At 68.2% G+C, this 55061-nt stretch carries 53 protein-coding genes and 2 pseudogenes (1 of these 55 running past the window's edge); 18 read left to right on the top strand and 37 right to left on the bottom strand.

The window, feature by feature from the left end; genetic code table 11:
• Positions 1 to 166: the 5' portion of a hypothetical protein gene (locus tag EBB59_RS03695; RefSeq protein ID WP_122100805.1), read on the bottom strand. Its footprint begins 170 nt before the window's first position; the window shows 166 of its 336 coding nt (coding positions 1–166); its start codon is at positions 164 to 166; its stop codon lies off the left edge, out of view.
• Between the two features lie 157 nt (positions 167 to 323).
• On the opposite strand from EBB59_RS03695, the gene EBB59_RS03690 reads away from it, so the two are divergent.
• Positions 324 to 1274, top strand: coding sequence for an N-acetylmuramoyl-L-alanine amidase family protein (locus EBB59_RS03690; protein WP_122100804.1), 951 nt, complete (start codon positions 324 to 326; stop codon positions 1272 to 1274).
• Between the two features lie 300 nt (positions 1275 to 1574).
• On the opposite strand, the gene EBB59_RS03685 is transcribed toward EBB59_RS03690, so the two are convergent.
• Together EBB59_RS03685 and EBB59_RS13405 are read right to left on the bottom strand one after the other, a co-directional pair.
• Positions 1575 to 2555 (bottom strand): threonine ammonia-lyase, encoded by a 981-nt coding sequence (locus tag EBB59_RS03685; RefSeq protein ID WP_122100803.1) that lies wholly within the window; start codon positions 2553 to 2555, stop codon positions 1575 to 1577.
• Positions 2556 to 2630: 75 nt separating this feature from the next.
• Positions 2631 to 2813: a hypothetical protein gene (locus EBB59_RS13405; protein ID WP_147455495.1), complete on the bottom strand. Its 183-nt coding sequence runs from the start codon at positions 2811 to 2813 to the stop codon at positions 2631 to 2633.
• Positions 2814 to 3645: 832 nt separating this feature from the next.
• Between EBB59_RS13405 and mnmG the strand changes: the two genes are divergently transcribed.
• Positions 3646 to 5535, top strand: coding sequence for a tRNA uridine-5-carboxymethylaminomethyl(34) synthesis enzyme MnmG (gene mnmG / locus EBB59_RS03675; RefSeq protein WP_122100801.1), 1890 nt, complete (start codon positions 3646 to 3648; stop codon positions 5533 to 5535).
• 18 nt (positions 5536 to 5553) lie between these two features.
• On the opposite strand, the gene EBB59_RS03670 is transcribed toward mnmG, so the two are convergent.
• From EBB59_RS03670 to glyQ, 5 genes are all read right to left on the bottom strand, one after another.
• Positions 5554 to 6021: a bacteriohemerythrin gene (locus tag EBB59_RS03670; RefSeq protein WP_122100800.1), complete on the bottom strand. Its 468-nt coding sequence runs from the start codon at positions 6019 to 6021 to the stop codon at positions 5554 to 5556.
• Between the two features lie 97 nt (positions 6022 to 6118).
• On the bottom strand, positions 6119 to 10060 hold the full coding sequence (locus EBB59_RS03665) for a translocation/assembly module TamB domain-containing protein (protein ID WP_245978994.1): 3942 nt from the start codon (positions 10058 to 10060) through the stop codon (positions 6119 to 6121).
• Entirely contained in the window at positions 10057 to 11835 is a 1779-nt protein-coding gene (locus EBB59_RS03660) for an autotransporter assembly complex protein TamA (protein ID WP_211327684.1), read from the bottom strand. Before EBB59_RS03660 ends, EBB59_RS03665 begins: the two co-directional genes overlap by 4 nt.
• 717 nt (positions 11836 to 12552) lie before the next feature.
• Positions 12553 to 14721, bottom strand: coding sequence for a glycine--tRNA ligase subunit beta (gene glyS / locus EBB59_RS03655; RefSeq protein WP_122100921.1), 2169 nt, complete (start codon positions 14719 to 14721; stop codon positions 12553 to 12555).
• 14 nt (positions 14722 to 14735) lie between these two features.
• Complete coding sequence (gene glyQ / locus EBB59_RS03650) at positions 14736 to 15668, bottom strand: glycine--tRNA ligase subunit alpha (RefSeq protein ID WP_122100799.1); 933 nt, start codon at positions 15666 to 15668, stop codon at positions 14736 to 14738.
• Between the two features lie 67 nt (positions 15669 to 15735).
• On the opposite strand from glyQ, the gene EBB59_RS03645 reads away from it, so the two are divergent.
• Entirely contained in the window at positions 15736 to 16458 is a 723-nt protein-coding gene (locus EBB59_RS03645) for a glutamine amidotransferase (RefSeq protein WP_122100798.1), read from the top strand.
• Between the two features lie 36 nt (positions 16459 to 16494).
• The gene (locus tag EBB59_RS03640) at positions 16495 to 17412 is read left to right on the top strand and encodes a hypothetical protein (protein ID WP_147455494.1); all 918 of its coding nucleotides are present in this window, start codon (positions 16495 to 16497) and stop codon (positions 17410 to 17412) included.
• Between the two features lie 550 nt (positions 17413 to 17962).
• Here EBB59_RS03640 and sppA read toward each other — a convergent pair.
• Together sppA and EBB59_RS03630 are read right to left on the bottom strand one after the other, a co-directional pair.
• Complete coding sequence (gene sppA, locus EBB59_RS03635) at positions 17963 to 19888, bottom strand: signal peptide peptidase SppA (protein WP_122100796.1); 1926 nt, start codon at positions 19886 to 19888, stop codon at positions 17963 to 17965.
• A 67-nt stretch (positions 19889 to 19955) separates the two neighbouring features.
• Positions 19956 to 21302 carry an MATE family efflux transporter gene (locus EBB59_RS03630; protein WP_122100795.1) on the bottom strand — a complete coding sequence of 449 codons (1347 nt, stop codon included), beginning with the start codon at positions 21300 to 21302 and terminating at the stop codon, positions 19956 to 19958.
• A gap of 82 nt (positions 21303 to 21384) precedes the next feature.
• Between EBB59_RS03630 and EBB59_RS03625 the strand changes: the two are divergent.
• The 4 genes and pseudogenes from EBB59_RS03625 to EBB59_RS13730 all read left to right on the top strand — a co-directional run.
• Positions 21385 to 21624: pseudogene (locus tag EBB59_RS03625) on the top strand (hypothetical protein); the annotation flags it as partial.
• A 158-nt stretch (positions 21625 to 21782) separates the two neighbouring features.
• Positions 21783 to 22037: a hypothetical protein gene (locus tag EBB59_RS13740; RefSeq protein ID WP_158601702.1), complete on the top strand. Its 255-nt coding sequence runs from the start codon at positions 21783 to 21785 to the stop codon at positions 22035 to 22037.
• The gene (locus EBB59_RS13735) at positions 22034 to 22540 is read left to right on the top strand and encodes a hypothetical protein (RefSeq protein ID WP_158601701.1); all 507 of its coding nucleotides are present in this window, start codon (positions 22034 to 22036) and stop codon (positions 22538 to 22540) included. Before EBB59_RS13740 ends, EBB59_RS13735 begins: the two co-directional genes overlap by 4 nt.
• Positions 22537 to 22854: a DUF4286 family protein gene (locus EBB59_RS13730; RefSeq protein WP_158601700.1), complete on the top strand. Its 318-nt coding sequence runs from the start codon at positions 22537 to 22539 to the stop codon at positions 22852 to 22854. Before EBB59_RS13735 ends, EBB59_RS13730 begins: the two co-directional genes overlap by 4 nt.
• 1 nt (position 22855) lies before the next feature.
• On the opposite strand, the gene EBB59_RS03615 is transcribed toward EBB59_RS13730, so the two are convergent.
• Positions 22856 to 23410: a DUF3106 domain-containing protein gene (locus EBB59_RS03615; protein ID WP_122100794.1), complete on the bottom strand. Its 555-nt coding sequence runs from the start codon at positions 23408 to 23410 to the stop codon at positions 22856 to 22858.
• The gene (locus tag EBB59_RS03610) at positions 23400 to 24317 is read right to left on the bottom strand and encodes a hypothetical protein (RefSeq protein ID WP_122100793.1); all 918 of its coding nucleotides are present in this window, start codon (positions 24315 to 24317) and stop codon (positions 23400 to 23402) included. Before EBB59_RS03610 ends, EBB59_RS03615 begins: the two co-directional genes overlap by 11 nt.
• 421 nt (positions 24318 to 24738) lie before the next feature.
• Between EBB59_RS03610 and EBB59_RS03605 the strand changes: the two genes are divergently transcribed.
• The gene (locus EBB59_RS03605) at positions 24739 to 26976 is read left to right on the top strand and encodes a primosomal protein N' (RefSeq protein ID WP_122100792.1); all 2238 of its coding nucleotides are present in this window, start codon (positions 24739 to 24741) and stop codon (positions 26974 to 26976) included.
• A 61-nt stretch (positions 26977 to 27037) separates the two neighbouring features.
• Here EBB59_RS03605 and rpoH read toward each other — a convergent pair whose 3' ends face one another.
• The 13 genes from rpoH to EBB59_RS03540 form a co-directional block, all read right to left on the bottom strand.
• Positions 27038 to 27916, bottom strand: a complete 879-nt coding sequence (gene rpoH / locus EBB59_RS03600; RefSeq protein WP_122100791.1) for an RNA polymerase sigma factor RpoH — start codon at positions 27914 to 27916, stop codon at positions 27038 to 27040.
• A 150-nt stretch (positions 27917 to 28066) separates the two neighbouring features.
• Positions 28067 to 29152: a prephenate dehydrogenase/arogenate dehydrogenase family protein gene (locus EBB59_RS03595; RefSeq protein ID WP_122100790.1), complete on the bottom strand. Its 1086-nt coding sequence runs from the start codon at positions 29150 to 29152 to the stop codon at positions 28067 to 28069.
• Between the two features lie 28 nt (positions 29153 to 29180).
• A complete protein-coding gene (gene ung, locus EBB59_RS03590) occupies positions 29181 to 29888 on the bottom strand; it encodes a uracil-DNA glycosylase (protein WP_122100789.1) in 708 nt (235 codons plus the stop codon).
• Positions 29885 to 30736 carry a response regulator gene (locus EBB59_RS03585; RefSeq protein WP_122100788.1) on the bottom strand — a complete coding sequence of 284 codons (852 nt, stop codon included), beginning with the start codon at positions 30734 to 30736 and terminating at the stop codon, positions 29885 to 29887. Before EBB59_RS03585 ends, ung begins: the two co-directional genes overlap by 4 nt.
• 1 nt (position 30737) lies before the next feature.
• Entirely contained in the window at positions 30738 to 31673 is a 936-nt protein-coding gene (gene ftsX / locus EBB59_RS03580; protein WP_122100787.1) for a permease-like cell division protein FtsX, read from the bottom strand.
• On the bottom strand, positions 31666 to 32355 hold the full coding sequence (gene ftsE, locus EBB59_RS03575; RefSeq protein ID WP_122100786.1) for a cell division ATP-binding protein FtsE: 690 nt from the start codon (positions 32353 to 32355) through the stop codon (positions 31666 to 31668). Before ftsE ends, ftsX begins: the two co-directional genes overlap by 8 nt.
• Before the next feature lie 220 nt (positions 32356 to 32575).
• On the bottom strand, positions 32576 to 34357 hold the full coding sequence (locus EBB59_RS03570; protein ID WP_122100785.1) for a DUF885 domain-containing protein: 1782 nt from the start codon (positions 34355 to 34357) through the stop codon (positions 32576 to 32578).
• Between the two features lie 72 nt (positions 34358 to 34429).
• Entirely contained in the window at positions 34430 to 34753 is a 324-nt protein-coding gene (locus EBB59_RS03565; RefSeq protein WP_425451793.1) for a lipid-A-disaccharide synthase N-terminal domain-containing protein, read from the bottom strand.
• Positions 34754 to 34794: 41 nt separating this feature from the next.
• Complete coding sequence (locus EBB59_RS03560) at positions 34795 to 35520, bottom strand: glycosyltransferase family 2 protein (protein ID WP_122100784.1); 726 nt, start codon at positions 35518 to 35520, stop codon at positions 34795 to 34797.
• A 46-nt stretch (positions 35521 to 35566) separates the two neighbouring features.
• A complete protein-coding gene (locus EBB59_RS03555) occupies positions 35567 to 36469 on the bottom strand; it encodes a ParB/RepB/Spo0J family partition protein (RefSeq protein WP_122100783.1) in 903 nt (300 codons plus the stop codon).
• Positions 36466 to 37266, bottom strand: coding sequence for a ParA family protein (locus EBB59_RS03550; RefSeq protein WP_122100782.1), 801 nt, complete (start codon positions 37264 to 37266; stop codon positions 36466 to 36468). Before EBB59_RS03550 ends, EBB59_RS03555 begins: the two co-directional genes overlap by 4 nt.
• A gap of 83 nt (positions 37267 to 37349) precedes the next feature.
• A complete protein-coding gene (rsmG, locus tag EBB59_RS03545) occupies positions 37350 to 38000 on the bottom strand; it encodes a 16S rRNA (guanine(527)-N(7))-methyltransferase RsmG (RefSeq protein WP_122100781.1) in 651 nt (216 codons plus the stop codon).
• Positions 37997 to 38587 carry a 4'-phosphopantetheinyl transferase family protein gene (locus EBB59_RS03540; RefSeq protein WP_122100780.1) on the bottom strand — a complete coding sequence of 197 codons (591 nt, stop codon included), beginning with the start codon at positions 38585 to 38587 and terminating at the stop codon, positions 37997 to 37999. The genes rsmG and EBB59_RS03540 overlap by 4 nt, the downstream gene beginning before the upstream one ends.
• A gap of 63 nt (positions 38588 to 38650) precedes the next feature.
• Between EBB59_RS03540 and EBB59_RS03535 the strand changes: the two genes are divergently transcribed.
• Positions 38651 to 39997 carry an AMP-binding protein gene (locus tag EBB59_RS03535; protein WP_122100779.1) on the top strand — a complete coding sequence of 449 codons (1347 nt, stop codon included), beginning with the start codon at positions 38651 to 38653 and terminating at the stop codon, positions 39995 to 39997.
• A gap of 7 nt (positions 39998 to 40004) precedes the next feature.
• On the opposite strand, the gene EBB59_RS03530 is transcribed toward EBB59_RS03535, so the two are convergent.
• Positions 40005 to 42338 (bottom strand): TonB-dependent hemoglobin/transferrin/lactoferrin family receptor, encoded by a 2334-nt coding sequence (locus EBB59_RS03530; RefSeq protein ID WP_158601699.1) that lies wholly within the window; start codon positions 42336 to 42338, stop codon positions 40005 to 40007.
• A gap of 265 nt (positions 42339 to 42603) precedes the next feature.
• Between EBB59_RS03530 and EBB59_RS03525 the strand changes: the two genes are divergently transcribed.
• Positions 42604 to 42855, top strand: a complete 252-nt coding sequence (locus EBB59_RS03525) for a GlsB/YeaQ/YmgE family stress response membrane protein (protein WP_122100777.1) — start codon at positions 42604 to 42606, stop codon at positions 42853 to 42855.
• A gap of 105 nt (positions 42856 to 42960) precedes the next feature.
• Here EBB59_RS03525 and xth read toward each other — a convergent pair whose 3' ends face one another.
• Positions 42961 to 43734 (bottom strand): exodeoxyribonuclease III, encoded by a 774-nt coding sequence (gene xth / locus EBB59_RS03520; protein WP_122100776.1) that lies wholly within the window; start codon positions 43732 to 43734, stop codon positions 42961 to 42963.
• Between the two features lie 32 nt (positions 43735 to 43766).
• Between xth and EBB59_RS03515 the strand changes: the two genes are divergently transcribed.
• Positions 43767 to 44318 carry a gamma carbonic anhydrase family protein gene (locus EBB59_RS03515; RefSeq protein WP_122100775.1) on the top strand — a complete coding sequence of 184 codons (552 nt, stop codon included), beginning with the start codon at positions 43767 to 43769 and terminating at the stop codon, positions 44316 to 44318.
• A 320-nt stretch (positions 44319 to 44638) separates the two neighbouring features.
• On the opposite strand, the gene EBB59_RS03510 is transcribed toward EBB59_RS03515, so the two are convergent.
• The 7 genes from EBB59_RS03510 to EBB59_RS03480 all read right to left on the bottom strand — a co-directional run bounded on the left by EBB59_RS03510 (position 44639) and on the right by EBB59_RS03480 (position 49866).
• Positions 44639 to 44893 carry a YkgJ family cysteine cluster protein gene (locus tag EBB59_RS03510; RefSeq protein WP_122100774.1) on the bottom strand — a complete coding sequence of 85 codons (255 nt, stop codon included), beginning with the start codon at positions 44891 to 44893 and terminating at the stop codon, positions 44639 to 44641.
• A gap of 2 nt (positions 44894 to 44895) precedes the next feature.
• Positions 44896 to 45759: a shikimate dehydrogenase gene (aroE, locus tag EBB59_RS03505; protein ID WP_122100773.1), complete on the bottom strand. Its 864-nt coding sequence runs from the start codon at positions 45757 to 45759 to the stop codon at positions 44896 to 44898.
• A 3-nt stretch (positions 45760 to 45762) separates the two neighbouring features.
• Entirely contained in the window at positions 45763 to 46209 is a 447-nt protein-coding gene (locus EBB59_RS03500; protein WP_158601698.1) for a GNAT family N-acetyltransferase, read from the bottom strand.
• Between the two features lie 4 nt (positions 46210 to 46213).
• Positions 46214 to 47206 carry a porphobilinogen synthase gene (gene hemB / locus EBB59_RS03495; protein WP_122100772.1) on the bottom strand — a complete coding sequence of 331 codons (993 nt, stop codon included), beginning with the start codon at positions 47204 to 47206 and terminating at the stop codon, positions 46214 to 46216.
• A 28-nt stretch (positions 47207 to 47234) separates the two neighbouring features.
• Positions 47235 to 47483, bottom strand: a complete 249-nt coding sequence (locus EBB59_RS03490) for a hypothetical protein (protein WP_122100771.1) — start codon at positions 47481 to 47483, stop codon at positions 47235 to 47237.
• A 65-nt stretch (positions 47484 to 47548) separates the two neighbouring features.
• Positions 47549 to 48535 (bottom strand): chorismate transformation FkbO/Hyg5 family protein, encoded by a 987-nt coding sequence (locus tag EBB59_RS03485; protein WP_425451792.1) that lies wholly within the window; start codon positions 48533 to 48535, stop codon positions 47549 to 47551.
• Between the two features lie 11 nt (positions 48536 to 48546).
• A complete protein-coding gene (locus tag EBB59_RS03480) occupies positions 48547 to 49866 on the bottom strand; it encodes an NAD(P)/FAD-dependent oxidoreductase (RefSeq protein WP_122100769.1) in 1320 nt (439 codons plus the stop codon).
• Between the two features lie 137 nt (positions 49867 to 50003).
• Between EBB59_RS03480 and EBB59_RS03475 the strand changes: the two genes are divergently transcribed.
• Genes EBB59_RS03475 through EBB59_RS03455 form a run of 6 tightly spaced genes read left to right on the top strand, consistent with a single transcriptional unit; the run spans position 50004 to position 53075 of the window.
• Entirely contained in the window at positions 50004 to 50276 is a 273-nt protein-coding gene (locus EBB59_RS03475; RefSeq protein WP_122100768.1) for a phosphopantetheine-binding protein, read from the top strand.
• Positions 50277 to 50299: 23 nt separating this feature from the next.
• On the top strand, positions 50300 to 50992 hold the full coding sequence (locus EBB59_RS03470) for a ketosynthase (protein WP_158601697.1): 693 nt from the start codon (positions 50300 to 50302) through the stop codon (positions 50990 to 50992).
• Positions 50989 to 51216: a hypothetical protein gene (locus tag EBB59_RS13400; protein ID WP_147455493.1), complete on the top strand. Its 228-nt coding sequence runs from the start codon at positions 50989 to 50991 to the stop codon at positions 51214 to 51216. The genes EBB59_RS03470 and EBB59_RS13400 overlap by 4 nt, the downstream gene beginning before the upstream one ends.
• Complete coding sequence (locus tag EBB59_RS03465) at positions 51213 to 51500, top strand: ApeI family dehydratase (RefSeq protein WP_122100766.1); 288 nt, start codon at positions 51213 to 51215, stop codon at positions 51498 to 51500. The genes EBB59_RS13400 and EBB59_RS03465 overlap by 4 nt, the downstream gene beginning before the upstream one ends.
• A complete protein-coding gene (locus EBB59_RS03460; RefSeq protein WP_122100765.1) occupies positions 51497 to 52516 on the top strand; it encodes a lysophospholipid acyltransferase family protein in 1020 nt (339 codons plus the stop codon). The genes EBB59_RS03465 and EBB59_RS03460 overlap by 4 nt, the downstream gene beginning before the upstream one ends.
• Positions 52479 to 53075, top strand: coding sequence for a LolA-related protein (locus tag EBB59_RS03455; protein WP_170156548.1), 597 nt, complete (start codon positions 52479 to 52481; stop codon positions 53073 to 53075). Before EBB59_RS03460 ends, EBB59_RS03455 begins: the two co-directional genes overlap by 38 nt.
• Before the next feature lie 3 nt (positions 53076 to 53078).
• Here the strand turns inward: EBB59_RS03455 and EBB59_RS03450 are convergent, their stop codons facing one another.
• The 3 genes and pseudogenes from EBB59_RS03450 to EBB59_RS13725 form a co-directional block, all read right to left on the bottom strand.
• On the bottom strand, positions 53079 to 53273 hold the full coding sequence (locus EBB59_RS03450) for a hypothetical protein (RefSeq protein ID WP_122100763.1): 195 nt from the start codon (positions 53271 to 53273) through the stop codon (positions 53079 to 53081).
• 240 nt (positions 53274 to 53513) lie between these two features.
• Entirely contained in the window at positions 53514 to 54125 is a 612-nt protein-coding gene (locus tag EBB59_RS03445) for a hypothetical protein (RefSeq protein ID WP_122100762.1), read from the bottom strand.
• A gap of 13 nt (positions 54126 to 54138) precedes the next feature.
• Positions 54139 to 55061, bottom strand: a pseudogene (locus EBB59_RS13725) (hypothetical protein); the annotation flags it as partial.

Here is a 55061-nt window from a genome sequence, read left to right as displayed (position 1 = left end):
GCGCCGAGTCGTGATCATAGACCTGGGCTGGCAGGCAGTTCCTTCCCATGCGGGCGGAGAACTGGAGGATCAACAACACCGTCTGGCACTCGTGGCGCTCGATTTGCTGCGGGGTGTCGTTGCCGTGGATGGCGCGGAGTTCCGGTTTGCCGGCCAGGATATTCACCAGCTACGACCTGACCCTCTGCCACCGGTAAGGACAGGCCAGCGACAAGGACCAGAGCGAGCACTAAACCTCTGAAAGTGGCACTGGCCGGTGGGCATGGGCTGTATTCAACTATGAATACAACGACTGGCGCGCACAGCGTGATCCATCGAATGGCATTACCGAGGATTTCATTACACCGTATTTTGCACGCGATCTGGCTGTTCGGCTTTCCAGTGCCGGTGCAACCGTCTTCAAATCCCGCACGAATGAAGTCCCAGTCCATGCGCCAAGTGGAGAGCAATGGTGGAAGATTGCCGCACGCTATTACTTGCAATCACAGCTTCCGAGCGAGACCGCCATCTGGAATTCGCCGCCGACTGCCACGCATTCGCTCCGCGAGCGCGACGAAGATATCCGTAGCCGCCCTCTATATGCCAACCACGTAGGCGCCGACCATGCCATACGCCTGCATACCGATGGTACCGACGATACAACTGTACGGGGCACACGGGCCTACTACCAGACTGGACGCACGGTCGACGCGCAACTAGCCAGCCAGATCCTATGCAGTATGAAGCAGGCTATTCAGAGCGTTGCTGGCTATGAGAGGTGGCGTGTGGCGGAGGCTCCATATCCCGCCGACAAGGGCGAGAATCGCTTGGCGGCCATGCCCTCGGTCATCATCGAGCTGGGCTTCCATTCCAATGCGGCCGACGCATTGGCGTTGCAGGCGACTTCATTCCGCAATGCCGCCGTCAAAGGTATCGAACGCGGTATCACCGACTATCATGCTGGCACTGCTTGTTCAGAGTTTCGTATCACGAGCATCCCTCCGTTCAGTGCGCCAATCAATTCGCCGATGGACATGTTGGTCGGCTTCGAGGGCGACCCAAGGTTCCCGATTACACTGCGGACTCGTAATGTGACCTGTGCGCAGGGCTGGACTTGCAGGCCGGCCATATTGGCTTACAGTACTAAGCAGACATCTCCGATCAAGCGCACACTCTCTTGCTCTGGCAGTTCGGATAAAAGTGGCACTTTCAAATATGTCGCATGGTTGACGGATGCAAGCGGCATCAGGACGAAGGAAGTTGAATACACGTATAGCTGCACGGCTAACGCTTAAGACGCAACGCTATGGCACGGGGTATATGGCCGCCCATCGGCACGCAAATAAATGTTGGCATGGCCCGTCGGTAGCTGATAAAACGCATGTCCACGTTGCCCGAGTTTCGATTTGGCGCACTTCCAGGCTGCGCTCAAACCCAAGAGCAAAATACAGGGGCATCCTTCCTCCGTCGCGCTCGGAAAACTAACGATCAAAGCCGCCTAATCTGAGGCATGATGTCGTGTGGCGCGGATCGCACCCATATCCCATACGGCCATCACGCTGGATGTTATGGACGCACACATCTCGCGTCGATATTCAGTCCCCGTCGATCATGGCGGATAGCCCGGCGAGATCGACGTTGCCGCCGCTCAGCACGATGCCGATGCGTTTGCCGGCGAAGCGTTGGCGGTCTTTAAGTACCACCGCCAGCACCACCGCGCTGGAAGGCTCGACCACGACTTTCAGATGGGTGTAAAGCAAGCGCATGGCGTGGCGGATGCCGGCCTCGTCGGCGAGCAGAATGCCGCTGGCGTCGCGGGCGATCAGGGCGAAGGTGCGCGCCGAGAGGTGGCCGCGCAGGCCATCGCAGATGGTATCCGGTACGCGGTCGGTAATCGGGTATTCGGCCGATAGCGAATCGTGGGCGTCGCACGCGGCCTCGGGTTCGGCGCCCCAGAGGTCGGCGTTTGGCCTCAGCGCGCGACAGGCCAGGCCGCTGCCGGCGAGCAGACCGCCGCCGCCGACCGGCGCGAGCAGCGCATCGAGCCCCGGCACGGCGGTGTGCAGCTCCAGTGCCGCCGTGCCTTGCCCGGCGATCACCCCGGGATGGTCGAAGGGGTGGATGAGTGTCGCCCCGTCGCGCTCGATCAGCGCGGCGGTGGCGGCATCGCGCGCGGCCATGGTGGGCGCGCAGCGGACGATCCCGGCGCCATGCGTGGCGATATTGTCGAGCTTGGCCCGTGGCGCGCCCTCGGGAACCACCACGGTCGCGCGGAGGCCGCGCAGGCGGCAGGCCAGCGCGATCGCCGCGCCGTGGTTGCCGGAACTCTGGGTGACGACGCCGCGCGACGCCGCATCCTCGTCCAGCATCGATACCGCGTTGCAGGCGCCACGGAATTTGAACGAACCGCCGCGTTGCAGGTTTTCGCATTTGAAATGCAATTCGGCGCCCGCCAGCGCGTCCAGCGCCGGGTCGTGCAGGATCGGGGTGACGCGCGCGTGCGGCCGGATTCGCGCGGCGGCATCGAGCACGTCGTCGAAAGTCGGGAGGACAGGCGGGGCGAGGGGCGGCTTCATGGGGAAAGGTTACGTGCCGCGCGTGATGGACGGTTGATGCGGGTGGAGGCGGCGAGCCTGAAGTTAAGGACACGTTCAATGCGTGAGCGCGATGTTGGCGGCATCATCCTTGAGGGGAGATAAAGCATGCGTATCGGCAGAATGCTCACCGTTGGCGCCGTGGTTGCCGGCGCCATGTTGCTGGGCGGCTGCGTGTCGCCCCATGCCGGTGGCCTGGCCGGCGCCCGGGTGGGCGGCGGCTATGTCGGAGGCGGTCACGGCGGTTACCACTACTCCCCTTATGGCGATGGCCATGACGCGTGGTTGCCTGGCCGGAACCGCTGGGGCAACCCGATCCACCGCCTGCCGGATGGCCGGTGGTCGCATGGCGAAGTCCGTTATCGCCATCACCCCGGATACGCATACCCTGGCCATGGCTACTCCGGTGGCCACGTCCGCCAGAATCACGGCCATTCGCCGCCGGCTCATTCGCCAGTGCGCTCGCACCGCGGCGGCGGGCATGGGGGCATCGGCATACCCGCCCCGCACCATGGCAAAGCCAGGCACGCGCCGGCGCACAAGCGTCACCATAGGCCCTGAACGACTGGAAAATGAATGGCCGCAATAGGAGGCGTGCACCGTCACGCGGGCTTGCAAGTTGTGTGGCGAAGTCTCTATGCTTGCGTCCAAGCGGCGCCTGATTGCGCGGCTCGCTATGGCGCCCGGTCAAGGAAATCACGGATCCCCCCTGTTCCGTCCTTGCCGGGCGCCGCTTTTTGTTCCGATGCCGCAATCCCGGCCGGACGACAAGAAACGGGCAAGCCGGCAAGATAAAGAGGGTCGGATGTCCCCCGACATCCGACCCCCGGCTACCCCTGGATGTACATGCCGGCCCCTGCTCCAATACCGACACGCTGCACGCGCTTGCCATCCTGGGTGCCCAGATTCTAAAGCATGAATCATGCCAAGTCGTCGCCGAGGTCATGATTAGCGATTTATATCTCAATTTTAAGGTGATGGATTTCTCTCCAGGTGAAACAAACGGTGGCGAATTGAGCGAAGGATGTCAGTCCCTGCCGTGGCAGGCTGCTCGATGGGTGAGGCGTGGGCAATGAATCTCGACTTCCATGGTTTCGATGTCATCGTCATTGGCGGTGGCCATGCCGGCACCGAGGCCGCGCTGGCCTCGGCCCGGGCCGGCGCGCGCACGCTGCTGCTGACCCATAGCATCGAGACCATCGGCGCGATGAGCTGCAACCCGGCCATCGGCGGCATCGGCAAGGGCCATCTGGTGAAGGAAATCGACGCACTGGGCGGGGTGATGGCGCAAGCCGCCGACGCCGCCGGCATCCAGTGGCGCACGCTGAACGCCTCGAAGGGGCCGGCGGTGCGGGCGACGCGCGCGCAGGCCGACCGCGCGCTGTATCGCGCCTTCATTCGCCGCGCGGTCGAATCGCAGCCCGGCCTCGTCGTTTTTCAGGCGGCCGTCGATGATCTGCTGATCGAAGGCGAAACCGTGCGGGGCGTCGTCACCCATACCGGCCTGAAGTTCGAGGCGCCGGCCGTCGTCCTCACCGCCGGCACTTTCCTCGCCGGCAAGGTACACATCGGCGAGACCCGCTACGCCGCCGGGCGGGTGGGCGACCCGCCTTCCACCGCACTCGCCGCCAAGCTGCGCGAAGGCCGTTTCGTGGTGGACCGGCTGAAGACCGGCACGCCGCCGCGCATCGACGGTCGCAGCCTGGATTATTCGGTGATGAGCGAGCAGCCCGGCGACGTTCCGCGTCCGGTGTTCTCGTTCATGGGCAGCCAGGCCGATCATCCGGCGCAGTTGAGCTGCTGGATCACCCATACCTCCGAGCGCACCCACGAGATCATCCGCGGCGCGCTGCATCGCAGCCCGCTGTATTCGGGCCAGATCGAAGGCATCGGTCCGCGCTACTGCCCGTCGATCGAGGACAAGGTGGTGCGATTCGCCGAGAAGGCCAGCCACCAGATATTCGTCGAGCCGGAAGGGCTGGGCGTGACGGAAATCTATCCGAACGGCATCAGCACCTCGCTGCCGTTCGACGTGCAACTGGCGCTGGTGCGCTCGATCGCCGGCTTCGAGCGGGCGCACGTCACCCGGCCCGGCTACGCCATCGAATACGACTTCTTCGACCCGCGCGGGTTGAAGGCCAGCCTGGAGACCAAGGCGGTGGCCGGGTTGTTCTTCGCCGGCCAGATCAACGGCACCACCGGCTACGAGGAAGCCGCCGCGCAGGGCCTCCTGGCCGGGGTCAACGCCGCGTGCCTGGCGCGGCAGCGCGAGCCGCTGACACTGCGCCGCGATCAAGCGTACCTGGGCGTGTTGGTCGATGACCTGATCACCCAGGGCACGCTGGAGCCGTACCGCATGTTCACCAGCCGCGCCGAATACCGCTTGCAGTTGCGCGAAGACAATGCCGATGCCCGGCTGACGCCGCTCGGACGCGCGCTGGGCTTGGTGGACGACGCGCGCTGGGCCGCCTTCAGCGCCAAGCGCGAGGCGGTGGAAGCCGAAAGCGCCCGGCTGAAGGCGCTGTGGGCCGCGCCGAACAATGCTCTGGGCGGCGCCGTCGCGCGCGACATTGGGGTGGAGGTGAGCCGCGAGACCTCGGCGATGGATCTGCTGCGCCGGCCGGAACTCGGCTATGCCCGGTTGATGCGGGTGGCCGGGCTCGGCCCCGGCGTGGCCGATGCCAAGGTGGCCGAGCAGGTCGAGATCGAAGCGAAATATTCCGGCTATCTGGAGCGCCAGCGCGAGGAGATCGAACGCGCGCGCCGCCACGAAGAGGCCGTCATCCCGGCCGGTTTCGACTACGCCGCGGTGCGTGGCCTCTCCACCGAGGTGTTGCAGAAGCTCGAACGCGTGCGGCCGGAAACGTTGGGCCAGGCGCAACGCATTCCCGGCGTGACTCCGGCGGCGATCTCGCTGCTATTGGTGCATCTGGCCCGCGCGCGCCGCGAACGCGCGGCCTGACACCGTCCCGCCGGCGCGTCAGGTCAGCCAGGCCTTGACCTTGCGTTTGAACCAGCCATCGGCCTTCTTGCGTATCTGGCTGTGGTTGGTTTCCAGGTAATGGCGGACGTGGGGCGAATAGGCTTTGTCGTCGCTGCGGATGTGGTTGAACAGCCAGCGCGCCAGCATGCCCTTGAGCTCGGCGGTGATTTCCTCGCCGGCCTCGAAACGCATTTTGTACTCGCTCACCCGGCGGATGAACATGTCGTGCACGCGCTTGTGCGCCGAGCAGAAGGCGTAGCCGGCTTCCTCCAGCAACTCTTCTTCGAAGGCGAAGTGGGAGAGCGTGTAATCGACCAGCTCTTCCAGCACCAGGCCGACTTCATCACGGCTGCTATGGTCGTGAGCGTGGTCGAGCTGGTTGATCAAGGCAACGATCCGATGGTGCTGCTCGTCGATGATGTCGATACCGGTATTGAGTTCCGGCTGCCAGACCAGAAGCGCCATGAGCCATGCCTGTAGAGAAAACCGCCCGCATGGTGACAAGTCAGGAGGCTTGTCAGGTTGATCGTGCTCAAGTTGGAGGGAGATCGTCCGGGCGGATTTATTTTTCCTTGCGCCAGTTCACAGAGCCCTTGTTTTCCACCGTGCTCGATTCGATGGAAATGTCGAAGCCCTTGCGCAGCAGATACTTCAACGTCAGTACCTGGCCGGTGCCGAGCAGGGAAACGCCGTAGCCCACGTAGACGCGCGGCGAAAGGTACTTGCCGACGCCGAACACGCTGCCGCCAAGGGTGCTTGACTGAATCACGCCGGCATCGTCGAAGCCGATTTTGGTCGCTAGCTGCGAGGCCAGCAGAGTGCCGCCGGCGTTCAGCGCCGCCGAGGCGGCATTGATCTGCCGGCCTTCCGCGCTGGACGCCGAGGACAGCGAACGCCCCAGCGCCAGGTAGGACAGCGCTTCGGATTGATCCATCGCCGGGTTCGACCACACCTCCGCCTGCGGCGCGCTGGCACGGCCCTTGACCCGGATGCCGGCGCTGACATCGCCGATCACGCGCTTGGCGCTGAGGTCGAGCAGCGGATTGGCGACCGGGTCGTTCGACCAGCTCAGCCGGCCGCGGTCGATGGCGAGCTTCTGTCCGTAGGCGTTGTATTTGCCCTCCACGCTCAGGCTGCCGCTGGCGCGCATCTCGGTGCCGGGCTGCGCGCGCACGCGCAGGCTGCCGCCGAGCTGGCCATCGAGACCGAAACCGCGCATGCGCACGTCGTCGCCGATGGCGAGGGTGAGATCGAGCAGCATGCCGCCGCCCTTCGTGCGGTGCGGGTTGGCCGGGTCCAGCACCACCACGTCGGGCGAATGCGAGACGCCATCGTCCAGCCGTTCCAGGTCCATCCGGGCGCGGGGGATGGCAACGGCGCCGCTGACTTCCATCGGCTGATCGGCCTGGATTTTCACCGTCACGTCGGGGTCGACCACGGCATGCAAGTCCCGGGTATCGGACAGCAGCACGTTCTGGCCCTTGACGTTCAGCACCACGGGGGTGTCCTGGCCGCGCCAGCCAAGCGTGCCATTGAGATTGAGGATGCCCGCGCCCGAACGCACGCTGCCGCTCAGGTGCGCATTGCCGTCGGGCTGGGCGCGCATGGTCAGGTTGCCCTGGGTGAGCACCAGGCCATAGGCCGGCACTTCCGCGCGCAGATTGAGCAACTGGGCGTGCCCGCCCAGCGCCGGGTTGCCCCGGGTGCCGGAGAGCATGACCAGGCCGGTGACGCTGCCGCTGGGGTCGACCAGGTCGGGCACGAAGGCTTCGAGCCACGACAGCTCGCGCATGTCGAGGTCGAGTTGGCCGGTGAGCGGCGCGAATTCGTCCCAGCCGGTGGCGATGCGCGCCTTCAACGCGCCGTTGTCGCTAATGCCGGTATCCAGCTCGGCGGACAGCCGTCGCGGGTCGAAACGCGCGGACAGCTTGAGCTGGCGATAGGTCATCAGCGCGTCGGTCTGGCGGTTGCCGAGCTTCAGCCCGCCGGCCGCCGAGCGCACCTCGGCGGTGCCGGCCCAGGCGTTGCCGGCCGGCCTCAGCTGGGCATCGAGATCGAGATTGCCATCGAGCAGCCACGGCTTCTTGTCCTCGCGCTCTGGCAGGTAGGGCGTGGCCAGCATGAGTGGTAGCCCGCGTCCTTCGAGGCGGATGCCACGGCCAGGCCATTGCCCGCCAGCGCAGAGCGAACCACCGGCGCTGGAGCCGAAGCAGCCTTGCGACAGGCTGAAGGTTCTGCCGGATTGCGCATAGCGGATTGGCGTCTCCAGGCGCCAGGTGGCGCCGCGCGCCGGCGCAAAGTCGAACGCGCCCAGCGTGCCGCTCCAGTTCTGGCCACGGCGCCGCGCGGTGCCGTTCAATTGCAGGCGGCCAAGCTCGCCGCTGGCCTGGGCATCCAGGCGCAGGTTTTCCACCGCGCCGGCGGCCTGCGCGCGCAGGGAGTCGAAGGCCAGGCCGGCTTGTATGCCGGAGGCGTCGAGGCGCAGGTCGCCGCCGACGCCACGCCACGGCAGGCGGCCGCGCGCGCTCAGCGATTCGGCGCGGTAATCGCCGTAGCGCAGTCCGCGTCCGGTGAGATCGGCATCGATGTTGAAGGCGTTGCGTGGCCCGGCCAGCTTGATTTGCCCGTTCAGCACGCCTTGCGCCGAGGGCAGCAGGTCGTCCAGTCGCAGCGGGCTGAAGCGGGCATCGATGTCGATGCGCTGGCCGTAGCGCCCACGCGCGTCGAGGCGGCTCCGGCCGAGGGTCAGGGCGAGGTCGCCGGCGTATTCTTCGCCACGGATGCGCAACTGGCCACGGCCGCCCAGCGCGCGTCCGCGCAATTGGCCGCCCAGGTTGCGCAGGTCGACGTCGGCGCTGAGGCGGCTTTGCGCGTCGAGCTGGCCGTTGCTGGCCAGTTGGCCACGCACCGCGCCCTTGAAGTCGGGGACGAAGTAGCCGGGATCGAAGCCGGCGAGATCGGCGTCGATCTTCCATTGCAAGGCCGGATTCCAGTCGATGCGTCCGTTGGCGTCGAGGCGGCCTTCGGGCATGGTGGCGGTCAGCGATTTCAGCGTCAGCCCGCGTGCGTCGCCGCGACCGTCGAGGACGACGTCGGCCTGTTGGCGGTCGCGCTTCAACGCCGCCTTGCCGATCACCGCCCAGGCTTCGCGGGTGCCGGCGATGCCGAAATCGCCATCGCCGCGCACTTGCACCTCGCCGCGGGTATCGGCCCATTGCAGGCCGCGTGCGTTGCCGGCGAATTTGAACGAGGCCGCATCGGCCTTGAACGTGCCCTGGCCGTTCAGGGCGAGCCGTCCACCCAGCGCATCCACCACCAGCGGGGCGGCGTGCAGGGTCTGCGCCTCCAGCCGGAGTTTCGAAGGTCGCAGGACGATGCGCTGCCCGTCCTGCGACCACTCGCCATGCACGTTGGCACGGCCGCCGGCGCCGTCGCCGCGCAGGGTGAAGGCCATTGGCGCGGCGTCGCCGCGCTCGCCGGTGAATACCGCCGGATTCAGGCCGGCCGAATGCAGATATAGCGTCCAGCGCGCCTGGCCGGATTCGGCGGCCCGCATGTCGGGCGCGCGCAGGGTCAACTGGCCTTGCAACGGCGCCGGGGCGCGGCCGCCGATGAACACGTCCATCTTCTCCAGATTGCCGCGCGCGATCAGGCCGATGCGGCCGGCGGTCTGTCCGGCCGGCGCCGGGAACACCGCGGTGGCGGTGAGATCGGTGGCGTAGTCGTCGCCGGGGGCGTAGCTGCCGTGGATGCGGAAACGCCCGCGATCGGTATCGGCATCGAGCGCGCGCACGGTGAGCAGGCCGCTTTCGGCCACCAGGCTGCCGTCGAGTGTGTGGATGTCGATGGTCGGTTCGCCGGCGCCGGAGACCTTCAGCCCGGCGATGCGCACGCGGCCGGCCTCGATGGCCAGCGGCGGTTCGATGCGTGGTAGTACTTCCGGCCATTTCGGTAGTTCGAACGGCTTGTCGTCCTTGGCGAGGTCGAGTGTCGCGCCCGCCACCTCCAGCGCCTCCAGGCGCAGCCGGCGGCCCAGCAGCGCGTTCAACCTGGGGTGCAGCATCAGCCGGCTGGCGGTGAACAAGGTGGTGCGTTTGTCCTTGCAGAGCGCCATCGCCATGGTGTTGACGTCGAAATCGTCGTCGGCGCACGCCACCCAGCTGAAGCGGACGCCATGCAGGGTCATCGGCCCGCGTACCGGGCCTTCGGCCCGCTGCCAGTCGAACGAGGCATTGGCCGGCAGGCGCGCCTTGATCTGCGCCAGCAGCAGGTCGCGCCCGGCCAGCGTGCTGATGAGCCACCACACCAGCGCCAATCCGGCCGCCACCAGCAGCAGGGTGCCGAGGCCGCTGCGGATGGCGTATTTGACTCGCCGCCGCCGCCGCAACTGGCGTAATTGCGCAATGCGTTCTTCGCGCTGTTGGTCGCTGGCATCGTCCGGGAGCGGCGTCAGGCCGTAGCGGCGGTAGCGTTCCCAGCGCGCGCGCCAGCCCGGCCGGCTCACAGGTCGGCTCCCAGGCTGAGGTAGAGCTGGTAGGACGAATCCGGTTGGTCGAGGCCGCGCGCCACGTCGATGCGCACCGGCCCGACCGGCGATTTCCAGCGCGCGCCGATGCCCACGCCGGTACGCCATTCCGGTTTCTGGTTGAAGGCCGAGCCGCTATCGACGAACAGCGCCGCGCCCAGCGTGGGGGTGAAGTAGCGCTCGAACTCCAGGCTGGCGGTGGCGACGTTGCGGGCACCGAGGGCGTAGCGCTTGCCGTCGGTGCGCAGACTGCTCACGCGTGGGCCGACTTCGCGCCAGGCGTAACCGCGGATGGAGCGGTCGCCGCCGGCGAAAAAGCGCAGGGAGGGCGGCAGGTCGGCGTCCTTGCCGGCGAAGGTGTGGCCCAGCTCGCCGCGCGCGATCAGGCGGTTGCGTTCGCCCAGTCCCCGGTACCAGCGGGCGCTGGCATGCAACTGGCCGAAGGCCGAGGCGGAACGGCCGATGCCCGGCCCGCCGCGCAGCATCAGCGTGCCGCCCAGGCCGCGGCGCGGGAACATGCGGTCGTCGGCGTCGATGTATTCCGCGCGCAGTGAGGGATAGGTGTAGCTGGCGTAGTGATAAGGCGGCTCGGAATCCAGGTTCTGTAGATATTCGTGGGCGTACAGCCAGCGTTCGCGCAACGCGTGCAGGGAGACGGAGGCGGTCAGATAGCGGTTGATCTCGCCGCTGCGGCTGCCGACGAGTTCCAGCCGCTGGGTGTAGATGTAATCGGTGGCTTCGTCGGCGGCTTGCAGGCTGGCGGTGTACCAGCCATCGAGCCAGTGGAAGGCGGGCACGCGGTATTGCAGGGTGAGTATCTTGCGGAAGCGCGCAAAGTCGAGCTGGGCCAGCGCCTTGTGCCCGCGCCGGTTGAGATAGCGGCGTTCGAGGCCGGCGGTGAAGCCGGCGCCGCTATAGGTGCCGTAGGACACGCCGAAGTTGTAGATGCTGCGCTTGGCCGGGGTGAGCCTCACCGTGACCGGCACCAGATAGTCTTCGGCTTTTTCCGGCTCGGCGCTGATGTCGATGCTGGCGAAGTAATCGAGCGAGACCAGCGACTTGCGCAGGCGGTCGAGGCGGCCCTGATGGTAGTAGTCGCCTTCCTTCCAGTACACCAGCTTCCGTAGCACACCGGGGTTGATGATCTGTTCCGGCGTTTGCAGGAAGGTGATCGGGCCCATGTCGTAGCGTTCGCCGCTGTTCCAGCCGAGGTCGATGTCGGCGGTGCGGTCGGCGCGAGTCACTTCGACCCGGCGGACGGTGAAGTCGGCATCGAAATATCCGCGCTCGGCCAGGCGGCGGGTGATCCGGGCCTTGGCCGTCTCGTACTGCGGATGGTTGAGGATCTCGCCCGGCTTGGGTTGGAAAGCGTCGATCTCGGATTTCATGTAGCGGTCGTTGGCGGCATCGCCCTCGATCCGCACGTTCTCGTTGCGCACCCGTACCGGCTCGCCCTTGTCGATGTCGAGGGTGATCACCAGCGCGTCATCGCTGCCGCCGCGGCCAATGCGGATGGTCGGCGTGTAGTAGCCGAACGGCTCCAGCGCCTCGCGCGCCTCGTCGTTGGCGACTTCCATCAGGTACTCCAGCCGCCGTGTGGTGAGCTTCTTGTCGAGCGCGTCCTTCAACGAAAGGGCGACGCGCACGTTCTCGGTCATCGCCTCATCCAGCCCGCGCACTTCGACGCGGGCGATCTTGGCGGCGTGGGCGGTGGCGGGCAGGGCGAGGCAGAGCAGCAGGGGGAGGTGCTTCATGCATCAAGCATAACGGTGTGAGTTGCAAGCACGAGTGAAGTGCTTGAGCGGAAACATGCACGGTTCCGTGCGCTTCAACCGATGTTCCGTAAAACGAAAAGCAGCTGTTTGCAGCTGCTTTTCGTACAAGATCAATGAGGGTGGGGAGTCCTGGTGCCGTCGCCGGAGCCTTGCCAGCGGCCCGCCCTTACCGCGTGTGGGCAAACATCCTTGTAGAGAGAAAAGGCGTGGATTTCTTCAAGCGTCCACTCCTTCAGGCAAACATTCCCATAGCAGCATGGCGTCAGTGAGGGGTACGGGCAATAGTAGCCGAAGGGCGGTGAATTAATGCGTGGTGGAGTGGTCGTGTAGTTGGGCTGTGGAGTCCACGCTTGCGGTCGATGCTTCATCCCGTAACGACAAAAAACGAAGGGGTCGTTGTCGCGTTGTATCTTGCCGGCCGCGATTAATTTCCGGTAGTGACCATTTGACGACTGGGCGAGCGCGCTTGATGAAAAGAATAGGAGGCCATAGCAAGCTGCGGCAATGAAAAGCAATACTCGGAAAGACTTCACGTTCGCTCCTTTGTGTCCAGTTTGGGGAAGCGATGGATCGATGAGCTTACTCCTGACGGGCGATCATATTGGCTTGGGATTTCTCATGCAAGCGTGCCTGTCTCGCCCCTCGGGCGGGTGACTGGAACGATTCGTCCAGCCAGTTTTGAGGGGCGATGGACATTCAACTGCTCAAATGCTCGATCGCCGCCACGCTGCCCAGCCGATCGGCGAGTTTCCGTAGCAGGGCGAGGCGGTTGCCGCGTACTTTTTCGTCTTCGGCATTGACCATCACGTTGTCGAAGAAGGCGTCGAGCGTCGGGCGCAGCGCCGCCATGCGGGTGAGCGCGGCGAGGTAATCGCGCGCGCCGAGCAACGGGTCGGTTTCGGCGATGAGGGCATCGAGCGCGGTGGCGAGGTCGCGCTCGGCGGGTTCGACGAACAGCGAGGTATCGATGTCGTTTGGAACCGCGTCTCCGGCTTTCTTCAGAAGGTTGCGGGCGCGCTTGTTGGCGGCGGCGAGCGCGGCGGCCTCGGGCAGCCGGGCGAATTCGCCGAGCGCTTTCACTCGGGCGTCGAAATCGGTCAGCGAGGCCGGGCGCAGCGCGGCGACGGCATCGAACCGCTGCGCGCCGACGCCGCGATCCTCGTACCAGCCGCGCAGGCGCTCGATGATGAAGTCGTGGACATCGTTTGCGATCTGGCCCGCATCGTGCGGGTGCGTCGAGTCTGCCCGCGCCTTGGCGGCCTGCCCGCCGTTTTCCGCCGCGGCGTTCACTTTCCGCGCCCGCGGGTTGTGCGTCTGGAGCAAAATGGCCTGGCATGTCTGCTCGGATGCTTTCAGCAGGCAGGCGGGCAAGTCCACGTCCATTCCCCCTTCGATGAGCGTCCGCGCCAGCCCCAGCGCGTTGCGCCGCAGCGCGAACGGGTCTTTGTTGCCGGTCGGTTTGAGGCCGGCGGCGAAACCGCCCGCCAGGGTGTCGAGGCGTTCGGCGATGGCCAGTACCTGGCCCAGTTTCGAGGGGGCGATGTCGTCGGCCGCGTTGCGCGGCATCCAGCCTTCGTCGATGGCGGCGGCGATTTCCGCCGACTCGCCCATCGCGGCGGCGTAGTGGCGTCCGGCGACGCCTTGCAATTCGGGGAACTCGTTGACCATGCGCGATTGCAGGTCGGCTTTCGACAATGCCGCCGCGCGACGCGCCTGGGCCGCGTCCACGCCGACCTGGGGCGCAATGGTTTCAGCGAGCGCGACGACACGCGTCACCTTGTCGGCCAGGCTGCCCAGCTTGTCCTGGTATTTGACCGTGCCGAGGCCATCGTTCATCGAGGTCAGGCCCTGTTTCAGGTCTTCGTCGAAGAAGAACCGGGCATCGGCGAAGCGTGGGCGGATGACGCGTTCGTAGCCTTTGCGCACTTCGGCGACGTCTTTCGATTCGATGTTGCTGGTGCCGATGAAGTGCTCGGTGAGACGGCCTTCGTCGTTGAGCACCGGGAAGAATTTCTGGTTGGCTTCCATCGTCGAGATCAGCGCTTCCTGCGGTACGGCCAGGAAGGCGTGCTCGAAGGCGCAGCGCACCGCGACCGGCCATTCGGTCAGGCCGTTGACTTCTTCCAGCAACGATTGGTCGATGCGCGCGGTGCCGCCGACTTCGCGCGCGGCGGCCTCGGCCTGGGCGACGATGCGCGCGCGGCGTTCGTCGGGGTCGACCAGCACTTTGGCTTCGCGCAGCGTTTCGACGTAGGCCGATGGCGTGGCAATCGCCAGCTCGCCCATGTGCATGAAGCGGTGGCCGCGCGAGCGGTTGCCGGCTTCGATGCCCATCACTTTGCCCGGGGCGATTTCATCGCCCAGCAGCATCACCAGCCAATGGACCGGGCGGGCGAAGGCGTATGCGTGCGCGCCCCAGCGCATCGGTTTGGGGATGGGCATCGCGGCGATCGCTTCGTCGACGATCGCGGCCAGCAGTTCGCGGGTCGGCGCGCCCGGCCTGACGCTGCGCACGACGAAGCGTTCGCCCTTGGCGTCGCTGGTTTTTTCCAGCGCCGTCCAATCGATGCCGGCCTTGGCGGCGAAGCCTTGCAAGGCCCGGGTCGGTTGGCCATCGGCATCCAGGGCGATGTTGAGATAGGGGCCGAGGGTTTCGTTTCTTTGCTCGGGTTGTTCGCTGGCCACGCCCGGCAGTAGCACGGCGAGGCGGCGTGGGGTGTAGAGCGCCTTGGCATCGCCGCGTTGGCAGGCGATGCCGCGTTTTTCCAGCCCGGCCAGCACGCCGTCGAAGAATGCCTGCGCCAGTCCCGGCAGGGCCTTGACCGGCAGTTCCTCGGTGCCGAGTTCGATCAGCAGCGGTTGCATGTCGGGGGTCGGCATCACGCGGCCTCCCGGGGTTGGAGGCGGGTGTTTTTCAAGCCGGGAAAGCCGAGTTTCTCGCGTTGGGCGTGGTAGCTCTCGGCCACCGCGCGCGCCAGGTTGCGCACGCGCAGGATGTAGCGTTGGCGTTCGGTCACGCTGATGGCGCGGCGGGCGTCGAGCAGGTTGAAGCTGTGGCTGGCCTTCATCACTTGTTCGTAGGCGGGCAGGGGGAGTTCGGCTTCGACCAGTTTTCGCGCTTGTTCCTCGGCTTCGTCGAAGTGGCGGAACAGGACGTCGACGTTGGCGTGCTCGAAGTTGTAGGTGCTTTGTTCGACTTCGTTCTGGTGGTAGACATCGCGATAGGTGACGGGCCTGCCGTCGGGGCCGTAGGTCCAGACCAGGTCGAATACGTCATCGACGTTTTGCAGGTACATGCACAGGCGTTCCAGGCCGTAGGTGATCTCGCCCAGTACCGGGCGGCATTCCAGGCCGCCGGCCTGCTGGAACCAGGTGAACTGGGTGACTTCCATGCCGTTCAACCAGACTTCCCAGCCCAGGCCCCAGGCGCCGAGCGTCGGCGATTCCCAGTTGTCCTCGACCAGGCGCAGGTCGTGGATTTCGGGATCGACGCCGAGGGATTTCAGCGAGTCGAAGTACAGGTCGACGAGGTCGTCCGGCGAGGGCTTCATCACCACCTGGTACTGGTAGTAGCGTTGCAGGCGGTTGGGGTTCTCGCCGTAGCGGCCGTCGGTGGGGCGGCGGCTGGGTTGCACATAGGCGGCGTTCCACGGCTCGGGGCCGAGCGCGCGCAGGAAGGTGGCGGGGTGGAAGGTGCCGGCGCCGACTTCGAGATCGAGCGGCTGGATCAGTACGCAGCCCTGGCCGCCCCAGTATTCGTTGAGGCGTTGGATGAGCTGCTGGAAGGTGATGGAAACGCGGTCGGCGGGCATGGAAGGAGGCCGTAATTTCACTTTCATTAGTATAAGTGGCCCCGCTCGAACCCCAACGGAAATCCCGATGTCCTTGCCTTTCCTGATCCTCCAGACCGGTACGCCGGTGGTGCCGATGCGTCGCCATGGCGGCTTTCCGCACTGGATCCGGGTGGCCGCCGGATTGCGTGGGGATGAGGCGCGCGTGGTGGATGCCGAATCCGCCGAGGCGCTGCCGCCGCCACGGGGCCATGCCGGCATTCTGGTGACGGGCTCAGGGGCGATGGTCAGCCATCGCCGGCCGTGGAGCGAATCCGCCGCCGACTGGCTGAAGCGCGCGGCGGATGCGGACGTGCCGGTATTCGGCATCTGCTACGGCCACCAACTGCTGGCGCACGCGCTGGGGGGCGAGGTGGGCGACAACCCGCGCGGGCGCGAGATGGGGACGGTCGAGGTGCGGCTGCGTCCGGCGGCGTCGCGCGACTGTCTGTTTGCCGGCAAGCCCGGGCGGTTTTCCGCGCACGCCACCCATCTGCAAACGGTGCTGGCGCAGCCGCCCGGCGCCGAGGTGCTGGCCGAGACCGATCTCGATGGGTGTGCGGCCTTCCGCGTCGGCGGGCAGGCATGGGGCGTGCAGTTCCACCCGGAATTTTCTTCGCGCCACATGCGCGGTTACATCGCCGCGCGCGCCCCGGCCCTGCGCGAGGAGGGGCGCAGCCCGGCCGCCTTGCACGCGGCGGTGCGCCCGGCGCCCGTGGCGCGTGGGATTTTGCGACAATTCGTCCGCCACGCCGCGCTTCGCCACCGCTAGGCCGTGTGTCCCCACGAGTCCGTCCCCGGAATATCCATGCAGATCCGTCCGTTGCCGCCGGCCCAGGCCTGGCGTTGGTTCATCGAAGCCATCAATCTCGGCGTGCGCAATCCGCGCGCGATTTTCGGCGCCGCCTTGCTGCTGGTCGGTTCGCTTTATCTGATCGTGATCGGCGGGGGCCTGCTGGCCGGGTTGTTGGGCGGGGCGGGTGGCGGCGAGCCGGGCACGCTGGCGCTGGCCCTGACGTTGCTGACGGTGGTGGCGGTGTTCCTGCTGGTACCGGTGCTGGTGGGGGGGCTGATGCATGTGATCCGTGAAGCCGAAGCCGGTCGCCCGGTGCGCGCCCGGGATATCTATGGGCCGCTGCGCGGTGGTCGCGGCGGCCGTCTGGCCGCCTTCGGGGGGTTGCAGATCGTGGCGATGGCGGCGGGTTTGTTGCTGACGCGGCATCTGGCCGGCGAGGACTACATGGCCGCCTACAACGAGGCGGTCAACGCGATGATGCGGCAACAGCAGCCAGTGCCCTTGCCGACGCCGGCGCACCCGTTGCTGCTGTTTCTCTGGCAACTCGTCTTCAATTACTTCACCGCCACGGTGATGTTGCTCGGTATCGCGCTGGTGGCGCTTTCCGGCCTGGGTTTCGTCGATGCGGCGAAGGCCGCCGCCCGTGCCGCGCTGCGCAACCTGGCGCCCAACGTGCTGGCCGCCGGGCTGTTCTTCGGCGCGGTGATGGTCGCGGTGCTGCTGCTGTCGGTGGTGGGCAGTGTGTTGTTGCTGGTGCTGGGCAAGCTGTTCATGCCGTTGGCGTTGTTGGTGGGGCTTGTGTTCACCCTGGCGTTCATCTCGGCGGTGCTGGTGGTGATCTGCGGTGGCGGTTATCTGATCTGGCGCGATACTTTCGGTGATGCGGAGCGTGCGCAAGCGCCTCGGGCGAGTACTCATATCGAGGTTTGAGCGCCCGCGCTCGGTCTCTGGAGAAGACGCAACGGCAGGGCGGCGGAGAAGCGGTCGGCGTCCAAGGCGGGTTGCCCGCCTGCCGGCCTCATCGTCCGGGGGACGTGCGGCTGCCGTTGGGCGGCATCGTTGCGTGCGGATGCGCGGGGCGAGGCCGGCGATTCGCCGGCATGTTTCAGTAAGGGACGGGACGCCCGGACGGCTTGCGCTGGGCGTGGCGGGCATGGCGGGGCGTTCCCCCGCCAGCCGTTTCATCGGGGCGCGCAGAAGTAGTGAGCCGTGGCGAGGATGGGCGGCGCGAAGCCGGCGATTCGCCGGCATGTTTCAGTAAGGGACGGGACGCCCGGACGGCTTGCGCTGGGCGTGGCGGGCATGGCGGGGCGTTCCCCCGCCAGCCGTTTCATCGGGGGGCGCAGAAGTAGTGAGCCGTGGCGAGGATGGGCGGCGCGAGGCCGGCGATTCGCCGGCATGTTTCAGTAAGAAACGGGATTGCCCGGACGGCTTGCGCTGGGCGTGGCGGGCATGGCGGGGCGTTCCCCCGCCAGCCGTTTCATCGGGGCGCGCAGAAGCAGTGAGCCGCGGCGCGGATGCGTGGGCCGTCGCGATCACGCGCCTGTGCTTCGAGGAAGCGCAGCGGCTCGGCCAACCGGGGTTCGGCCAGCCCCAGCACGCCGCGCAGCCATGGCGATTCTTGCAGCAGGGTCATCCCGGCGCGGCCTTGCATCAGGTTGCCGATGAAGGCGTCGAATGGCGGTATCGGCTCTTCGACGTAGCGCACCAGGTATTTGCCTTCGTCGAGCTTGACGCGTTTGGCGGCATCGGCGATGGCATCGCGCACGCCGCCGAATTCGTCCACCAGGCCGCGTTCCCTCGCCTGCGCGCCGCTCCAGACGCGGCCGCGGGCGACCGCATCGACATCGGCCACCGGCTTGCCGCGCGCGGCGGCGACTTTGCCGGTGAAATCGCGGTAGCCCTTGTCGATGATCGATTGGATCAGCTTGCCGGCCTCGGGGTCGAGCGGGCGGGTGGGGTCGAAGCTGCCGGCGATGCGAGTGGTGCCGACGCCGTCGGTGTGTACGCCGAGTTTGTCCAGCGTGCGGGTGAAGTTGGGGATCAGGCCGAAGATGCCGATCGAGCCGGTGATGGTGGTCGGTTCGGCGTAGATGCGCTCGGCGTTCATGCTGATCCAATAGCCGCCGGACGCGGCGACGTCGCCCATCGAGACCACCACCGGTTTGCCGGCCTTCTTCAGCGCCGCCACCTCGCGGCGGATCTGCTCGGAGGCGTAGACCTCGCCGCCCGGCGAGTTCACCCGCAGCACGACGGCCTTGATCTTGTCGTCGTCGCGGGCGTCGCGCAGTAGGGCGGCGACGGTTTCGCCGCCCACCGCGCCGCGCGGTTGTTCGCCCGGCATGATCTCGCCCTCGGCCACCACCACCGCCACCTGCGGGCGCGGGTCGGCCTCGACCGGCAGCTTGGGCGAGACGTGGCGCAGGTACTGGGCGAAGTCGATCTGGCGGAAGCCGCCTTCGGCCTTGTCGTCGGCGACGCCGCGTTCGGTCATCAGCGCTTCCACTTCTTCGCGGGTCTTCAGGCCATCGACCAGTTTCTGCCGCAATGCGTACTGGTTGAGGTCGCCTTGCGCGGCCTCCAACCCGGCGGCGATGCCGTCGATGCCGGCGGCCAGCGTGGCCGGCGCCAGTTTGCGGCGCTGGGCGATTTCGGCGAGGTAGCGGTTCCAGATGTCGCTCATCCAGAACAGATCGGCTTCCTTGGCTTCGGGCGAGGCGGCATCGCGCACGTAGGGTTCGGCGGCGGATTTGTATTCGCCCACCTTGAACAGGTGGAAATCGATGCCGAGCTTGTCCTGCAAGCCTTCGCGCATGTACGGGCGGTAGCCGGACAGACCTTCCAGTACGATGCCGTAGCCATCGGGGTCGAGGTAGATTTCGTCGGCCTGCGCGGCCAGGTAGTACTGCGACTGGCTCATGCCGCGGCTGACCGCGACGATCTGCTTGCCGGCCTTGCGCAGCCGTTGCAGCGCGCCGGCGACTTCATTGAGCGCGGCGAAGCCGGCGGGCGAGAAATCGTCCACGTCCAGCAGTACGCGTTCGATCTTCTTGTCCTTGGCGGCCGCGTCGATCACCGTCAGCAGGTCGCGCAATTGCACCTGGGCGCGGCTGGAATCCAGGTTGGCGTTGGCCAGCATGCGGGTCAGGGCGTCGCGGCTGTCCTGTTCGACCAGCCGGCCCATCGGCGCGAGCACCAGGGTCGTGCGCTCGGAGACGACGCTGGCCTTGCCGCCGCCGATCATCGCCACCATCACCACGATCAGAAGCAGTAGCAGTAGGCCGAAGAAAAGGAAGTTGAGGATCAACCGCCGGGTGAAGTTCATCGCGTCCCACAGGCCGATGAAGAGACGGGTGATCGGGCCGCGCTGGCCGGGGACCGGCGGCGGCGGTGGAATGGCGTTCATGCGGGGCGTGCTCCTTGAAACGGTGTCCAGACTAACGCGAGGGGATGACCGATGCATGCATCGGAGGTCAGGGCATCGGCAAGCGCCGCGCGCTCCGCGCGAAACGCGTGGTCAGCAGTACCGAGGCCACCACGAGGCCGGCGATCAGGCCGATCCACATGCCCTTCGGCCCCCAGCCGAGCGCCAGGCCGAGGCCGGCGCCGAGCGGCATGCCGATGCCCCAGTAGGCGAACGCGGCCAGGAACATCGGTACGCGGGTGTCCTTCAGCCCGCGCAGCGCGCCGGCCGACAGCACCTGGATGCCGTCCGGGAACTGGAAGGCGGCGGCGTAGAGCAGCAACGCCGAGGCCAGCGCCGCCACCGCCGCGTCCTGGGTGTAGCGGGCGACGATGAAGTCGTGGCCGCTCACCATCGCCACGCCGGAGACCAATTGCGTGCACAGCACCAGCGCCAGCCCGGCCCGGGCGGCGCGCAGGATGCCCGCGCGATCGCCCCGGCCCAGCGCGTTGCCGACCCGCACCGTGGTGGCCTCGGCGATACCGAATGGAATCATGAAGCACAGGCTGGCGACGTTGATGGCGATCTGGTGCGCGGCGGCTTCGATTTCGCCGATCCGCCCGATGAGGAGCGCGGTGACGATGAACAGGCTGCCTTCCATCGCCACGGTGACGCCGATCGGCAGGCCGGTCTTCAACAGCGAGCACAGCGCCGCCGGCGAGGGGCCTTCCAGGTGTCCGAACAGGCGCAGCCCGGCCATCCGCCCGGAGGTGGCGAGATACAGCGCGAAGCCCAGCGCTTGCGCCCACATCATCAGGGCCGAGGCGATGCCCAGGCCGCCCGCGCCCATTTCCGGGAAGCCGAGCCTGCCGAACGCCAGCACGTAGCCCATCGGCGCCAGCACCAGCAGGCCGCCGAGGCCGAACAGCATGGTCGGCAGCGACCAGTGCAGGCCGTCGCAGAGGTAGCGCATGGCGAGGTAGAGCGTCAGCGCCGGCACGCCCCAGCGAATCCCGTGCAGGAAGGCGGTCGCGCCCGGGCGGATCGTCTCGGTGATGCCAAACGGCGCCAGCGCCAGCGGCAACAGGGTGATGAGGAGCCACATCAGCGCGCCCAAGAGCGCCGCCAGCCACAGCGCCTGGCGGAACAGCGGCGCGATCTCGTCGCGGCGACCGGCGCCGTCGAGCTGGGAGACCGAGGGCGGCAGCGCCATCAGCGTGCCCATCGGGATCATCATCGGCAGCCAGAACATCGCCGTGCCCACCGAGACCGCGGCCAGCGTGGCGGTGCCGTGGTGGCCGGCGATCATGCTGTCGACCAGCCCGATCATCCCGGTCGCCAGGTGCCCGGCCGCCAGCGGCGCGGCCAGGCGCGCGCTGCGGGCGATCTCATGGCGGAAAGGCGGCGGGGCGGACATGGCGAGGAAACCTGGCGAAAGAAAAAAGCGACGTCGGCCGTCGCTCGGGCCGCTATCTTACTGAGTCCCCGGCGCGGGACGCATGGCGACGGGCGATAAGCGGGACACGCCAGACAAGCATTCGCGACAACTGCGGCACGCCGACGGTCGGCCCGTATCGCCACGTTTGCGGGCAATCCGCGCACAACCCGCTGAAGCATCCCGGCCACGCGGTGGAAGAGGTGTTCGAATCGTTCTGGCATCTCGACGGGTGGGTCTTCCGCACCTGCGCGATCTCTGCGTGCCGGGACGGGTCGTCAACGCCTATCTCGGAGGCAAGCGCGTGCGTTACCTGCCGCCCTTGCGGATCTTCGTGATCCTGTCGCTGTTCACCATCTTCCTGGCGCATCAGGTCGATCGCGGGAGCGTGCTGCGTCCGGGATCGGGCAGTATCGAGGCCGCCCGCACCGAGGCCGATGTCGAGCGCCTGCGTGCCGGGAAGTGGCACGGATCGCGAAGGCGCTGGAGAGCGTCCGGCCGGCATCGCGGGCGGATACGGCGGGGGACGCGGCGGGCGAATGGCGCGCCGCCGAAGGCGCGTTGCTGGAGGCCGAATCGCGCATCCGCCGGCGCGCCGACCAGCGCGTCGCGGAAATCCGCGCGGTGCGGGAGCGCGGCGAAGCGCCCCGGTACCGTTCGACCGGCCTTTCGAAATCGACGGCAAGCCCTGGCATGCGCCGACCGACCCGCTGGTGATTCCCGGCGCGCCGGCGTTCGTCAACGGCTGGCTCAACCACCGGGCCGCGCCGCGCGCGCTGGCGAACGTGAAATCGCTGGCGAGCGCGCCGGAGAAGCTCACCGATGCCTGGCTTTCGGCTATTCCCACCGCGTTGTTCTTCCTGGTGCCGGCGTTCGCGCTGCTGCTGCGGCTGGCTTATCCGTTCGCCCCGTGGAAATACCTGGAGCATCTGGTGGTGGCGCTCTACAGCCATCCCTTCCTGCTGCTGGCGGCCACGGTAATGCTGTCGCGCGCGCTGCTGGCGCAATGGACGCATTGGGGCTGGCTGGCGAGGTTGAACGAAATCGCCCGACTGGCCGGGACGGCGGGGGGCGTGGTCTGGCTCTTGGCCACCCAGTGGCGGGTGTATCGCCAGCCGTGGTGGCTGACGGCGCCGACATTCCTCGCGATCGGTTTCGTGTATTCGATCCTGGTCGGGTTGGTCGCGCTGGTGGCGCTGGTCACGGTGTTCCTGAAATGAGCGCGCCGGTCGTCTACGAGGTGAATTTCCGCATCGAGGCGGCCATCGCCGGAGAGTTCCGCGCCTGGCCGCCGACGCACGTCGGCGAGATGCTCGCCCTGCCCGGTTTATCCACGGCCGATGTGGGCGAGATGGTCGAGCCCGCGTCCGCGCCCGGCGAAGTGGCGCTTTCGGTGCGTTATCGCTTGCGCGATGCGGATGCGCTGCGCGATTACTTCGACCGGCACGCCGCGCGGATGCGCGAGGCGGGCACTGCGCGTTTCGGCGGCCGCTTACGCGCCACGCGGCGGGTGCTGAGGGTTTTGCCGGGCTGAGTCAGTCTTCCAACCGGGCCCGCAGCCAATGCAGGCGCTCGCCGGCCGGTTGGCGGAGGAGGTGGATGCGTAGGGCATCGCGCTTGGCGGGCGGCGTGGAGAAGGCCAGGCGCGAGAGCACTTCCAGTTCTTGTGGCGGCATGTCGTGCAATACCTTGAGGAGCGCCGTGCGTTCGGCCTCCGGTACCCAACCCAGCAGGGGTTGCAGGCGCGGATACCAAGGCCCCAGCGCCGGGCCGAGCCGCCAGCCGTGGCGTTCATCGGCCGGCAATGCGGCGAAACGGGCGCGCAGGGCGGTCTGTTCCTCCGCGGGCAGGGCGGCGAACGCGGCGGCGGCATCGCGCAGTTGGGCTTGTCGTTGCGCCGGCAATCGCCGCCAGGCTTGTATTTCCATCCGGGCCTCGCGGCGCGCTTGTGGCGTCAGCGCCTGCCAGGCGGCGATGCGTGCCGCCAGGTCTTTTTGCCCTTGAGGCGCCGCCGCCGTGGCGGGCGACAGGAGGGCCAGCACGGCCAGCCACAGTGGCCAGCGACGGCGGTGGATCGCTTCAGGGGGCATCGATCGGCTCCGGCAGGCCGGTGGCCGCGCCTTCGGGTTTCTCGGCGGTGGGCGTCGGCGGCTCGTAGCTGGAGATGCCGAGCCGTTCGGCCTGATACCAGGCGTAGAAAGCGCTCTCCCGGGCGATGCGCGCATCGGCATCGGGGAGGTTCAGCAGTTCGTGGTCGGGATGGAGGGCGATGGCCGCGGCGGTATCGAAGCGGGAGGCCGGCGCGGCGGCGGCGGGCAGGGGGCGGGTGTGGATGCGTGGTTCGTCAGCGTCGTCCCGCCATGTCTCCGGCAGCCACCAGGTGGCCGAGAACGCCAGCAGCGTCAGGCTGGCGACGACGCCCAGCGCGATGCGCGCGGCGCGCGGCATCGGCCCCTGTGCCCGGGCGCGCACGTCCGATTCCGGCGATGCGCCGGGCGCGGCCGGCCCGCCGACGATGCCGGTGCCGCGCGCCATTGGCCAGCGTCGGGTTTGCGCTTGCAGATCGGTGCGGCAGGCTTCGCGCCGTGCCGCGCCGCCCAGCACGGTGTCGATCCGGGCCATTGCGGCGCGGCAGCGGGCGGGGGGCAGCCGCAGCATCGCCGCCAGTTCCGGTGCGCTCATGTCCGATAATAGCCAAAGCAGGGCGAAGGTGCGTAGGCCGGGCGGCAGCTCCGGCAGCGCGGATGCCGGCGGGGCTGGGGCGATGGGCGGGCCCGGCAGGTCGAGCGTCGCCCGCCAGGCGCGCAAGGCCAGCGCATGGGGCGGGGGCTCCCGCCCGGCGTCGGGCATCGCCGTGGCCAGCGCGCGTGCGGCCATGCGCTCGCCAAGCGCGGCATGGCCCGACACCTGCGTCACGAACAGCGCCAGCGATCGCGCCAGCGCATGGATGTCTGGCCGGTGCGGGCAAGGCGGGGCGTCGGATGGCGGGACGGGCATCGGCGGCGATGATAGCGGCCCCGCCGGGATACCCGCACCCCGCACAATTCGATGGCGAACGCAAGCCTTTCGGGCGGCTTTGTGCACAGGCTTCAAAAATTCGTCACGTTGCGGCGCGCGGCCGTCGATTCAGCCATGTTTCATGCGTGTTCCACGGCCAAGTATGTGATTTAAAAGAAAAAACATATGTTGGCTATTTTTTCGCCAATCCCCCTTTGCCCCTTGAATCACTACGCAATGACGCTGTTCAGCTTGCGCTACTCACAGAGTTATCCACAGCTTGTGTGGATAAGCGCCTTTCCCCTTGCCCAACAATCACTTGCGGAAGATTGATGAGCCGGTGGGGGAACTTCCCGACGCAACTCGCCCCCGCGCCCGTCCGGCCGTGGGCGTCGCTTCGCCAGCGCCTACAATCGCCGCCATGCCCGACTTTCCCACGCTCAAGGTGGCCCTGCCGGTGCCGTTGCCGCGGTTGTTCGACTATGCGCCGCCGCCCGGCCACCGCCCCGGCCCGGGGGATGTCGGCCGGCGCCTGCGGGTACCCTTCGGCGCGCGCGAACTGGTCGGAATGGTGGCCGCCCTCGGACCGGGCGAGGGCGAAGCTGCGCTGCGCGAGGCCATCGGCTTTCTCGATCCCGGCCCGCTGCTGACCGGCGAATTGCCGCGCTCGCTGCACTGGCTGGCCGGCTATCTGCATGCGCCGCTGGGCGAGGTGCTGGCGACCGCGCTGCCCGCCGCCCTGCGCCGTGGCGACCCGTTGCCGGAGACCATCGCTCACGCCTGGCGCCTGAGCGAGGCCGGACGCACCGCCTTGCCCGCGCTACGCGCCGGCCGGCCGAAGACGCTGGCCGAATACCTCTCGCGGCATGCCGGCGCCGGCCTTGCGGAAACCTTGCTGGACGACCTTCACCCCGGCTGGCGCGCCCCGATGCGCGCGCTGGAGAAGCGTGGTCTGGTTGTGCGGGAGGCCGATGAAACGGCTGACCGCGCGCGCGCGGCCGCCCGGCCGGGGCCGCCGCTCAACCCGGCCCAGCGCGCCGCCGCCGATGCGCTGATCGCCGCCGAGGGCTTCGCCGCCTTTCTGCTCGATGGCGTCACCGGCAGCGGCAAGACCGAGGTGTATCTGGAGGCGATCGCCGCCTGCCTCGCGCGCGGCCGGCAGGCGCTGGTGCTGGTGCCGGAAATCGGCCTGACGCCCGCGATGCTCGCGCGCTTCCAGCGCCGGCTGGGCGTGCCGGTGCATGCGCTGCATTCGGGGCTCAACGATGGCGAGCGCGCCAGGACTTGGCTGGCGGCGGCGCGCGGCGCGGCGCGCGTGATCGTCGGCACCCGCTCGGCGGTGTTCGTACCGTTGCCGGAGGCCGGCCTCGTGGTGGTCGACGAGGAGCACGATGGCAGCTACAAACAGTTCGACGGCATCCGCTACCACGCCCGCGATTTCGCCCTGGTGCGGGCCAAGCGGCTGGATTCGCCGATCGTGCTGGGCAGCGCCACGCCTTCGCTGGAATCGCTGCACAACGCCGAACTGGGGCGTTACACCCGCTTGCGCCTGGACAAGCGCGCCGGCGCGGCGCAACCGCCCACGGTGCGCGTGATCGACGTGCGCAAACGCCCGTTGCGGGCCGGGTTGTCGCCGGAGGTGGTGGAAGCCATCCGCCGCGCGCTCGATGCCGGCGGCCAGGTGCTGGTGTTTCGCAACCGTCGCGGCTATGCGCCGGTGCTGCTTTGCCACGATTGCGGCTGGAGCGCGCATTGCTCGCGTTGCAGCACGCCCGAGCGATCCACGCCGATGACCGTGCATGCCCACGGCCGCCGCCTGCATTGCCACCACTGCGGCCACCGCCGCGCCGCGCCGCCGGCCTGCCCGGACTGCGCCAGTATGGCGCTGCAACCCCAGGGCAACGGCACCGAGCGGATCGAGGAATACCTTGCCGACGCCTTCGCCAACGTGCCGGTGATCCGCATCGACCGGGGCAGCACCCAGGGCCGTGACGCCTTGCAGAAACACTTCGATGCGCTTGGCGAGCGCCCCGGCATCCTGATCGGCACCCAGATGCTGGCCAAGGGCCACGATCTGCCCAATCTGACGCTGGTCGCCGTGGCCGGCATCGATGAAGGACTTTATTCGGCCGATTTCCGCGGCGGCGAAAAACTCGCGCAGTTGCTGATCCAGGTCGCCGGCCGCGCCGGCCGCGCCGACAGACCGGGCGAGGTGCTGTTGCAGACGCATCACCCCGAGCATCCTTTGCTGCGGACACTGATCCACGGCGGTTATCACGCGTTCGCCGAGACCGAGCGGGAGGCGCGCCAGGCCGCCGGCTTTCCGCCCTTCGCCCACATCGCCGTGCTGCGCGCGGAGGCGAAGCACGCCGATTCGCCGATGCAATTGCTGCGCGCGGCGAAATCGTTGCTACAGGCCGCCATCGGCGCATCGGCGTCATCTTTCCCCGCCGATGGCCCGGTGCTGGCGCTGCATGGCCCGCTGCCCGCCCCGCATCCGCGCCGCGCGGGTTATCAGCGCGCGCAACTGGTGCTGCTTTCGCCCCGGCGCGACGAACTGCACCGCGTGCTGGAGGCGGTCGTCCCGCAGCTTTACGGCCTGCCCGAGGCGCGAAAATCGCGTTGGTCGCTGGACGTGGATCCGGTGGATCTGTACTGACGGCGCAAACGCCGACGGCCCGGTTTCCCGGGCCGTCGCTTCGATCCAATCGCTCGGGCGCTCAGGCCGCGAACAGCGCCTTCATCTTTTTCAGCGCGTTGGCCTCGATCTGGCGGATGCGCTCGGCGCTCACACCGTACTCGTCGGCCAGTTCCTGCAACGTCACCTTGCTGTCGGCATCCAGCCAGCGGCGCTTGATGATGTCGCGGCTGCGCGCATCCAAACGGGCCAGGCTCTCGCGCAGCAGCGAAAGCTGATGGTCCTCGCTGTCGGCGCGTTCGTAGGCTTCGGAGGGGTCTTCGTCGCCGGCGGCGAGATAGGCGACCGGGGAGGGCGGCGCGTGGTCGTCGTCGTCCGAATCGGGGGCGTCGAAGCCGATGTCGCGGCCGGACAGGCGCGCTTCCATTTCCAGCACCTCGGCCTCGGGAACGTTCAGCTCCCGCGCCACGGTGCGGACTTCCTCGGCGTTCATCCAGCCGAGCCGGGTCTTGGACTTGCGCAGGTTGAAGAACAGCTTGCGCTGCGCCTTGGTGGTGGCCACCTTGACGATGCGCCAGTTCTTGATGATGAACTCGTGCATCTCGGCGCGTATCCAGTGCACGGCGAAGCTGACCAGACGCACGCCCATGTCCGGGTCGAAGCGCTTGACCGCTTTCATCAGGCCGACGTTGCCTTCCTGGATCAGGTCGCCCAGTTGCAGGCCGTAGCCGCTGTAGCCACGCGCCACGTGGACCACGAAGCGCAGGTGGGCGAGGATCAGGTTCTGCGCGGCGGACAAATCGTTGTCCTCGCGCAGGCGGCGGGCGAAACCTTGTTCTTCCTCGACGCTCAATACCGGGATCTGGTGCACCGCGCCGATGTAGGCTTCCAGCGAGCCCAGCGCGCTCGGCACCGGCAGATTGTTGGGAATCAACGGGTAAGTCGCGGCTTGTGCATTCATGCGGGTGATTCTAGCAGTGGTCATTGGTGAGTGTTGAGGGTCGAAAACCATCCGTTTCGTTCCATTCATGGAACAACGGCGGGTTCGTGTCGGTATTGCAGCATGCCGGTCGTTAATCACAGGTGGGGGTGCGATGACCGTTTGCAATGCTCAGCCCTGGGCGCGCCGGCTCATTCCCAGGATGCCCTTGAACAGCGCCTGCACCGCGTCCGGTTCCAGCCCGGCGGCGGCGGCCCAGTCGCCGCGCCGCCGCAGTAGCTCGGTCTCGCGGGTCGGGTCGAGCACCGGCGCGCCCAGCCGGCGCTTGGCCTCGGCGGCGCGGGTGGACAGCTCGCGCCGCCGGCGCAGCAGATCGACCAGCTCGCGGTCGAGCTCGTCGATGTGCTCGCGCACCTCGCGCAGCGCCGGCGAATGCTGGCCGAGGTCGGGGATGGCCAGCGCGGCGTCGGTCTGCGCCGGCAGCGCGTGGTCGCCGTCCTCGCCGATGCGGGCGTCGATCAGGCCGAGCGCTTCGATGAACTGGCGGCGTGTGTCGGCGGCGTGCGGGTTCTCGTGGTGGATGGCGGCGAACAGGTGGCCGGCGTCGGCGCGCACCGCGGCGATCGAGGCCGCCAGCGCGGCGAAGCTTGGCGGCGTCCAGCGCAGATCGTCGCCGATGCCGAGATCGAGCAGGCCCTTGGCGATGAAGAAGGCCATCGCGTGGGTCAGGGCCATGTGGCGGTCATGGGTTTCCGGGGATTGCATCGCCACTTCGCAGCCCAGTCCGACGAACAGGCTGGCGATGCGTTCGGCGCTGGCCGGGTGATGCGCGCTGGCGCAGATCACCACCCGGCGCGGTTCGGCGCGGGCGATGCTGAGCGGGCCGAACAGTGGGTGAGTGCCGGCATGCGCGATGGTTTCGCCCAGTACCTCGTCCATCAAGGCGCAGGGCCGCTGCTTGACGCTGCCGACGTCGATCACGGTGTGGCGGGTTTCGAGCAACGGGCGCAGCGTGCGTAGCGTGCGCTCGAATGCCGGCACCGGCACCGCGATGACCAGCAGGTCGGAGGCGCGTGCGAGCGCCTCGATGTTGGCCGCGGCGTGCGCCGCCGGGACTTCGGCATGCGGATCGAAGGCGCGCCAGCGCCGACCGTGCGCGCTCAGCAGGCCGGCCAGCGCGGCGCCGAAGCGCCCGTAGCCGAGCAGGCCGATGTCGCCGGCGTCATCCGGCGTGGAAGGAGGGACGTGGTGAGTCATCGCCGCAGTGTGGCATGTCGCGAACGGTCTAGGCGGGCAGTTCGCGCCGCATGGGCAATGACCAGTCCATCGGGGTTTCGCCGCGCCGGGCCAGGTAATCGTTGGCCTGGGAGAAGTGCCGGCAGCCGAGGAAGCCCCGGTGCGCCGACAGTGGCGAGGGGTGCGGCGCGCGCAGCACGCGATGGCGGCGGGTATCGATCACCTTGCCCTTGGCCTGCGCATAGCTGCCCCAGAGCAGGAATACCAGGCCCTCGCGTTCGCGGTTGAGCACGTCGACCACGTGGTCGGTGAAGCCTTCCCAGCCTTTGCCCTGGTGGCTGCCGGCGCGGCCTTCCTCGACGGTGAGCACCGCGTTCAGCAGCAGCACGCCGCGTTCGGCCCAGGGCATCAGCCAGCCGTGATCCGGGCGTTGGAAGCCGACATCCTCCTCAAGCTCCTTGTAGATGTTGAGGAGGGAAGGCGGTACCGGCACGCCCGGCTGCACGGAGAAGCACAGCCCGTGAGCCTGACCCCGCCCGTGGTAGGGGTCCTGGCCGAGGATGACGATCTTCACCGCGTCGAACGGGGTGGCGTCGAAGGTGGCGAAGATGTGCGCAGGCGCCGGGTGGATGCGCGCGCCGGCCCGGCCGCGCTGGCGCAGAAAGGCGGACAGCGCCCGCATGTCGTCGCGGTGGAACCAGTCGCCGACCCGCGCCTTCCACGAAGGCTCCAGCCGCAGTTCGCGGGCTTCGCTCATGCGGCGGCTCCCGGTGTTTCGGGCATTGCCGCGAGGCGGAGCTGGAACAGCACCTTGGTCAGCAGCAGGCGCTCCTCGATGGGTTTCAGCACCAGGTCGTTGGCGCCGGCGTGGATTAGCGCGCGATGGTTCTCGGCGTTCTCGTCGCCGGTCATCACCAGCGCCGGCAGGCGGCGCTTGCCGTAGCCGAGCCGCGTGCGCGCGTGGGTCAGCACGTCCTGGCCGGTGAGCGCGCCGGTGAGATAGAGGTCGGTCAGGACGAGGTCGCAGCCGGGGCCGCCGGATTCCAGCCGTTGCGCGTCCAGCCATTCGATCGCCGCTTCGGCGCTGGCGAGGTGGGTGACGCGCAGCCGCTGCGATTCCAGCATGCGCTTGGTCGCCAACGCCACCACCCGGCTGTCCTCGATGTAGAGCACGTGCGCGCCGGGAACCGGCTTGGGGTTCACGTAGCCGCGGATGAAGGCGACCAGGGCGCGCATTCCCAGCGCCTTGTCGAAATAGTCGGTGATGTCCTCGCTCAGCGTGCGCGATTCCAGCCTCGCCTGTGCCTCGCCGGATACCACGATCACCGGCACGTAGGCCTGCCCGGCGCTCTCGCGCACGGCGTTGGCGACGGCCAGACCGTCGCCGTCGGGCAATACCAGCGAGGTGGTGACCAGATCGATCGCGCCATCGCCGAGCGCGTCGCGGGCGGCGGCCACGCTGTCGGCCTGGCGCAGATGGGTGTTCGGCAACTCGCGGGCCAGTACGTCGCCGATCAGTTTCCGCACCAGCTTCGAGCCATCCACCACCAGTACGCGGGGGGCGTCGGACACCACATGGCGCAGGTCGTGACGAGAGGTGGGCATTTCAGCGCTCCGGGCGGGTCTGGCGCAGGTAATGGCCCGTGACCAGTCCGGCGCCGAGCCAGCCAAGCAGGCCCGCCGCGACCGCGACCGCCAGCGCTTGCAGTGGGTTGAAGCCCTGCAGCACGAAGCGGCTGCCGTAGCTGGCCGCCAGTTTCGCCAGCGGCGGGGCGAGGTAATGGTGGGCCAGCGTCAGCAAAGCCAGCGCCAGTGCGCCGGCGGCCAGGCCATACCATGCGCCCAGGTAGAGAAAGGGTCGGCGGATGAAGCCATCGGTGGCGCCGAGCAGTTGCAGTACGCCGATTTCTTCGCGACGCGATTGGATATCCAGGCGCACGGTGTTGCCGACCACCAGCAAGGCGCCCGCGCCCAGTAGCACGGCCAGCACCCAGGCCAGGCGCTCGCCGAAGGCCAGCCATTGGTCGAGGCGCTGGCGCCAGAGGACATCGTGTTGCACCAGTTCGACTTCCGGCAGTGCGCCGAGGTGCCGGGCCAGCGCGGTTTCGTCGGTTTTGGGTACGACGATGTAGAGATGCGGCAGCGGGTTGGCTTCCATCTGGTCGATGGCATCGCCGAGCGCCGGGTTCTCGCGCAGGCCGGCGAGTCCTTCGTCCGGGGTCTTCCATTCCAGCGTGGCCACGTCCGGGCGGCCGCGCAGTTCGTCGGCCAGGATGCGGGCGCGTTCCATCGCCACTTCCTGTTTGAGGAAGACGCTCATCTCGCGTGCTTCCCGCACGTTGCCGGCGAAGCGTTCGACGTTGGCCAGCACCAGCCCGAGGCCGAGCGGCAGCGACAGCGCCACGGCCATCACGCCGATGGTGAGCAGGGTCGCCCATGGTTTTCTGACCGCGCGGCCCAGGCTCGCCATCAGGCTGTAGAGGTGGTGATCGAGCCATGTCGCGAAGCCGGAGGGCGGCGGCGAGCGGTGAGCCTTATGCATCGGCCAGGTCCTCCGGCGCGATGTCGTCCGCCAGCCGGCCGTGGTCCAGCACCAGCACGCGTTTCTTCATCCGCTTGACCAGGCCGAGGTCGTGGCTGGCGACCAGCACGCTGGTGCCGCGCTCGGGCAGGGCCGCGAACAGTTCCATGATTTCCGCCGAGAGGGTGGGGTCGAGGTTGCCGGTGGGCTCGTCGGCCACCAGCAGGCGCGGCTCGCCGACCAGCGCGCGGGCGATGCCGACACGTTGCTGCTCGCCCGCCGACAGTTGGCCGGGTAGGGCTTTCTCGCGCCCGCCAAGACCCAGCCGTTCCAGCATCGCCCGTACCCGCTTGCCGGTCTCGGCGCGGCGCATGCCGCGCAGGATCAGCGGCAGCGCCACGTTTTCGTGCACGCTGCGGTCGGTCAGCAACTGGTGGTTCTGGTAGACCACGCCGACTTCGCGCCGGTGCAGCGCGACCTTGCGCCCACGCACTTTCAGCAGGTTCTTTTCATCGAGCAGCACGGCGCCGCGACTGGGCCGTTCGGCCAGTTGGATCAGTTTCAGCAGGGTGCTTTTGCCGGCGCCGGAGTGGCCGGTGACGAACAGCATCTCGCCCGGGGCCACCGCGAAGGAAACCTCGCTGAGCGCTTCCTGCCCGCTGGGGTAGCGCTTGCTCACGTTGTCGAAGCGGAGGAGGGTCATGGGCGAAGTATAGGGGGAGTGATCGGGGAAGCCGGATGGGGAAGGGGGCTTTCGCCGCCGTTCGCGCGGGCGATGGCGGGGGCTGGCCGGATGGCCGGAGGCATCGTGGCGTGGCGCGCTGGGGCGTGGTTTCCTGCGCGGGCCGGGGCGCGCAGGAAACGCTGGCGGCGCTCCGGCCGTCCGTTCGTGGTGGTGCGGCGCGCGTTGTCCTTCGGCCGTTTCAGTCGCGTCGCTTCTCGCGCGCGATGAACGCCCGGATTTCGTTTTCCAGTACCGGCAATGGCAGCGCGCCTTGCGCGAGCAGCGCGTCGTGGAAGCGGCGCGCGTCGAACTTCCGGCCCAATTCGCGTTCGGCTTCGGCGCGCAGGCGCATGATCGCCAGTTCGCCCAACTTGTAGCTCAGGGCCTGCGCCGGCCAACTGATGTAGCGATCGACTTCGGTCGTCACTTCGTGCTCGGACAGGGCGGTGTTGTCGCGCAGGTAGGCCAGCGCCTGGTCGCGCGTCCAGCCTTTGTGGTGCACGCCGGTGTCGATGACCAGGCGGCAGGCGCGCCACATGGCGTAGGTGAGCCGGCCGAAATCCTCGTAGGGGGTCTGGTAGATGCCCATTTCCTTGCCCAGCCATTCCGAATACAGGCCCCAGCCCTCGCCGTAGGCGCTGATGTATTCCTTGCGGAAGCCGGGCATTTCGCCCATCTCCATCACCAGCGAGCCTTGCAGCGAGTGGCCGGGCGAGGATTCGTGCAGGGTCAGCGCCGGCAGGTTGTAGAGCGGGCGCGAGGGCAGGTCGTAGGTGTTGAGCCAATAGGTGCCGGCGCCGCCCCGGCCGGCGGTCCAGAAGGGGGCGATGTCCGCTGGAACTTCGACGATGGCGAAGCGATTGCGCGGCAGTTTGCCGATGATCTTGCCCACTTCCCCGTCCACGCGCTTGGAAATCCATGCCGCGCGGTCGAGCAGTTGTTGCGCGGTGGTGGCGTAGAAGCGGGGGTCGGTGCGCAGGAAAGCGAGGAAATCCTGGAAACGGGTCGCTTTCGATTTCCCTTCGAAACCGACCTGCTCGATGATCGCTTCCATCTCGGCGCGAATCCGCGCGACTTCCTTCAGGCCGATCCGGTGGATGTCCTCCGGCGGGAGCTCGAGCGTGGTGTAGTGGCGGATTTGCTGGCGATACCAGGCCACGCCATCGGGCATGGCCTCGGCCGCCAGCGTGGTGCGCGCCTTGGGCGTGTATTCCTCGCGGAAGAAGGCGAGCAGCTTGCCGTAGGCGGGGATCACGGCCTCGCCGATCGCGCGCCTGGCTTCTTCGCGCAACTGGTTTTGCTCGGCGGTCGGGATGGTGGCCGGCATGCGCTTGAACGGGCGGTAGAGGGCGGCCTGCCCGGGGTCGGCGAGCGTCGCCACCTGGGCGATCGAGCCGTCGCGGCCGTCCAGGGTCGCGCGCGGCACGGAAAAGCCGCGCGCCAGGCCGGCGCGCATGTTCGCCATGTGTTGGTCGAAGTAGCGCGGCACCTCGCGCAGCAGGGCGATGTAGTCGCGGTATTGCCGTGGCGTGCGCAGTTCGCGCTGGCCGATGAAGCCCAGCGACGACCAGAACGAGGAGTCGGCGTTGAACGGCATCTCGTAGTCGTGGAAGCGCGCGCCGGCGGCCAGGTTTTCCACCTGCGGGCGGTAGACGAGGTAGTGGATGCGGTTCGCCTCGGAGAGTTTCGCCGGGTCGATGGCGTCGAGTTCGCGCAGCACGCTTTCCCAGCGCTTCAGCCGCGCGGCTTGCGCGGCGGGCGAGACGTCGGGCAGGGCGATGCGCGCCGGTGGGCCGTCCTCCTCGCCGGCGATGCCGTTCTGTTCCTGCCGCCACGTCCATTCGCGCTCGTGGAGGGTACGGAATTTCGCGTCCAGTGCGGACTCGGCGCGCGCGTGCGGTGGCTGGTCCGTCTGGGCGTGGGCGGATACCGCCGGCGGCAGGACCAGCAGGCAGGCGAGGAACAGTGGCTTAATTGTCATGGCGCGGGAAAACGGCGGCGAAGCCCCGATGCTAACCGCTGGCGTCGCCGTCGCCCGTGCCGGAAGTCCCGTTCAGTGCGATGCGCGGTCGCGTTTCCAGCCGCGATGGCGGATGTCCAGCCACAGGCTGTAGCCGGCGGTCAGGGTGGGAAACAGGTTTTGCAGGATGCCGACCGAATCGTTCTTACCGAAGACGAAGTAGGAGAGCGTCATCAGGCTGCCGACGATGCTCATGTACCAGAACAGGCGGGGGATCACCGGCTTCTTCGCCCGCTTGCTGGCGACGAACTGCACCAGCCAGCGCCCGCCGAACATCAGCGCGCCGACCCAGCCGACGATCTTCCACGGCGTCATGTGGATGCCGGTCCAGCCAAGCCAGGCGATGGGGTTGTCCATGAACCCGGACGCTTCCGGCGCGAGCATGGCGATCAGCGGCATCAGACTTCCTCGATGGCGGTGCGCTTGCCGCGGGCGATCAGCCAGGCGACGCCGCGCAGGTCGCGGATGCCGACCAGCGCGCGGTCGAGGTTGTTGTACTTCGATACGCCGCTGGCGCGGTGGCGATGGTTGACCGGCACGCTGAGGGTCTTCCAGCCGGCGCGCTGCATCAGCGCCGGCAGATAGCGGTGCATGTGGTCGAAGTAGGGCAGGTCGAGGAACGCCGCGCGCTCCATCAGCTTGATGCCGCAGCCGGTGTCGGGCGTGTCGTCGCGCAGCATGCGGGCGCGGATCGCGTTGGCCCATTTCGAGGCCCAGCGCTTGGAGCCGGAGTCCCGCCGGTCGACCCGCCAGCCGGCGAACAGCCGGGTATCGGGCGATGCCTTCCCGCGTTCGGCCAGCAGTTTCGGGATGTCGGCCGGGTCGTTCTGGCCGTCGCCGTCGAGGGTGGCGATCCAGGGCGCGCGCGCGGCCTGGATGCCGGTGCGGATCGCCGTGCTCTGGCCGCTGTTCTCCAGGTGGCGGATGACGCGCAACTCCGGCGTTTCCGCCTTGAGGGCGGTGAGTCGGGCCAGCGTGGCGTCCTTCGACAGGTCGTCGACGTAGACGATTTCGAATGGCAGCCGCCCGCGCAGGGCGGTGACGATTTCGCCGACCAGCGGCGCGACGTTGTCTTCTTCGTTGTAAACCGGCACCACGACCGAGAGCTCAGGCGGCTGTTTCATGCGGGGCTGTCTTCGTCGGTGGGGCGGTGAGTGTCGGGTGCGGGTTTCAAGCCGGTTTGCGCAGGCGGTCTAGCACGCCGTCGAGCGCTTCCAGCGAGCCGTAGTGGATCACCAGTTTGCCGCGCCCGCCGCGCCCGTGCTGCACCGCGACCTTGCTTGCGAGAATCTCGGTGAGTTCGTTCTCCAGCGCGGCGATGTCGGCCGAGGGCAGTGGCTTGGCGCGTTTCTTCGGCTCGCTGGCCACTTTGCCGGCGGCCAGTTGCTGCACGCGGTGTTCCACTTCGCGCACGCTCCAGCGCTCGGCGGCGGCCTGCCTGGCCAGGGCGATGGCCGCCTGCGGCGCGAGCGAGAGTAGGGCGCGCGCGTGGCCCATCTCGATCGCCCGGGTCTGCACCAGCGCGCGGATGTCCGCCGGCAGTTCCAGCAGGCGCAGCAGGTTGGAGACCGCCGCGCGCGAGCGGCCCACCGCTTCGGCCGCCTGGGCGTGGGTGAGGTCGAATTCGTCGATCAGCCGTTGCAGCGCCTGGGCTTCTTCCAACGGGTTCAGGTCTTCGCGCTGGATGTTTTCGATCAGCGCCATCGCCACCACGGTGCGGTCGTCCAGCTCGCGCACCACGGCGGGAATCTCGATCAGCCCGGCCAGCTGCGTCGCCCGCCAGCGGCGTTCGCCGGCGACGATCTCGTACTTGTCCTTGCCGATGGCCCGCACCACCACCGGCTGCACCACGCCCTGGGCCTTGATCGACTCGGCCAGCTCGGCGAGCTTGGCGTCGTCCATGGTGCGGCGCGGCTGGTATTTGCCGGGCTGCAATTGCTTGACCGGCAGGCGTTTCAGCTTGTCGCCCGGCTGCGCTTCCAGCGGCGCGGTCGGTGCGGCGGCGTTGGGGCCGAGCAGGGCTTCGAGTCCGCGGCCGAGTCCGCGTTTCTTGGCGGGCGATTTGGCATTCATGCGGCAATTTCCTTGGCCTTGCGGGCTTGTTCGCGCTCGTGCTGGCGGCGCAGGATTTCGCCGGCCAGCCCCAGGTAGGCCACGCCGCCGCGTGAGGCGCGGTCGTAGCCGATGATGCTCTGGCCGTGGCTGGGCGCTTCGGCCACGCGCACGTTGCGCGGGACGATGGTGTGGAAGACCTGTTCGCCGAAGTGCTGCACCAATTCGGCCGAGACCGCGTTGGCCAGGTTGTTGCGCACGTCGAACATGGTGCGCAACACGCCTTCGATTTCCAGCGCCGGGTTGAGCCTGGCCTTCAGCGCCTCGATGGTTTGCAGCAGCGCGGTCAGCCCTTCCAGCGCGTAGTACTCGCACTGCATCGGCACCAGCACCGAGTCGGCGGCGGTCAGCGCGTTGAGCGTCAACAGCGACAGTGCCGGCGGGCAGTCGATGAGGATGAAGTCGTAATCGTCGCGCAGTTCGTCGAGCGCGCGCTTCAGCCGTTGTTCGCGGCCGGCTTCGTCCATGAGGGCGATCTCGGCGGCGGTCAGGTCGGTGTTGCCCGGCATCATCGCGTAGCCTTCCTCGGCGTGGAGGATGGCGTCTTTGGCGTTCACTTCCTCCAGCAGCACGTCGCAGGTGGAATGGGCGATGTCGCGTTTGTCGATGCCGCTGCCCACCGTCGCGTTGCCCTGGGAATCGAGATCGACCAGCAGCACGCGGCGCGGCGCGGTGGCCAGCGCCGCGGCGAGGTTGACCGCCGTCGTGGTCTTGCCGACGCCGCCTTTCTGGTTGGCAACCGCGATCACTCGGGCCATGTGCGGGATGTCCTGTGGGGCATGGGGCGGTCCGGTCGCGCCGGCCGCAGGACTTCGCATTATGCCTGCCCAGGCGATGGAGGTCAGGCGCGAGGCGCGCGCCTGACCTCCGCCAGTTGCCGGGTCGCGGCCAGTCCCGGCACGTTCAGATCGTGTACCGCTTCCAGCCGCCAGCCCGCCGGCAGCCGCGTGGCTTCGCCGGCCACGGTCTCGGCTTTCATCGCCAGCAGCCGGCCGTCCGGGGCCAGCAGGTGGCCGCCGAATTCGATGATCTTGTCTAGCGTGGCCAGCGCGCGCGCGGTGATCGCGGTGTATTGGCCGGCTTCGGCCAGGTGTTCGGCGCGGCTTTCGGCCACCCGCGCGTTGGGGAGTTTCAGCATGCGCACCGCCTCGCGCAGGAAGCGGGCCTTCTTGCCGTTGGATTCCACCAGCGTCACCGCGCAGCCGGGCCGGGCGATCGCCAGCGGGATGCCGGGCAGGCCCGGCCCGGTGCCGAGGTCGGCCAGCGGCGCGTCCGGCACGAAAGGGGCCATCGTCAGCGAGTCCAGCAGGTGCTTGCCGACCATCTCGCGCGGGTCGCGGATCGCGGTCAGGTTGTAGGTGGCGTTCCAGCGCGTCAGCAGAGCGAGGTAGGCGAGGAGCGGCGGCGCCAGCGCGGCGGCGTCCAGCCGCAATTGGGCCAGGCCGGCGCGCAGCAGCGGTTCGGTATCCGGGGGCAACGGGGCAGCGGTCATGGCGGCAGTATCGCAGGCGGCGGGTCGATCGGCTGCCAGGCGATCGTGGCCAGATAGCCTTCGGCGGGGACGAATTCATGCAGCCGCCAGTCCCGGGCGTCGCCCAGCCGGGTATCGCATTCGAGCAGGGTCAGGCGGCCGGCGCGATCGCCGAAACACAGTTTCTCCAGCCCGAAGGAGAGGCCGTGTCCATGCGCTTTCAGCACCGCTTCCTTGGCGCACCACAGGCGCAGGAAGGCGGTGTCGAGGGCGGCGGCGGGCAGGTCGCCCAGCCATTGGCTTTCGCGTGGGTGGAAGAAGCGCCGCGCCAGGGCCAGGGCGTTCGGGCGTGGGCGGGCGCGTTCGAGATCGCAGCCCAGTCGCAGGCCGTGTGCGGCGGCGATCAGCAGGTGCGCGCCGCTGTGGCTCCAGCCGGCGTCGAAATCCGACATGGGCGGGCCGAGGCGCGGACGGCCGCGGTGGTCGCGCAGCAATGGCAGGCTGTCGGCGTCGCGCGCCCAGTGCGTGGCCAGCCAGGCGCGCGCCAGCGGCTCGGCCGGCTGGCCCGGACGATGCGGCAGAAAGACGTGCGCGGGGATTTCGCTCATCGCCCAAGCGTAGCGTTGGTGCGTGGAATCGCTAAGCTTTGTCTTTCACCACAGGGAAGTCGAATGTCCGCCGAAATCATTTCATCCGCCCTCGCGGCATGTGGCGAGTGGCTGGCCGGCGATGACGATGCATGGCTCTTCTGCGGCCCGCGGGCGATGACGCGCGGGCGGTTTCGCCGCCGCGTGGCCGCGTTGGCCGGGCGTCTGCCGGAGGCGCCGTCGGTAATCAACCTGTGTGAGCATCGCGATCATTTCCTGCTGGCGTTCTGTGCCGCGCTCGTGCGTGGCCAGGTGACGCTGCTGCCGCCCTCGCGCGCGGCCGATGCGGTGGCGGAAGTGGCCGCGCGCCACCCCGGTTGCAGCCGGCTGGCCGATCTCGATGGCATCGATTGCGATCTGCGCGTGGATCGGGTGGCGGCGGCGGAATCCGGCATCGACACGCCGCCGCGTGCGCTCGCCGATGCCCGGCTGGCGATGATCGGCTTCACTTCCGGCTCCACCGGCGCACCCTCGGCGCATCCCAAGACCTGGGGCGCGCTGCGCCATACCGATGCCGCCAACCAGCGCTGGCTGCAAGTCCTCTGCGGTGGTGGCGGCAATGTGGTGGCGACGGTGCCGCCGCAGCACATGTACGGGCTGGAGCTGTCGGTGCTGCTGCCATTGCTGGGGCCGTTCGCGGTGCATCCGGGCCGGCCGTTCTTCCCGCAGGACGTGGCGAAGGCGCTGGCCGAATGCGCCGAACCGCGTCTGTTGGTCACTACGCCGCTGCATCTGCACGCGCTGGTGGAATCGGGCGTCGAGCTGCCGCCGTTGGCCGGCATCGTCAGCGCCACCGCGCCGCTGACGCCGGCGCTGGCCGAGGCCGCCGAGGCGCGCTTCGCCACCGAGCTGCACGAAGTCTTCGGCGCCACCGAGGTCTGCGTCTTCGCCTATCGCCGCAGCACGCAAACCAGCCGCTGGCGGCTGCTCGACGAAGTGCGTCTCTCGCCGCGGCCCGGGGGCACGCTCATCGCGCGCCCCTCGCTGCCCTCGCCGGTGCTGCTGGCCGACCTGCTGGAACTGGTGGATGACGGCAACGGCTTCGAGCTGCGCGGCCGTCATGCCGATCTGCTGGAAATCGCCGGCAAGCGCGCCTCGATGGCCGACCTCACCCGCCGCTTGCAGGCGATCCCCGGCGTGCGTGACGCGGCCATGCTGCAACTCGATGCCGACGCCGCCGGCGTGCGGCGGCTGGTGGCGGTGGTGGCGGCCGATGCGTCGCTTGCGAACGCCGATATCCTGGCCGCGATGCGCCGCGTCGCCGATCCGGTGTTCCTGCCGCGCCGGATCGTGCGGGTGGACGCGCTGCCGCGCAACGAGACCGGTAAGTTGCCACGGCAGGCGTTGCTGGCCTTGGTCGAGCGCGGCTGAGCCGGCCTCAGAAGCGGCCTTGCAGCACCATCGAATAATGGCGGCCCGGCGCGGTGAAACGTTCCAGGCCGTAGCCGCGCCTGTCCACCATGTTGGTGCTGCCGAACGACGGAATGCTGCGCAAGCTGTCCCAGGTGCTGTACTTGCGGTTGAGCAGGTTGTCCACGCCGAGGTCCAGCCGCCAATGCGCGCCCAGCCGGAAGCCGGCTTCCATATCCACCACGCTGTAGGCGCGTGAGAGATAGGGCGCGGCGCGCCGGACTTCGCCGCGCCAGCCGAATTCGGTGCGGATCGTGTCGCGTTCGCGCTTGGCCGCCACATGGCGGAGCGTCAGCTGCGTCCGCCAGCGGTCATCGGGCCGGGCATAGGCCAGCCCGAGCACGGCGGTGAAGGGCTGGATCGCGCGCAGGCCGTCGCCGATGCCGGTCCTGCCCCGGGTATGGGTGAATCTCAGCAAGGCCCGGCTGCCTTCGGGCAGGCCGATGGTCCGCCGCAAGTCGAGCCCGCCGTCGAACTCCACCCCACGGACCGTGGCCGAGTCGATGTTGACGTTCTGGAAACGCTCGGCCACCAGATAGGGGTCGCACAGATCGCGCAGGGGATAGAGCCGGCACTTGGCGGGGTCGTAGTAGGGGTTGGGCTGGCGGCTCTGGGAGTGCCGCTCCTCGATGAAATTCCGGTAGCGGGTGTGATGGATGCTCAGCGCGGCGTGGCCGGCCTCGCCATGCAGGTTGAATTCGATTTCCTGGTTGAAGGCGTGTTCCGCCCGCAGTTCGGGATTGGGCACGATGTAGTTCTGGCCGCGCTGGAACTGGAAGTACAGCTCCTGGGCGCGCGGCGCGCGGAAGCCGGTCGCGGCCTTGTAGCCCACGCTGAAGTGCGGGCCGAGATCGTGCCGGAGATGGGCGAAGCCGGTGGTGGCCGAGAACTGCCGTGGCTCGGGTGAATAGGTGGTGCGGTTCTGGTTGGCGCCGTCGGGTTCGGGCTGATGGCGGTAGCGGTCGTGGCGCGCGCCGAGGCCGAGCGAGGTGGCGTCGCCCCATTCGATGCGGTCTTGCAGGGCCAGGAACGCGGCGCGCGTGCGCACCGGGTCGGCGATGCGATAGCGCTTGATATCGGCGCTGCCGGCGCCGCTGTAGCCGTAGAGCGTATCGAGGTTGATGTTCTCGAAATAGCCGTGGCTGGCGCCCGCCGCCGCCTGCCACTGGTGCCGCCATTGGCCGGCCCGGATCGTTTGACTGTCGAGCCGCAGTTCGAGCTGGTCGAGCGTCTGGGTGAACTTGCGGTCGTATTTCTGGGTGATGCGGCGTCGTGGGTCGCGGGCTTCGTGGTTGCGGGTGATGGCGTGTTGTTCGATCCACTGGCCGCCGTAGGCCGCGGTGAATTCCTTGAGCCATGAGGATTCGGGCGTCCACGCATAACGCAATTGCCGGCGGCGGTAGGGCGAGGTGTCGAGCGAAAGCCGGCGCTCGCCGAAGACGTCCGTATAGGAGCGTTCGTGGGTGGCGATGTCCAACGCGCGGTTTTCGAAGCTGGCTTCCAGCAGATGCGCGGCGCCGAAGCGGTAGCCGGCCTTGGCCAATATCGAATGACTCTCGCGCTCGACCGGGTCGGCCAGGCCGCGCTCGGCGCCTTCCACGTCCAGGCCGTCGCCATAAGCCTTCAGCTCATGGCCGTGGCGCCGGGTGAACTGCAATGCGCCCCGGAAGCCACCGCTGACCACGCCGCCGCCCAGCACGAAGCGCCATTCGCGGTTCTTGCCGGAGTAGCCGGTCTTGGCCAGCAGGCCGAACGGCTGGCCGGGCTGGACGAAATCCTCGGCGCTCTTGCTAAAGAAGCGCACCGAGCCGCCCAATGCCCCGCTGCCGGTACGGAAGGAGTCCGCGCCCTTCTCGATGCGCACCGAGCCGATGTTCTCCAGCTCCGTGGTGTTGCGGTTGCCATTGAGATAGCCGTAGCCGGAATAGACCTCGGGAATGTAGCTGTCGGCCTGGCTCAGGCCATCCACGGTGATCGATACCCGGTCGCCCTCGACGCCGCGGATGCTGTAGCCGTTGGAGCCGGAGCGCCCGCCTTCCACCACGCCGACGCCGGTTTCGTGGCGCAGCAGGTCGCGTTCGTCGGCGACCCGGGCCTCGGACAGCGCCTCGGCGTCCTTCTCGATGACGTTGGCGTGCGCCGGCGACTCGCCATGCACCCGCAACCGGTCGAGGGTTAGAACGCTGGCGGCCTCGGTTGGTTTGCCCGGCGGGGACGATTGCGCCAAGGCGGTCGGGGCGATGCAGAGCGATGACAGGGCGAGCGAAACGAGGATGGCCGAGGCCAGCGGGGAGATGTTCATTGAGTGGGTGAAAATGATAATAAGTATCAATTGTCCCCCATTCATTTTCCTTCCGCAAACGCCGGCGAGTCCCCCGGCCAGTGGCTGGCGGGACCTGGAGACATCTTCACGGTGTCTGCAACTTGCTGAATATGCTTGGTTTTTTTCGGAGGTTCGACACTCCCGTCACGCCTGCCCACGCATGCTTCCCGGCGTACCCATGCGGGTTCATGGGACATCCAATCCATTTTTCTCCTTCGCCGGGAATTACCAAGGAGTTCGGCAAATGAATCTCATCATCTGGTTGATCGTGGGCGGTATCGTCGGCTGGCTGGCCAGCATCATCATGAAACGCGACGCCCAGCAGGGCATCATCCTCAACGTGGTGGTCGGTATCGTCGGCGCGATGATTTCGGGCTTTCTGTTCGGTGGCGGCATCAATCAGGCCATCACCGTGACGACTTTCCTGTTCTCGCTGGTCGGCGCGGTCATCCTGCTCTTGATCGTGAATCTGATCACGCGTGGACGCGCGCGCTGAGCGCGTGCCGTCACGGAAGACGAAACGGGCCCGGCGCAAGCCGGGCCCATCTGTTTGGGCGATGCGCCGCCGAGCTCTACGCCCGGACGGGCAGCGGACGGGCGGCTACGAGGCCAGCGTGACGAAGGCCGGCGCGTGGTCGCTCGGCCGTTCCCAGGTGCGCGGTTCGCGGTCGATGCCGGCATCGACCGTGGCCGGCAACAGCGTTTCCGACACCAAGGTCAGGTCGATGCGCAGGCCGAGGTTGCGGCGGAACGCGGCCTGGCGGTAATCCCACCAGCTAAAGATGCCGGCCTCCTGGTGGTGCAGGCGGAAGGCATCGTGGAGGCCCAGTGACTGGAGGCGAAGCAGGGCGTCGCGTTCGGCGCGCGAGGTGAGGATGTGGTGGTCGTCCCACACCTGCGGGTCGTGTACGTCGCGCGCGTCCGGGGCGATGTTGAAATCGCCCAGCACGACCATCCTCGGCCAGCGCGCAAGGTCCCGCGCCAGCCAATCGTGCACGGCGGAGAGCCAGCGCAGCTTGTAGTCGTACTTGTCGGTGCCGAGATCCTGGCCGTTGACCACGTACAGGTTGACGATGCGGATGTCCTTCACGGTGGCCGCGATCACCCGCGCCTGCGGATCGTCGAAGCCGGGGACGCCGCGTTGCACGTCCTCCGGCGCGCCGACGCGCGAGAGCAGCGCAACGCCGTTGTAGGTCTTCTGGCCGCTGAAGACGACCTCGTAACCGGCCTCGCGGATCGCTTCGGCGGGGAATTTCGCGTCCTCCAGCTTGGTCTCCTGCAAGCCGACGACATCGGGCCGGCAGCCCTCCAGCCATTGCAGCAGGTGCGGCAGGCGCACGTTGAGCGAGTTGACGTTCCAGCTTGCGATTTTCATGGCGGCCAGTGTAGCGGCGTACACTCGCGGCCATGAACAACCTCCGCGACTACCTCGACAAGACGCCGGTGATCGGCGCGCGCAGCTACATCGATCCGACGGCGCGGGTGATCGGCGAGGTGACGCTGGGCGATGACGTATCGGTCTGGCCGTTCACGGTGATTCGCGGCGATGTCAATTTCATTCGCATCGGCGCGCGCACCAACGTGCAGGACGGCACGGTGATCCACGTCAGCCACGACGGCCCGCACGCCAGGCGGGGCGGCTTCGCCACGGTGATCGGTAGCGATTGCACCATCGGCCACAAGGCCATCGTGCACGCCTGCCGGATCGAGGACGCCTGCCTGGTCGGCATGGGGTCGATCGTGCTCGACGGGGCGGTGATCCGCCGCCACGGTTTTCTCGGCGCCGGCGCGCTGCTGGCGCCGGGCAAGGAAGTCGGCGAGGGGGAGATGTGGCTGGGCAGCCCGGCGAAATTCGCCCGCCGGTTGAGCGATGCCGAGATCGAAGCGTTGTTCTATTCCGCCAATCACTACGTCAAGTTGAAGGACGAATATCTGACTGGCAAACGCCGCGAGCCGTGAGCGCCACCGCCGTGGACGGGGTGTTGAAGCGTGCGGGCGCATCCCGTGCTGGATGCGGGCAAACAAGTGTGGTGATGCCGCACGCGGCCGCGAACGGCGAGGCGCATCCATCGCGATGGTCGAGCTTTTCCGAGTGGCCCATGCGGCCGTGAACCACCCACGCCCGGAAATGGGGGGCGTATTGATTTCTTAGTGGCCTGCGCGGCCACGGCAGCCGTACATCGCGGACGCGCTCACCCGGTCTTTCCTGGCGGCCCCAAGGGCGTGGAGATTGAAACGCCTCCAATGGGTTTTTTTGCCCGGGTTTCAGGGGCACGCCCTCACGGGCGGGTGAGTATTTCGAGGGTTTCGAGGTTCGCCATCGCTTCTTCGCGCGATGCGCCGCACATCGAGGCGCGGGCTTGCAGCGTGGCGCAGAAGGCGGGCCGGGCGGGGTTGCCGAACAGGCGGCAGCGCATCGCATCGTCCAGTTGGCCGCATGCCAGGCCGGCGGGTTTGCCGCGTGGCATCGCGGGGATCGGCAAGGTGATCGAGGGCGCGATGCAGCAGGCGGCGCAGCCGGGCCGGCAGTCCATCTTCAGTGTTCGCGGCCCGTGGCCGTGGCCATTTCCGGGCCGCCGGTGGAAAGGCGCAGTTGGGTATAGACGGGGTCGGTGTCCGGGCGCATGCCGTGCCAGAGCTGGAAGGCTTCGGCGGCCTGTTCGACCAGCATGCCGAGACCGTCGATGGCGTTGGCGCAGTGGTGCGCGCGGGCCCAGGCCAGGAAGGGCAGCGCGGCGCGGCCGTAGTTGAGGTCGACGCAGGTGCTGGCCGCGCCGATCAGGCTGGCCGGCAGTGGCGGCAGTTGGTCGTCGTGGCCGGCCGAGGTGGCCTGCACGATGAGATCGAATTCGCCCATCCCGGGCAGTTCCGCCAGCGTGCAGGCGCGCAGGCGCGCGGGGTCGTAGAGCCGGTCGAGCAGGTCGTAGGCGCGGTGGCGGGTGCGGTTGGCGATGACCAGTTGAGCGAGCCCGGCTTCCATCAGGGCCGGGGCCACGCCGTGGGCCGCGCCCCCGGCGCCGATCAGCAGCGCGCGCTGATCGTGCAGGTCGAGGCCGCGGCGTTCGCGCAGGTCGCGCACCAGGCCGGCGCCATCGGTGTTGTCGCCTTCCCAGCGGCCATCGCGCAGCGACAGGGTATTGACGACGCCGGCCTTGCGCGCGCGGTGGCCAAGCTGGTCGCAGCGCGCGGCGGCTTCGGCTTTGTCCGGCGCGGTGACGTTCGCGCCGATGCCGCCGGCGGCGGCGAAACGCTCCAGGGTGATGGCGAAACCGGCTTTGGCGGTATCGATGGCGAGGTAGGTCAGCGGCACACCGCACTGGCGTCCGAACGCGGCATGGATGCGCGGCGAAAGCGAGTGTGCGACGGGATGGCCGAGTACGGCGTAATGCGGCAGGCCCATGGGTCAGGCCAGGTGGCGGGCGTAGCAGTGCTGGGTCTTCTCCGGTGCGTAGCCGATGCCGGGGTAGAAGGCGTGCGCCGCCTCGCGCGGCAGGTCGGCGCGCGCGCTCAGGCGGTTGACGCCGCGCTTGTACGCCCATAGCTCGGCGGCCGAGACCAGCGCGCGGCCGGCGCCGCCACGGCGCAGTTCGGCATCCACCGCCAGCGCGACGATCTCCACCAGCGCGCCGGTTTCCAGCAGTAGGCGTTGTTCGGCGGCGATGTAGCCGTGTACGCGGTCGTCCTCGTCGCAGGCGACGAACACCGCCTGGGTGGGGTCGTCCAGCAGCTTGCGCAGGCGGCGGGCGATGTCGGCCTCGCTCGTGGGGTGGCCGAGCTGGCCGGCCAATGCGGAGATCGCGGCGGCGTCCTCGCCACGGGCGTGGCGAATCGAAAGTGCGTGGGTGGCCATCGGTTCAGCGCGCCTCACCAAGCCAGCGCGCGGCATCCAGCGCGAAATAGCTCAGCACCGCGTCGGCGCCGGCGCGCTTGAAGCCGGTCAGCGCTTCCAGCACGCAGGCGCGTTCGTCCAGCCAGCCGTTGTGCGCGGCCGCCTTCAGCATCGCGTATTCGCCGCTGACCTGGTAGACGAAGGTCGGCATGCCGAATTCGTCCTTCACCCGGCGCACGATGTCGAGGTAGGGCATGCCGGGTTTCACCATGACCATGTCGGCGCCTTCGCCGATGTCCTGATCGACCTCGCGCAGTGCTTCGTGGGCATTGGCCGGGTCCATCTGGTAGGTGAATTTGTGGCCTTTGCCGAGCGCGCCGGCGCTGCCCACCGCGTCGCGGAACGGGCCGTAGAAGGCGCTGGCGTACTTGGCGCTGTAGGCCAGGATGCGGGTGTGGATGCGGCCCTCGGCCTCCAGTTCGCTGCGGATCGCGCCGATGCGGCCATCCATCATGTCGCTGGGCGCGACGATGTCGGCGCCGGCTTCGGCGTGCGAGCTTGCCTGCTTCACCAGCGCTTCGACGGTCTCGTCGTTCAGCACGTAGCCGTTGGCGTCGAGCAGCCCGTCCTGGCCGTGCGAGGTGTAGGGGTCGAGCGCGACGTCGGTGATGACGCCAAGTTGCGGGAAGCGCGATTTCAGCGCCCGCACCGCGCGCTGCACCAGGCCGTCGGGCGCCCAGGCGGCTTCGGCGCCGAGCGATTTGGCCTCGGGCGCGGTGACGGGGAACAGGGCGATGGCGGGGATGCCGAGTTCGCACATCTCCTCGGCGACCTTCAGCAGTTCGTCGATGGAAAGCCGTTCGATGCCGGGCATCGAGCCGACCGGCGCGCGGCCTTCCGGTTCGTGGATGAAAACCGGGTAGATCAGGTCGTCGGGGGTCAGAACCGTCTCGCGCATCAGCCGCCGCGAGAAATCGTCGCGGCGCATCCGCCGCGGTCGCATGTAGGGGTAGCTCATCGGCCCATTGTACGCGCGCGGGCCGGTCTCACAGCAGGCCGCCGCCGATCGACAGGCGGAGCGCGCCGACGCCGATCGCCACCAGATTCAGCCACAACCCGGCTTTGGCGCGGCCGTGGTTTTCCGGGCGGGTGAAGAGCAGGCCGATGGCGGAGATGATCGCGCCCAGGGCGGCGAACGGGATCATGAAGCAATTGCCCCAGCCCAGCAGCGGGATGAGCGAAAGCACCATCCACGACAAGGCCAGCATGCCCCAGATCACGCTGATCGCGCCCATGTTTCCACTCCAAGTCGATGACGTTCGGCATCCTCGCATGCCGCGCGCGATGCCGGCATGAGGCTTCAGCCGTGAACGCCGTCGATCTCCACCGCCAGCTCGCGCCGGCAGATCGCCGCGTGCAGGACGAGGCGCGGCACGTGAGCGCCCAGGCGTTCGTCGAGCGCGCGCGCGACCAGTGGCAGGTCGGCGGCGTCGCGGACGTAGACCTTGAGCCGGGTGCCGGCGCCGAAGGCCGGGGGCAGGGCCGGCTGGCGCAGGCGCGCGGCGGCGAGCAGGGCATCGAAATTGACGAAGGTTTCCTCGATCTGCTTCAGCAGTTCGCCCTCGTGGCGGGAGGCATGGCCGACCACCGCGGCGGTGCCCGAGAGCAGCAGCGGGGTGTGGTCGACCGTGGGAGGCAGCATGGCGCGGGCGAAGCTGGGCGGCTGCGGGCCGTATTGGCGCGGGTAGCGATAGGCGCTGACCTGGCGCGGGTTCTCCACCGGCCGGCCCGGGGCCTTGGCGGCCAGCCAGTAGATCTGTAGCACGCGGGCTTCGTCGCAACGGCCGATGGCGGTGGCGGCGGGCAGGAGCGCGGTGCGGAAATCGCCCAGGCCCGCCGCGCGACCAACGCAGAATTCGCGATAGCGCTCGGCATCGCCCTCGCCGTGGGTGATGGCGTCGAGATAGTTCCAGATCCGCAGCAGGTGCGGGAAGCCGCGCGCGGCGACGAATTCGCCCAGCCGGGCGTAGGCGTGGCGGGCGGCCTCGCGGATGCCGTTTTCGCTCTCGGCGACTTCGATCGCGCCAAACAGCAGTTCGTCGTCGCTGGCCCATTGCACGTCGCCGTCGCGGCCGTGCGCCACCGGCGCGTGCGCGCGCCAGACTTCCATGAGCGGCGCGCCGTATGGGGCCAGCGGTACCCGCAGCCAGCGCGGGTCGTCGCTGGTCGGCGCTTGCGGGCCAAAGCCGAATGCCGCCAGCACGTCGTCCTGGGCCAGCCAGCGCCGAGGGTCGCCCGCGGCGACGTAATCCACTTGTAGATGCGGGTGGCGGGTGGGGGCTTGCATGGTGTGTCGCATCATCCCTGAAGGGTCTCCTCGCGCATTTCCACCGCCACCTGCCGGCGCCGGTGACGCCAGGCACGCCAGGCGCCGGGCAGCATGCCGAGGGCGGTCAGGGCGTAGATGATGCGGAAAATCCGCAGCCGGCGCAGCACCGGGCGGGCATCGAAGATATCGCCGACCAGCATCGAGACGATCGCCCGCTCCACGCCCATGATGTCGCGGGGGGCGGAGAACAGCGCTTCCATCGCCGGCGAAGTGAAGCGGTAGATGAACCATTTGAATTCGTCGAGGCCGGTATCGAAGGCGCGTTGGAAGCGCCGTTGCAGCGTCGCCTCGCGCGCCGGCGCGCGCAGGATCGCATCGACCATCAGCGCGCTCTGCTCGGCGCTGTGCATGGCGAGGAACACGCCGGAGGAGAACATCGGATCGACGAAGGCGTAGGCGTCGCCGATCATCGTCCAGTGGCGGCCGTGCATCCGCGTGCATTCGTAGGCGTAGTTGCCGGTGACGTGTACCGGCGCGACGCGCTCGGCGCCGCGCATGCGCTCGGCGACTTCCGGCACCCGCGCCAGGGTTTCCATCAGGAAGTTTTCGGTGTCGCCGCGACGGGTCTTGAGGTAGTCCGGCCAGCACACCGCGCCGACGCTCATGCTGCCGTCCGGCAGCGGGATCATCCATACCCAGCCGTGGGCGTGGCGGTAGATGCTGACGTTGCCCGCGTGGCGGCCTTCGCGCCGCGCCGCGCCGCGAAAGTGGCTGAACACCGCCGCCGAGGCATGGCGCGGGTTCTTGCGTTTGAGCTTGAGCTTGGCGCCAAGAAAGGTATCGCGGCCGCTGGCGTCGAGCAGGTAGCGCGGCCGCCAGCGCCGGCCGCCTGCGTGCACGGTGATGGCGCCGTCGTCGTCGAACTCGACCCGTTCGACGGCGGTGTCCTCGCGGGCGTCCACCCCGGCTTCGCGCGCGTGCTCGAACAGCACCTGGTCGAACTCGGCGCGTTTGACCTGGAAGGCGTAGCCGGCGGTCTCGCGCAGGGTCCTGCCGAAATCGAAGACGTTGAAGCTGCCGTCTTCGGCGGGAAAATCGGCGCCGAGTTTGAGCAGCCCGACCTGGCGCACCTTCTCCAGCGCGCCCAGGCGTTCGAGGATCGGGATGTTCATCGGCAGCAGCGATTCGCCGATGTGGAAGCGCGGGTGGCGATCCTTTTCCAGCATCGTCACCCGCCAGCCCTTTCGCGCCAGGAAGGCGGCGGCGCAACTGCCGGCCGGGCCGCCGCCGATGACGAGGACATCGGTGGCGATGGCGGGGAGGGCGGGAGCGGTAATGGAATCGGGCATGTCGAAAGCGTGGAAAAACCGGCCTGAACGGGAGCGGCCCGCGCCGGGAGTGGCGCGGATGATAGCGCGCGCTTACTCTTCCGCATTGACCCGCGTCAGCGGGGCGCACGATCTCGACGAATAGGGAAGCCTGAACGATGTCCACCCAAACCGCCGCCGAACGCGAATTGGCCGAGTTGCTGGTCGAAAGCCTGAACCTGGAGGACGTGGCGCCGGAGTCGATCGATCCCGAAGCGCCGCTGTTCAACGCCGGCCTGGGCCTGGATTCGATCGACGCGCTGGAGCTGGCGTTGGCCATTTCCAAGAAGTACGGCTTCCAACTGCGTTCGGACAGCGAGGAGAACCGCCGTATCTTCGCCTCGCTGCGCGCGCTGTCCGGGCACGTCCAGCAGAACAAGGCCGGCGGCTGAGCGGGTCGGTGGAGGCGGCGCCGGTGGATGCGTGGTGGCTGCGCCCGCTGCTGGTACTGGTCTATCTGCTGCTGGCGCATTTCTCGGCCATCCTGGGGCTCGTCTGGCTGAACGCGTTGGCGCTGCTGGTGATCGTCATGCTGCTGCTGTTGCCGGGGCTGTCGGCGCGCCGGGCCTGGGCCTGGCTGGCGCTGGCCGCCGCCGCTGTGCTGCTGGCGCAGGCCGGGCGGGTGTCGGCCGGCTGGCTCGGCATCGGGCCGCTTCTGGTGCCGGTGGTGTTCGTCGGCCTGTTCGGCGGGCTGTTCGCGCGTACCCTGCGGCGCGGCCAGGTGCCGTTGATCACCCGCATCGTCGCGGCGATGGAGCGGGTGCCGGCCAGCGAGTTGTCGCCCGAGCTGTACCGCTATTCGCGCGGGCTGACCATCGTGTGGACGTGCGTGCTGGCGTTGCTGGCGCTGGTCAACCTGGGGCTGGCGCTGGTCGCCGAGCGGGTGGGCCTGCTGGCGCGACTGGACGTGGCGGTGCCGTGGACGGTGAGCGAGGCGCAGTGGTCGTGGTTCGCCAATGGGTTCAATTACGGTCTGGTCGGGCTGGTGTTCGTGTTCGAGTACGCCTATCGCGCGCGCCGTTTCCCCGGCCGCTACAAAAGTCCGCTGGACTTCGCCCGGCGCATGGCCGCGCTCGGCCCGGATACCTGGCGCGAGTTGTTGAAATGAGTGGGCGGGTTGCAGTCGGCGCCTTCGGCGCGATACCGGATGGTCGCGCCGCCGCCGCGCAAGGAAACCTACCGGCCAAGCCGCGTGGCGAATCGCGCGGGCAACGCGGCCGCCTGCCGCCTGCCGCGTTCCGGCGCGCCTTGATGCCGGGCGCGGGGGCATTCCGGGCCGGGCTGGCGTCGGTGGGTGACGGCGGGCCTTCGCGCGGGGTGTCGCGGCCATGAGCCACCACTTCGTCATCCCGCACGCGCATCCTTGCTTGCCCGGGCACTTTCCCGGCCAGCCGGTGGTGCCCGGCGTGGTGATTCTGGATGAAGCACTGCGCGCGCTGGAAGCCCGGCAGGGCGCGCTGCCGGCGCTGCGCCTGCCGCAGGTGAAGTTTCTTCAGCCGCTGCTGCCGGGGCAGGCGGCAAGGGTCGAACTGTCCGAGGTCGCGCCACGGCGCTGGCGATTCCGCGTGCTGCGTGGCGACGCGCTGATCGCCAGCGGCGAGTTGGCGGCGGCATGAGCATACAGACCAGCCGCGACTGGAAAGCCCGGCCCGAAGGGGGCGGCTTCTTCGCCCTGTGGCTCATCCGTACCATCGCCAAGCGCCTCGGCTGGCGGGTGGCCCGGCCGCTGTTGTGGCCGATCACCGCCTACTTCCTGTGGAAGCGCGGGCCGGAGCGGCGCGCCTCGATCGCCTGGCTCGGCCGCGTTCTGGGCCGGCCGGCCACGCTGCGGGACGGCGCCCGGCACGTCCACACTTTCGCTTCGACCATCCTCGACCGGGTATTCCTGCTCGGCGGCGATCTCGATCGCTACCAGGTGGACGTGCGGGGCCTCGACCAATTGCACGCCCTGCTCGACCAGAACCGCGGCGTGCTGCTGTTCGGCTCCCATCTGGGCAGTTTCGACGTGCTGCGGGTGCTGGCGACGCGGCGCCCGGACTACATCCTCCGCGTGGTGCTGGACAAATCGCAGAACCCCGCGCTGACCCGGCTGCTGGACGCGCTCAACCCGACGCTCGCCGCCAGCATCATCGATGCCGCCCAGGACGGCCCCGTGGTGGCGATGGAGATGAAGCGCGCGCTCGATGAAGGCGCGCTGGTGGCGATGCTGGTCGACCGCGCTCGCCCCGACGAACCTTCACTGCCGGCCCCGTTCGTCGGCGGCCACGCGCGCTTCCCCACCACGCCCTGGCTGCTGGCCGCCGTGTTGAAGGTGCCGGTGGCGCTGGGCTTCGGCCTGTATCGCGGCGGCCGCCATTACGACCTGCGCTTCGAGACCTTCGAGCCGGGTGTGGTGGATATCCCGCGAGCCGACCGGGCCAAGGCGCTGTCCCTGCTCATTCAGCGTTATGCCGGGCGGCTGGAGACTATGGCGCGCGACGCCCCTTACAACTGGTTCAATTTCTATGACTTCTGGGAAGCCGATGACGCCGCCGGGCCGCGAGCGCTGGAGGATGCCGCCGTGCAGCGCCGTACTTTGCGCCGCCGTATTGCCGATGGCGGTGGCCGCCAGCACGACGACGCCGGTCGATAGCGACTGGATATTGTCGAAACTGGCGCGCCCCGCGCCGATGCGTACCGATTTCGTCGAACTGCGCAGCTCGCGGCTATTGAAGAACCCCTTGCGTATCAGCGGCGAATACCGCCGCCCCGATGACCAGACCCTGGTGCGCGAGGTGCGCGCGCCCTACGCGGAAACCACCACCATCAAGGGTGGCAACGCCCGCATCGTGCGCGGCAACGGCCCGGCGCGCAGCTTCGCTCTCACCCGCGCGCCGCAACTGGCCGGGTTGCAGTCCGGCTTCGGCGCGCTGCTTTCCGGAGACACCGCCGCCATCGCCCGCGTATTCGCATTGCGGACGGAAGGCCGCCGCGAGGACTGGCGCATGCGCATGACGCCCAAGGACGCGGCGATGAAGCGCCATTTGCAGGACATCACCCTGTACGGACGCGGCGCCGAGCTGCGTTGCATCGAGACGCGCGCCGTGGCGGGGGGCGAAATCCAGCGCACCCTGCTGGCCAGCGCCGCGCGCGCCCTGCCGGCCGGCGCCGATGCCGCCCGCGTCGAGCGCGCCTGTCACGGCGGCGGCTGAAATCTATTGCGTGGCGGCTTCCAACTGCCGGCGGCGTTCGGCTTCGGCCTGCCGCTGGATCGCCTCGGCCTGTTTCGCCTCGCCCAGCGGCGCTTCGATCGCCTTGCGCAGCTCGTCGTGCCGCTCCGGTGGCGGCGGCGGTTGCGCGGCGCACGCGGCAAGCGCGAGACAGAGCATGGGCGGGGCAAGTATTTTCATTGGTAATCCAGTGGGGAAGATGGAATCGGATACTCGGTTTCGCAATGCTTTCGAGGCGGCGTACTGCGTTGTGCGATTCGGCCTGCCGGTAAATCCACGCATGGCGGCCAGGCGTGGTTGCCATGCCGCCCGGTAAGTCTGCCGGCAGGCGCTTTGCCAGGGCCGGCGCGTATTTCCGGCGGGCCGGGCTTCTGTGCCGGCCTTGCCAGTCAACGCGCCACGGTGACGCCCGGCGCGTATTTACTCGGGTGGTCGCGGGACGATCTGGTAGTACGTTTTTCCGTCGTGCCTGATCTTTTCCTTCAAATTGACGTTGGCGCAATAGTTTTCCCCGCAGCGGGCGATTTGCAACGCGGATAATGCTCGCAAATGCCCCAGCGTTTGTTCCGCCTGCCTCGCTTCCTTCAACTTCGCCCAACTGTAAGTGCCCGAGCCGATGGCCGCGAGCACCGCGCCGATACCAAGGCAGGCTAGCCCGATCCAGGCAAAACTGAGCCGGTCCTGAGCCAGGTGCCTCCTTTCGGCGGCCAGCCCGGCGGTGGTGTCGCGTAATTCCCGGAGCGCCGGGTTCGCTTCGTCGCGGATACGGCCGAACGCCTGCCCCACGCCTTCCATGATCGCGTCGCGTGTTTGTTCCCGGATGCCTCTGGAGGCGGTGCTGACGACCATCCCCGCACTCCCGGACACCGACTGCGCCGCCTGGGAAAGTGAATGGATCTGCTGGTCGTGTTTTTTCGATTGCGCTTCAAGATATTTTTTCTGCTGCGCCTGATAGGTGAGGATCTGGCCTGTGACTTTTTGCAGATAGGCAGCCATGTCTCTCAGTTCTTTCACGGGGTCATCGTGCTGCATGGTGTCTCCCTCGTCAGCGGATCAGCACGCGGTGGTGCTGTTCTTGTTGTTGCTGTTGCTGTTGCTGCTGTTGTTCTTCGAGCGCCAGTCGCTGTGCGTTTTCCTGCCCCCAGGCTTCCCATTCCTTGAACTGCGGCGTCTGCGCGTAAATATCCGCCAGCCTGTCCATTTCCGCTTCGTCGCCGCGTTCCAGCGCCGCCATGTAGCGATTGATATACCGGCCCGCCAGTGTTTCATCCCACGGGTTGGGTGGCCCGGCTTGGGTCTGTTCGTCAGCCGCCTGCGGGTTGCGCGCCTGTTCGCGTGCGTCCTCCTGGCGGCGGGTTTCTTCGTGCTCGGCGGCCAGGCGCGCGTGTTCTTCGATAATCGCCTGTTGCGTCAGCGCCGCTGGCTGTTGGGGGGCGAGCTCGGCCGTTTGTCCGGTTTGCGCCGCCGCCTCGCGCGCATCGTCGTGATGGCCGCCCGCCTGTGGCGAGGCGGGGCTGCGATATCCGTGGCTTTGTCGTGGCGCGGGCGCGCTCGGCTGTGTTTCCCCGCGCGAAGGCATGACCGGCGGCAACGGCGCGGCGGGCTGTGGCGGGTCGGAGACCGTGGGGGGCTGGGGCCGCGCCCGTGCGATCTCCTCGGGCGTGACCACGCTCCGAATCTCCATGCGCTGGTCGTTCTGGCCGCTGATGGTGGCCAGGGCGCCATCGGCCTGCACTTGCAGAAAATACGGCGCCTGCGCTTGGGTCGTACCGTCTTGCGCGTGGCGCTGCGATACCGCCGTGGTGGCCGCGTCGATCTCGGCATCGTTGCGTTGCAAGCCGGCGCGGGCGTAGGCCCCGGCCACCTGGCTGCGCAGGTCGCTGGGCGTCGGGGTCGGGTGGGCGCGCGCCATTTCCGCCATCGCGGCCATTTCCCGCAGGCCGGCTTGTTGGCTTGCCCAGGTGCGGT

Origin of the sequence: Solilutibacter pythonis, from assembly GCF_003697345.1 — a bacterium.
GTDB lineage: Bacteria > Pseudomonadota > Gammaproteobacteria > Xanthomonadales > Xanthomonadaceae > Solilutibacter > Solilutibacter pythonis.
This window is presented reverse-complemented; position numbering and strand designations above follow the sequence as displayed.

Excerpts from the sequence above, each read along its gene's own strand:
- EBB59_RS03560 (WP_122100784.1), bottom strand. The coding sequence starts at position 35,520 with ATGAAACAGCCGCCTGAGCTCTCGGTCGTGGTGCCGGTTTACAACGAA.
- EBB59_RS03555 (WP_122100783.1), bottom strand. The coding sequence starts at position 36,469 with ATGAATGCCAAATCGCCCGCCAAGAAACGCGGACTCGGCCGCGGACTC.
- ftsE (WP_122100786.1), bottom strand. The coding sequence starts at position 32,355 with ATGACCCTCCTCCGCTTCGACAACGTGAGCAAGCGCTACCCCAGCGGG.
- EBB59_RS03645 (WP_122100798.1), top strand. The coding sequence starts at position 15,736 with ATGTCCTTGCCTTTCCTGATCCTCCAGACCGGTACGCCGGTGGTGCCG.
- EBB59_RS03570 (WP_122100785.1), bottom strand. The coding sequence starts at position 34,357 with ATGACAATTAAGCCACTGTTCCTCGCCTGCCTGCTGGTCCTGCCGCCG.
- EBB59_RS03640 (WP_147455494.1), top strand. The coding sequence starts at position 16,495 with ATGCAGATCCGTCCGTTGCCGCCGGCCCAGGCCTGGCGTTGGTTCATC.
- EBB59_RS03465 (WP_122100766.1), top strand. The coding sequence starts at position 51,213 with ATGAGCCACCACTTCGTCATCCCGCACGCGCATCCTTGCTTGCCCGGG.
- EBB59_RS13730 (WP_158601700.1), top strand. The coding sequence starts at position 22,537 with ATGAGCGCGCCGGTCGTCTACGAGGTGAATTTCCGCATCGAGGCGGCC.
- glyS (WP_122100921.1), bottom strand. The coding sequence starts at position 14,721 with ATGCAACCGCTGCTGATCGAACTCGGCACCGAGGAACTGCCGGTCAAG.
- EBB59_RS03490 (WP_122100771.1), bottom strand. The coding sequence starts at position 47,483 with ATGGGCGCGATCAGCGTGATCTGGGGCATGCTGGCCTTGTCGTGGATG.
- EBB59_RS03500 (WP_158601698.1), bottom strand. The coding sequence starts at position 46,209 with ATGGCCACCCACGCACTTTCGATTCGCCACGCCCGTGGCGAGGACGCC.
- EBB59_RS03685 (WP_122100803.1), bottom strand. The coding sequence starts at position 2,555 with ATGAAGCCGCCCCTCGCCCCGCCTGTCCTCCCGACTTTCGACGACGTG.
- glyQ (WP_122100799.1), bottom strand. The coding sequence starts at position 15,668 with ATGCCCGCCGACCGCGTTTCCATCACCTTCCAGCAGCTCATCCAACGC.
- EBB59_RS03510 (WP_122100774.1), bottom strand. The coding sequence starts at position 44,893 with ATGGACTGCCGGCCCGGCTGCGCCGCCTGCTGCATCGCGCCCTCGATC.
- EBB59_RS03550 (WP_122100782.1), bottom strand. The coding sequence starts at position 37,266 with ATGGCCCGAGTGATCGCGGTTGCCAACCAGAAAGGCGGCGTCGGCAAG.
- EBB59_RS03485 (WP_425451792.1), bottom strand. The coding sequence starts at position 48,535 with ATGCAAGCCCCCACCCGCCACCCGCATCTACAAGTGGATTACGTCGCC.
- EBB59_RS03670 (WP_122100800.1), bottom strand. The coding sequence starts at position 6,021 with ATGGCGCTTCTGGTCTGGCAGCCGGAACTCAATACCGGTATCGACATC.
- EBB59_RS03595 (WP_122100790.1), bottom strand. The coding sequence starts at position 29,152 with ATGACTCACCACGTCCCTCCTTCCACGCCGGATGACGCCGGCGACATC.
- EBB59_RS03630 (WP_122100795.1), bottom strand. The coding sequence starts at position 21,302 with ATGTCCGCCCCGCCGCCTTTCCGCCATGAGATCGCCCGCAGCGCGCGC.
- EBB59_RS03540 (WP_122100780.1), bottom strand. The coding sequence starts at position 38,587 with ATGAGCGAAATCCCCGCGCACGTCTTTCTGCCGCATCGTCCGGGCCAG.
- EBB59_RS13400 (WP_147455493.1), top strand. The coding sequence starts at position 50,989 with ATGAGTGGGCGGGTTGCAGTCGGCGCCTTCGGCGCGATACCGGATGGT.
- EBB59_RS03585 (WP_122100788.1), bottom strand. The coding sequence starts at position 30,736 with ATGCCCACCTCTCGTCACGACCTGCGCCATGTGGTGTCCGACGCCCCC.
- mnmG (WP_122100801.1), top strand. The coding sequence starts at position 3,646 with ATGAATCTCGACTTCCATGGTTTCGATGTCATCGTCATTGGCGGTGGC.
- EBB59_RS03525 (WP_122100777.1), top strand. The coding sequence starts at position 42,604 with ATGAATCTCATCATCTGGTTGATCGTGGGCGGTATCGTCGGCTGGCTG.
- EBB59_RS03535 (WP_122100779.1), top strand. The coding sequence starts at position 38,651 with ATGTCCGCCGAAATCATTTCATCCGCCCTCGCGGCATGTGGCGAGTGG.
- EBB59_RS03515 (WP_122100775.1), top strand. The coding sequence starts at position 43,767 with ATGAACAACCTCCGCGACTACCTCGACAAGACGCCGGTGATCGGCGCG.
- aroE (WP_122100773.1), bottom strand. The coding sequence starts at position 45,759 with ATGGGCCTGCCGCATTACGCCGTACTCGGCCATCCCGTCGCACACTCG.
- EBB59_RS03475 (WP_122100768.1), top strand. The coding sequence starts at position 50,004 with ATGTCCACCCAAACCGCCGCCGAACGCGAATTGGCCGAGTTGCTGGTC.
- EBB59_RS03455 (WP_170156548.1), top strand. The coding sequence starts at position 52,479 with ATGGCGGTGGCCGCCAGCACGACGACGCCGGTCGATAGCGACTGGATA.
- EBB59_RS03460 (WP_122100765.1), top strand. The coding sequence starts at position 51,497 with ATGAGCATACAGACCAGCCGCGACTGGAAAGCCCGGCCCGAAGGGGGC.
- EBB59_RS03615 (WP_122100794.1), bottom strand. The coding sequence starts at position 23,410 with ATGCCCCCTGAAGCGATCCACCGCCGTCGCTGGCCACTGTGGCTGGCC.
- ung (WP_122100789.1), bottom strand. The coding sequence starts at position 29,888 with ATGAGCGAAGCCCGCGAACTGCGGCTGGAGCCTTCGTGGAAGGCGCGG.
- EBB59_RS03480 (WP_122100769.1), bottom strand. The coding sequence starts at position 49,866 with ATGCCCGATTCCATTACCGCTCCCGCCCTCCCCGCCATCGCCACCGAT.
- hemB (WP_122100772.1), bottom strand. The coding sequence starts at position 47,206 with ATGAGCTACCCCTACATGCGACCGCGGCGGATGCGCCGCGACGATTTC.
- xth (WP_122100776.1), bottom strand. The coding sequence starts at position 43,734 with ATGAAAATCGCAAGCTGGAACGTCAACTCGCTCAACGTGCGCCTGCCG.
- EBB59_RS03610 (WP_122100793.1), bottom strand. The coding sequence starts at position 24,317 with ATGCCCGTCCCGCCATCCGACGCCCCGCCTTGCCCGCACCGGCCAGAC.
- rpoH (WP_122100791.1), bottom strand. The coding sequence starts at position 27,916 with ATGAATGCACAAGCCGCGACTTACCCGTTGATTCCCAACAATCTGCCG.
- rsmG (WP_122100781.1), bottom strand. The coding sequence starts at position 38,000 with ATGACCGCTGCCCCGTTGCCCCCGGATACCGAACCGCTGCTGCGCGCC.
- sppA (WP_122100796.1), bottom strand. The coding sequence starts at position 19,888 with ATGAACGCCATTCCACCGCCGCCGCCGGTCCCCGGCCAGCGCGGCCCG.
- EBB59_RS03445 (WP_122100762.1), bottom strand. The coding sequence starts at position 54,125 with ATGCAGCACGATGACCCCGTGAAAGAACTGAGAGACATGGCTGCCTAT.
- EBB59_RS03605 (WP_122100792.1), top strand. The coding sequence starts at position 24,739 with ATGCCCGACTTTCCCACGCTCAAGGTGGCCCTGCCGGTGCCGTTGCCG.
- EBB59_RS03530 (WP_158601699.1), bottom strand. The coding sequence starts at position 42,338 with ATGAACATCTCCCCGCTGGCCTCGGCCATCCTCGTTTCGCTCGCCCTG.
- EBB59_RS03660 (WP_211327684.1), bottom strand. The coding sequence starts at position 11,835 with ATGAAGCACCTCCCCCTGCTGCTCTGCCTCGCCCTGCCCGCCACCGCC.
- EBB59_RS03565 (WP_425451793.1), bottom strand. The coding sequence starts at position 34,753 with ATGGACAACCCCATCGCCTGGCTTGGCTGGACCGGCATCCACATGACG.
- ftsX (WP_122100787.1), bottom strand. The coding sequence starts at position 31,673 with ATGCATAAGGCTCACCGCTCGCCGCCGCCCTCCGGCTTCGCGACATGG.
- EBB59_RS03450 (WP_122100763.1), bottom strand. The coding sequence starts at position 53,273 with ATGAAAATACTTGCCCCGCCCATGCTCTGTCTCGCGCTTGCCGCGTGC.